This is a genomic window from Phenylobacterium aquaticum, assembly GCF_022695515.1.
Taxonomy (GTDB): domain Bacteria; phylum Pseudomonadota; class Alphaproteobacteria; order Caulobacterales; family Caulobacteraceae; genus Phenylobacterium; species Phenylobacterium aquaticum.
On sequence record NZ_JALDPT010000040.1, the window covers coordinates 1 to 45,357 of the forward strand.

At 67.7% G+C, this 45,357-nt stretch carries 43 protein-coding genes and 1 pseudogene; 16 read left to right on the forward strand and 28 right to left on the reverse strand.

The features are described from left to right. From MQH10_RS22170 to flbT, 10 genes and pseudogenes are all read right to left on the reverse strand, one after another. Positions 1-451: pseudogene (locus MQH10_RS22170) on the reverse strand (hypothetical protein); the annotation flags it as partial. 50 nt (positions 452-501) lie between these two features. Beyond that, complete coding sequence (locus MQH10_RS22175) at positions 502-807, reverse strand: hypothetical protein (RefSeq protein WP_242566160.1); 306 nt, start codon at positions 805-807, stop codon at positions 502-504. Then, positions 735-3,326: a hypothetical protein gene (locus MQH10_RS22180; protein WP_242566161.1), complete on the reverse strand. Its 2,592-nt coding sequence runs from the start codon at positions 3,324-3,326 to the stop codon at positions 735-737. The genes MQH10_RS22175 and MQH10_RS22180 overlap by 73 nt, the downstream gene beginning before the upstream one ends. A gap of 107 nt (positions 3,327-3,433) precedes the next feature. Then, entirely contained in the window at positions 3,434-4,261 is an 828-nt protein-coding gene (locus tag MQH10_RS22185; protein ID WP_242566162.1) for a flagellin, read from the reverse strand. A 183-nt stretch (positions 4,262-4,444) separates the two neighbouring features. Next, positions 4,445-4,597, reverse strand: a complete 153-nt coding sequence (locus MQH10_RS22190; protein ID WP_242566163.1) for a hypothetical protein — start codon at positions 4,595-4,597, stop codon at positions 4,445-4,447. A 266-nt stretch (positions 4,598-4,863) separates the two neighbouring features. After that, positions 4,864-5,691 carry a flagellin gene (locus MQH10_RS22195; protein WP_242566164.1) on the reverse strand — a complete coding sequence of 276 codons (828 nt, stop codon included), beginning with the start codon at positions 5,689-5,691 and terminating at the stop codon, positions 4,864-4,866. Between the two features lie 247 nt (positions 5,692-5,938). Continuing rightward, positions 5,939-6,763, reverse strand: coding sequence for a flagellin (locus MQH10_RS22200; protein WP_242566165.1), 825 nt, complete (start codon positions 6,761-6,763; stop codon positions 5,939-5,941). Between the two features lie 286 nt (positions 6,764-7,049). After that, a complete protein-coding gene (locus MQH10_RS22205) occupies positions 7,050-7,883 on the reverse strand; it encodes a flagellin (RefSeq protein ID WP_242566166.1) in 834 nt (277 codons plus the stop codon). 387 nt (positions 7,884-8,270) lie between these two features. Continuing rightward, positions 8,271-8,636 carry a flagellar biosynthesis regulator FlaF gene (flaF, locus tag MQH10_RS22210; RefSeq protein WP_242566167.1) on the reverse strand — a complete coding sequence of 122 codons (366 nt, stop codon included), beginning with the start codon at positions 8,634-8,636 and terminating at the stop codon, positions 8,271-8,273. Next, on the reverse strand, positions 8,602-9,021 hold the full coding sequence (flbT, locus tag MQH10_RS22215) for a flagellar biosynthesis repressor FlbT (RefSeq protein WP_242566168.1): 420 nt from the start codon (positions 9,019-9,021) through the stop codon (positions 8,602-8,604). Before flbT ends, flaF begins: the two co-directional genes overlap by 35 nt. 327 nt (positions 9,022-9,348) lie before the next feature. On the opposite strand from flbT, the gene MQH10_RS22220 reads away from it, so the two are divergent. The 3 genes from MQH10_RS22220 to MQH10_RS22230 all read left to right on the forward strand — a co-directional run bounded on the left by MQH10_RS22220 (position 9,349) and on the right by MQH10_RS22230 (position 13,112). Continuing rightward, complete coding sequence (locus MQH10_RS22220) at positions 9,349-11,052, forward strand: tetratricopeptide repeat protein (RefSeq protein ID WP_242566169.1); 1,704 nt, start codon at positions 9,349-9,351, stop codon at positions 11,050-11,052. A gap of 158 nt (positions 11,053-11,210) precedes the next feature. Beyond that, positions 11,211-12,083: an AAA family ATPase gene (locus MQH10_RS22225; protein WP_242566170.1), complete on the forward strand. Its 873-nt coding sequence runs from the start codon at positions 11,211-11,213 to the stop codon at positions 12,081-12,083. A 156-nt stretch (positions 12,084-12,239) separates the two neighbouring features. Further along, entirely contained in the window at positions 12,240-13,112 is an 873-nt protein-coding gene (locus tag MQH10_RS22230; protein WP_242566171.1) for a hypothetical protein, read from the forward strand. Positions 13,113-13,134: 22 nt separating this feature from the next. Here the strand turns inward: MQH10_RS22230 and MQH10_RS22235 are convergent, their stop codons facing one another. Together MQH10_RS22235 and MQH10_RS22240 are read right to left on the reverse strand one after the other, a co-directional pair. Beyond that, complete coding sequence (locus MQH10_RS22235; protein ID WP_242566172.1) at positions 13,135-13,509, reverse strand: hypothetical protein; 375 nt, start codon at positions 13,507-13,509, stop codon at positions 13,135-13,137. A 20-nt stretch (positions 13,510-13,529) separates the two neighbouring features. Continuing rightward, positions 13,530-14,342, reverse strand: a complete 813-nt coding sequence (locus MQH10_RS22240) for a universal stress protein (RefSeq protein WP_242566173.1) — start codon at positions 14,340-14,342, stop codon at positions 13,530-13,532. Between the two features lie 159 nt (positions 14,343-14,501). On the opposite strand from MQH10_RS22240, the gene MQH10_RS22245 reads away from it, so the two are divergent. From MQH10_RS22245 to MQH10_RS22255, 3 genes are read left to right on the forward strand one after another with little or no spacing between them, the layout of a single operon-like run. After that, positions 14,502-15,101, forward strand: a complete 600-nt coding sequence (locus MQH10_RS22245) for a YfbR-like 5'-deoxynucleotidase (protein WP_242566201.1) — start codon at positions 14,502-14,504, stop codon at positions 15,099-15,101. A 2-nt stretch (positions 15,102-15,103) separates the two neighbouring features. After that, the gene (locus MQH10_RS22250; RefSeq protein ID WP_242566174.1) at positions 15,104-15,625 is read left to right on the forward strand and encodes a tyrosine phosphatase family protein; all 522 of its coding nucleotides are present in this window, start codon (positions 15,104-15,106) and stop codon (positions 15,623-15,625) included. Then, on the forward strand, positions 15,622-16,581 hold the full coding sequence (locus MQH10_RS22255; protein ID WP_242566175.1) for an NUDIX hydrolase: 960 nt from the start codon (positions 15,622-15,624) through the stop codon (positions 16,579-16,581). The genes MQH10_RS22250 and MQH10_RS22255 overlap by 4 nt, the downstream gene beginning before the upstream one ends. Before the next feature lie 3 nt (positions 16,582-16,584). Here MQH10_RS22255 and MQH10_RS22260 read toward each other — a convergent pair whose 3' ends face one another. Further along, positions 16,585-17,820 carry a cytochrome P450 gene (locus MQH10_RS22260; RefSeq protein WP_242566176.1) on the reverse strand — a complete coding sequence of 412 codons (1,236 nt, stop codon included), beginning with the start codon at positions 17,818-17,820 and terminating at the stop codon, positions 16,585-16,587. A gap of 100 nt (positions 17,821-17,920) precedes the next feature. Beyond that, on the reverse strand, positions 17,921-18,808 hold the full coding sequence (locus MQH10_RS22265) for a LysR family transcriptional regulator (RefSeq protein ID WP_242566177.1): 888 nt from the start codon (positions 18,806-18,808) through the stop codon (positions 17,921-17,923). 85 nt (positions 18,809-18,893) lie between these two features. Here MQH10_RS22265 and MQH10_RS22270 point away from each other — a divergent pair, with 85 nt between their 5' ends. Further along, entirely contained in the window at positions 18,894-19,478 is a 585-nt protein-coding gene (locus tag MQH10_RS22270) for an NAD(P)H-dependent oxidoreductase (protein ID WP_242566178.1), read from the forward strand. Positions 19,479-19,483: 5 nt separating this feature from the next. On the opposite strand, the gene MQH10_RS22275 is transcribed toward MQH10_RS22270, so the two are convergent. Continuing rightward, positions 19,484-19,939 carry a MarR family winged helix-turn-helix transcriptional regulator gene (locus tag MQH10_RS22275; protein WP_242566179.1) on the reverse strand — a complete coding sequence of 152 codons (456 nt, stop codon included), beginning with the start codon at positions 19,937-19,939 and terminating at the stop codon, positions 19,484-19,486. Between the two features lie 53 nt (positions 19,940-19,992). Here MQH10_RS22275 and MQH10_RS22280 point away from each other — a divergent pair, with 53 nt between their 5' ends. Continuing rightward, entirely contained in the window at positions 19,993-21,009 is a 1,017-nt protein-coding gene (locus MQH10_RS22280; protein ID WP_242566180.1) for an aldo/keto reductase, read from the forward strand. Further along, entirely contained in the window at positions 21,006-21,845 is an 840-nt protein-coding gene (locus MQH10_RS22285) for an SDR family NAD(P)-dependent oxidoreductase (RefSeq protein WP_242566181.1), read from the forward strand. Before MQH10_RS22280 ends, MQH10_RS22285 begins: the two co-directional genes overlap by 4 nt. On the opposite strand, the gene MQH10_RS22290 is transcribed toward MQH10_RS22285, so the two are convergent. Together MQH10_RS22290 and MQH10_RS22295 are read right to left on the reverse strand one after the other, a co-directional pair. Continuing rightward, positions 21,842-22,750, reverse strand: coding sequence for a sterol desaturase family protein (locus MQH10_RS22290; RefSeq protein ID WP_242566182.1), 909 nt, complete (start codon positions 22,748-22,750; stop codon positions 21,842-21,844). The two genes, MQH10_RS22285 and MQH10_RS22290, sit on opposite strands and share 4 nt — an antisense overlap. Next, positions 22,731-23,138: a hypothetical protein gene (locus MQH10_RS22295; protein WP_242566183.1), complete on the reverse strand. Its 408-nt coding sequence runs from the start codon at positions 23,136-23,138 to the stop codon at positions 22,731-22,733. Before MQH10_RS22295 ends, MQH10_RS22290 begins: the two co-directional genes overlap by 20 nt. Before the next feature lie 374 nt (positions 23,139-23,512). On the opposite strand from MQH10_RS22295, the gene MQH10_RS22300 reads away from it, so the two are divergent. Then, positions 23,513-25,921 carry a TonB-dependent receptor gene (locus MQH10_RS22300; protein WP_242566184.1) on the forward strand — a complete coding sequence of 803 codons (2,409 nt, stop codon included), beginning with the start codon at positions 23,513-23,515 and terminating at the stop codon, positions 25,919-25,921. A gap of 206 nt (positions 25,922-26,127) precedes the next feature. Next, positions 26,128-28,149 carry an SPFH domain-containing protein gene (locus MQH10_RS22305; protein ID WP_242566185.1) on the forward strand — a complete coding sequence of 674 codons (2,022 nt, stop codon included), beginning with the start codon at positions 26,128-26,130 and terminating at the stop codon, positions 28,147-28,149. 9 nt (positions 28,150-28,158) lie between these two features. Here the strand turns inward: MQH10_RS22305 and MQH10_RS22310 are convergent, their stop codons facing one another. From MQH10_RS22310 to MQH10_RS22325, 4 genes are all read right to left on the reverse strand, one after another. Beyond that, positions 28,159-29,001: an aldose 1-epimerase gene (locus MQH10_RS22310; protein WP_242566186.1), complete on the reverse strand. Its 843-nt coding sequence runs from the start codon at positions 28,999-29,001 to the stop codon at positions 28,159-28,161. Positions 29,002-29,175: 174 nt separating this feature from the next. Continuing rightward, entirely contained in the window at positions 29,176-29,463 is a 288-nt protein-coding gene (locus MQH10_RS22315; protein WP_242566187.1) for an outer membrane beta-barrel protein, read from the reverse strand. Beyond that, positions 29,460-29,714 carry a hypothetical protein gene (locus tag MQH10_RS22320; protein WP_242566188.1) on the reverse strand — a complete coding sequence of 85 codons (255 nt, stop codon included), beginning with the start codon at positions 29,712-29,714 and terminating at the stop codon, positions 29,460-29,462. Before MQH10_RS22320 ends, MQH10_RS22315 begins: the two co-directional genes overlap by 4 nt. 184 nt (positions 29,715-29,898) lie before the next feature. Then, a complete protein-coding gene (locus MQH10_RS22325) occupies positions 29,899-30,408 on the reverse strand; it encodes a porin family protein (RefSeq protein WP_242566189.1) in 510 nt (169 codons plus the stop codon). 298 nt (positions 30,409-30,706) lie between these two features. Here MQH10_RS22325 and MQH10_RS22330 point away from each other — a divergent pair, with 298 nt between their 5' ends. After that, positions 30,707-31,828, forward strand: coding sequence for a beta-ketoacyl-ACP synthase III (locus MQH10_RS22330; protein WP_242566190.1), 1,122 nt, complete (start codon positions 30,707-30,709; stop codon positions 31,826-31,828). Between the two features lie 161 nt (positions 31,829-31,989). On the opposite strand, the gene MQH10_RS22335 is transcribed toward MQH10_RS22330, so the two are convergent. Further along, on the reverse strand, positions 31,990-33,180 hold the full coding sequence (locus MQH10_RS22335) for a M48 family metallopeptidase (RefSeq protein WP_242566191.1): 1,191 nt from the start codon (positions 33,178-33,180) through the stop codon (positions 31,990-31,992). A 176-nt stretch (positions 33,181-33,356) separates the two neighbouring features. Here MQH10_RS22335 and MQH10_RS22340 point away from each other — a divergent pair, with 176 nt between their 5' ends. From MQH10_RS22340 to MQH10_RS22350, 3 genes are all read left to right on the forward strand, one after another. Further along, entirely contained in the window at positions 33,357-34,778 is a 1,422-nt protein-coding gene (locus tag MQH10_RS22340; RefSeq protein WP_242566192.1) for an alpha/beta hydrolase, read from the forward strand. Continuing rightward, positions 34,670-35,098: a hypothetical protein gene (locus tag MQH10_RS22345; protein WP_242566193.1), complete on the forward strand. Its 429-nt coding sequence runs from the start codon at positions 34,670-34,672 to the stop codon at positions 35,096-35,098. The genes MQH10_RS22340 and MQH10_RS22345 overlap by 109 nt, the downstream gene beginning before the upstream one ends. Positions 35,099-35,179: 81 nt before the next feature. Next, positions 35,180-36,994 carry an alkaline phosphatase family protein gene (locus MQH10_RS22350; RefSeq protein ID WP_242566194.1) on the forward strand — a complete coding sequence of 605 codons (1,815 nt, stop codon included), beginning with the start codon at positions 35,180-35,182 and terminating at the stop codon, positions 36,992-36,994. Between the two features lie 40 nt (positions 36,995-37,034). On the opposite strand, the gene MQH10_RS22355 is transcribed toward MQH10_RS22350, so the two are convergent. From MQH10_RS22355 to MQH10_RS22380, 6 genes are all read right to left on the reverse strand, one after another. Then, the gene (locus tag MQH10_RS22355; protein ID WP_242566195.1) at positions 37,035-37,265 is read right to left on the reverse strand and encodes a hypothetical protein; all 231 of its coding nucleotides are present in this window, start codon (positions 37,263-37,265) and stop codon (positions 37,035-37,037) included. Next, a complete protein-coding gene (ppdK, locus tag MQH10_RS22360; RefSeq protein WP_242566196.1) occupies positions 37,262-39,958 on the reverse strand; it encodes a pyruvate, phosphate dikinase in 2,697 nt (898 codons plus the stop codon). The genes MQH10_RS22355 and ppdK overlap by 4 nt, the downstream gene beginning before the upstream one ends. 113 nt (positions 39,959-40,071) lie before the next feature. Next, positions 40,072-42,348, reverse strand: a complete 2,277-nt coding sequence (glyS, locus tag MQH10_RS22365) for a glycine--tRNA ligase subunit beta (RefSeq protein ID WP_242566197.1) — start codon at positions 42,346-42,348, stop codon at positions 40,072-40,074. Between the two features lie 3 nt (positions 42,349-42,351). Then, positions 42,352-43,254, reverse strand: a complete 903-nt coding sequence (locus tag MQH10_RS22370) for a glycine--tRNA ligase subunit alpha (protein WP_242566198.1) — start codon at positions 43,252-43,254, stop codon at positions 42,352-42,354. Positions 43,255-43,363: 109 nt separating this feature from the next. Further along, positions 43,364-43,687: a hypothetical protein gene (locus MQH10_RS22375; protein ID WP_242566199.1), complete on the reverse strand. Its 324-nt coding sequence runs from the start codon at positions 43,685-43,687 to the stop codon at positions 43,364-43,366. A 55-nt stretch (positions 43,688-43,742) separates the two neighbouring features. Beyond that, positions 43,743-44,315: a fasciclin domain-containing protein gene (locus MQH10_RS22380; protein WP_242566200.1), complete on the reverse strand. Its 573-nt coding sequence runs from the start codon at positions 44,313-44,315 to the stop codon at positions 43,743-43,745. Between the two features lie 391 nt (positions 44,316-44,706). Between MQH10_RS22380 and MQH10_RS22385 the strand changes: the two genes are divergently transcribed. Further along, positions 44,707-45,045 (forward strand): P-II family nitrogen regulator, encoded by a 339-nt coding sequence (locus MQH10_RS22385; protein ID WP_215339866.1) that lies wholly within the window; start codon positions 44,707-44,709, stop codon positions 45,043-45,045. The last annotated feature ends 312 nt before the right edge of the window (positions 45,046-45,357 follow it).

Sequence of the window (45,357 nt, forward strand, 5' to 3'; positions counted from 1 at the left end):
CGCCGAGCGACGCGGTCGCGGGCGCCGCGGGCGTCGAGGTCGCGGCGGGGGGCTGTGCCGGCGCGGCCTGTTCGGTCTGGGCCTGGGTCGGCGGCAGGGGGGTCAGAACGGTGCCGGCCTGGTCGGCGGCGGCCAAATTGCCGGCCTCGTCCACGCCCACGTCCAGGGCGCCGGTCGCCACGCCGTTCTTCTTGGCGCATTCGGCCAGGGTGGCCTCGCCGACGAACTGGCCGGCCACGAAGCAGCGCAGGCGCGCGGTCGGATCGAGCTTTCCGTCGTCGCGCGGACCGCCGGCCTCGACCACCAGTCCGGCCTGGGAGGCCGGCGGCGGTTCGGCCTTTTCGCTGCGGCCTTTGGACATCAGCCCCACGGCGATGCCAAGTCCGGCGAGCAGGGCCAGGGCCCCGCCAATCAGGGCGTAGAGAATGCGGCGATCGTTGAACACGTCCATCGCCCCTCGCTAGACCGCGAATGTGACGGTTTCAAGCGTTTGTGATCGCGTCACGCATTCCCGGTCAGACGGGCGAGCGCGTCCTTGTAGCTGGCGATCTGGTTGGTCAGATAGGCCGGGACCGGTCCATTGGCCGCCTTTGCGGCGTTGGTGACCGAGGCCGGCTGGGCCGCGGTCTTCAGATCCTGGTAGGCCGTGCGGATCACCCCCATGGCCGTGGCGATCTCCGCCAGGGCGTGGCTGACGTCCTGAGCGGTGTCCAGGTTGAGGTTCTTGTCCATCTTCAGGCCATAGATCTGGCCCTCGCCGTCGGCGGGGACGGACTTGCCGTCCTTGTTCGTGGTGGTCGTGCGCACACCCCCTCGCTGAGGCCCAGGAGCGACAGGGCGTCCTTGCCCGTGGCCCCGGCGAAGAATTCGAAGGTGTCGCGCGGACTGACCGGCGTGACCTTCAGGCGCTTGGAGCCGTCGACCGTGGTGATCTCGACCTTGGCCTGGTAGCCCAGGGCCCGCCGCACCTTGGTGGCCAGGGTGTCGAGGGTGTCGTTGGCGTCGATGGCGACCGTCTTCATGGTTCCGGTGGCGCTGGCCCGCACCTGGAACTGGTCGCCAGCCCGGATTGAGCTGACGGCCGTAAGCTGTTGAGAATCCGTCATGTTCAGCGTGCCCTGGGGCAGGCCGATGCGATCCAGGACGCTGGCGCCGGTGCTGCTGGCGGCGATCGCCGTGGGGGCCGCATAGCCGCCCGCGCCGCTGAACCGGCGGGCGAAGCCGATGTCGCCGGTGGTGGCGTCGATCTGGGCCAGGAAGCCGTCCTTCTTGCCCACCGCGGCCTCGCCCGGCAGGTCCGTCCCGGCCTGGCCGGCGATGTAGACCTGGCCGCCCGCCACCGCCAGGCCGGTGACCTTGTCGTCGCCCGCCCCGCCGTAATAGGCGACGGAATCGGCGGCGCCCGTCGTCAGGTCGGCGTTGACCTGGGCCACGAAGGCGTCGGTCCCGCCGCTGATCGCGCGGGTGACGGTCCCCGCATTGAGGGCGGCGTTGGCCGTCGAGCCCGCGACCACCACCTGATCGCCGTTCATCGCGACCCCGGCGATGTCGCCGCCCTGCAGGTCTCCGAGATCGCGGGTCCCGGTCTCGACCGGGGATCCGCTGGACAGGTCGAAGCGGTGCAGCACCGCCCTCCCCGCCTCGTTATTGGCCAGGATCAGCGAATTCCCATCGACGACCAGTCCGCCGGGACGGTCGGCCGCCGTCGAGCCCACGGTCTTGGTGAACAGGGTCGAGACATTGCCCTTGGCGTCGGCCTTGAAGCCCTCGACATAGCTGTCCCAGCCGCCGATCTGGCTGCCGCCGGGCATGGTCGTCTGAGACCGGCCGGCGACATAGACCGAGCCGTCCGCCCCGAAGGCGATGTCCGTCGCCTCGTCGTTCTGACGCGCCCCGCGGCGCTGGGTCCAGAGGTCCTGGCCGTTGGCGTCCATGACCGTGACGAAGCTGTCGCTGTCGGTGGCGTAGGTCCCTGTGTCGCCGGAGTTCAGCGCGCCGTTGACCGCCCCCTCCAGCGTGCCGGTCACCTTGCCGGCGATGGCGATCTGTCCGTTGTCCGACACCGCAAGCGCCAGGCCCGAGGCGCTGGAGGCCGCGCCGAGCGTGCGGGTGTAGAGCAGCTTGCCGGCCGAATCGTATTTCAGCAGGGCGACGTCCTGGTCGCCCTTGATGTTCTGGCCCGACACCTGGCCGGTCACATCGGCCAGCACATAGACCGAGCCGTCGGCCCCGACCTTGGTGGCGTGGACCGTGCCGACGCTCTTCTCCGCATCCGCGGCCCAGGCGCGCCCGTCCACCCAGTTGGCGGCCCCGGCCGGCTGGGTCGGCGAGGCGACATTGGTCGTGTCGGTCTGGAACTTGACGATCTGGGCGTTGGTCACGGCCGGGGTGGTCGTGGTCTTGCCCTTGGCGTCGGTGGTGGTGACGGGGTTCGGATTGCCGACGGTCTGGGCCACATAGACCGCGCCGGCCGTCGCCGCCGGCTTGAAGGTCACGGTGTCGCCGGAATCCACATTGACCTTCAGCGACCAGGAATCGGGATTGGTCCCGACCTTCACCGACTTGCCGCCCACCGTGACCGTGCGGTCGCCGCCGGGGATGCGCTGGCTGGCCACCCGCGTCGCGACCCCCGAAGCGCTGAGCTTGTCGTTGATGAAGGTGACCACATTGGCCATGTTCCGCGGCGTCGCGCCCATCTCGCTCAGGTCGATCTGGATGTCGTGCGTCACTCCGACCCGCTTGATGGAGATGTCGAACTTCACGTCCCCCTGGAACGCCGCCACGGGCTGGGTCACGTCGCCGGACACCAGGGCCGGCGTCGTATAGGCGGGCTGGGTCTTGGCGACCCCCACCGACATCTGAGCCTTGTCCATGGCGTCGCCGCGCGTCACCCGAATCTCTTTGAGCTTCAGCCCCTCGGTATAGCTGACCACCTCGGCCAGCCCCTTGGAGAAGGCCGACTTGATCCGATCCTTGTCGATCGAGGTCAGGCCCTTGCCGTTGATCTGGTTGGCCACGCCGTTGAGGGTGTCCATGCCCTGGTAGAGGGCGAACAGCTTCTTGTAGTCCTCGCTGGCGCCGGCCAGGTCCAGCTTGGCCGCGTTCTCGTCGATCAGCTTGTGACCGGCCATGGCGCTCTTGACCGCCGCGGTCATCAGGCTGGTGTCGTTCGACACCGTGTGGACCGCCGACGGGGTCCAGGGCGGGGTGGGCGCGTATTGCTTGGCGGGGGTGGCGCTCGAGCCAGACGAATTCGACGCGTCGGTGATGCCCGCGCGTGCGTTGTAGTACGAAGTCAGAAGACTGGTGTCGAAACTCACCGCCATGACGCACTTCCAACGGACAGACGCCCGCGCGCGGAGTGTGCGCCCGGTACGCCTGACGAGCGGTTAAGACCGCGGCCGAAAACGTCCGCGGGCTCCCCCGCCCGGTCTTACTTGAACAGGGACAGGATGATCTGCGGCGCCTGGTTGGCGATCGACAGCGCCTGGGTGCCGAGCTGCTGCTGGACCTGCAGGGCCTGCAGGCGCGCGCTCTCCTTGGCGACGTCGGCGTCCACCAGGTTGCCGATCCCGGCCTGGAGCACGTCGGTCAGCTTGCTGACGAACTTGTTGTGGCCTTCGATCTGCTTGGACTGGGCGCCGAGATTGCCCAGCGCCTGGTTCACATTGCCGATCGAGGTGTTGAGGTCGGAAAGCGCCTGGGCGGCCAGGGTCACCGTGGTGATCGAGGCGGTGGAGGCGATGGTGATGATCGAGCCGCCGAGGCTCATGTCCTGGCCCGACAGGGTGATGTAGGCGTTGGCGTCGGCGTTGGCGAGGAAGCGGATCGACTGGGTCGTGCCGTCGAGGATGTCCGCGCCGTCGAAGGAGGCGTTCTGGGTGATCTGGCTGATCTGGCGCAGGATCGACTTGAAGTCGGCGTCGAGGGCCGAGCGCGACTGGGTGTCGAGCGAGGCGTCCTGGGCGGACACCACCTTTTCCTTAAGCTGAACCAGGAGGTCGGAAACGTTACCGCCGGCGGCCAACGACACTTCCGAAATCGACTGGGCGCGATCAAGACTCATCTTAACGGCTGAGAGCGCGCCGATGTCGGATCGCTGGCCCTGGGCGATGGCCCAGACCGAAGCGTTGTCCTTGGCGTTGGCGATCGACAGGCCGGTGTTGATCCGGTTCTGAACGTCGTTCAGCTCATCGTTGGTTTTATTGAGGTTTTGAAGCGCGACCAGGGCGGACTTGTTCGTGTGGACGCTGATCGTCATAGGTGCCTCCTTGGCGCGCCCGACCCCTTTTCATCAACGAGACGACTCGCCCGGGGCCGGGTTTCCTGCCCGGGAAGCTATGGAATCATGGTGTCTAGATGGTTAACGGCCATAGGCGCGTGACCGCACACCGGTTAACCGGGGCGGTGAGCAAGTCCAGTTCCGACGGGTGAAACCGTCAGGTCAGATGCGGGTGCGGATTACAGCCCCGGCTTCGTAGTCAGCTCCCTCGCGCAGCTTCAGCACCTCTTCGCGGGGGTACTGCGCCACCACGTCTCCGGTCCGCCGATCGACGGTCATGTAGACGTAGGAGCCGGCCTTCTCTTCGATCACCAATCTCAGGTCCGCCTGGTCCGGGAGGCCGTCCGTGCTCCGGGTCTGTTGAGGACCTGGATCCGCGGCCGCGGGATGCGGCGGCGTCGGAGGGTTGATCGTCGGATCTGGCGTGGCTGAGAGGTTCGCCACTTTGTTTGCATGTCTCCATTCGCCTCCGGTCCTCAGCCTTTGGCGTCCCTGTTGGCCGCGATGGGCGGGAAGGTTTCCCTTCCCGCCGCTCACGGGTGGGCGCGGACCGCTTGCGCGGCCGGCGCCCGGTTCAGTCGTTAACGGAAGAGCGACAGCAGGCCCGAGGACGAGCTGTTGGCGATGGACAGCGCCTGGACGCCCAGCTGCTGCTTGGTCTGCAGCGAGGTGAGCTTGGCGCTTTCCTTGGCGAGGTCGGCGTCGACCAGGTTGCCGACACCGGCGTCGATGGAGTCCTGCAGCTTGCCCACGAAGGTCAGGTGCGAGGTCAGCGACTTGGAGCCCGTGCCGAGCTTCGACAGCGCGGTCGAGACGTTGCCGATCGAGGTGGCGACGGTCGCGATCATGTTCTGGGCCAGCGTCTGGGTGCCGATCGAGTCCGTGGAGGCCACGGTGACGTTACCGCCGCCGAGCGACAGGTCCTGGGCGTTGACCGTCAGCTTGGAGGTGCCATCGGCGTCCGCCAGGGCCGCGATGGTGGTGCCGCCGCTCTGGATCATGTTCACGCCGTTGAAGGTGGCGTTGGTCACGGCCTTGCCGATCTGGTCGCGCAGGGCCTTGAAATCTTCGTTCAGGGCGACGCGGCTGCTGGTGTCGAGGCTGGAGTCCGAGGCGGCCAGCGCCTTTTCCTTCATCTGCAGAAGCAGGTCCGACACGCTTTCACCGCCGGCGATGGCGACATCGACGGTGGATTGGCTGCGTTGCAGGGAGTCTTTGACGGCGTTCAGGGAGCCGGAGGTCGAACGCTGGTTCTGGGCGATGGCCCAGATGGCGCCGTTGTCCTTGGCCGAGGCCACCTTCTTGCCGGTGTTGATGCGGTTCTGAACCGTCATCAGGTCGGCTTGGGTGGAGTTCAGGTTTTGCAGGGCGATCATCGCCCCAACGTTCGTATTGACGCTATTCGGCATCGGTCTGTCCTTTTCTCAGGTTATTGGCCGTCATTTTGGCAGCCAGAGGCGTTTTGCCTCGCGGGGCGCGATGCAATTAATGGGCCACCTCGACCGCAGAGGGGGCCGGCGCCAACAGATTGTATTTGTTACGGATATCTGCCGATCAGGGCGTCGAGATCGGCAATTTTTGCCCAGCTGGCCTGGCGACCAGGAAATTCCTGCCGAGCCTTGGGCGGCAAGGCGCGCCGCCCGCCCGCGGCCGGGATCAGCGGAACAGGGACATCAGCGCCTGGGGCGTCTGATTGGCGATGGAGAGCGCCTGGACGCCCAGCTGCTGCCGGGTCTGCAGCGAGGTGAGCTTGGCGCTGTCCTTGGCCAGATCCGCGTCGACCAGGTTGCCCACCCCGGCGTCGATCGCATCCTGCAGCTTGGTGACGAAGGTCAGGTGGGTGGAGAGCGCCTTGGAATTGGTCCCCAGCATCGCCAGGACCTTGGACGAGAACACCAGGGAGTCGCTGACCTTGGCGATCATGTCCTGGGCCAGGGTCTGGGTCCCGATGGAGTCGGTCTGGGTGAAGGCCAGTCCGCCCGCCACGCCATTGACCATGATGGGACCGGAGACCGTCAGGTGCGTCTGACCGTCCGCGTCCGCCAGCGCGCTGACCGGATCCAGACTGAGCGCGTTCTCGCCATTGAAGCTGGCGCTGAAGATCGCCCGGTTGATCTGGTCGCGCAGCCCCTTGAAGTCCTCGTTCAGGGCGACACGGGAGGTGGCGTCCAGACTGGTGTCGGACGCCGCCAGCGCCTTCTCCTTCATCTGGATCAGCAGGTCTTCGATGTTCTCGCCGCCGGCGATGGCGACATCAATCGCAGACTGGTTGCGATTGAGGGAATCCTTGACCGCGTTCAGGGCGCCGGAGGTGGCCCGCTGGTTCTGGGCTATGGCCCAGATCGCGCCATTGTCCTTTGCGGACGCCACCTTCCTGCCGGTGTTGACGCGGTTCTGCACCGCCATGAGGTCGGCCTGGGTGGAATTCAGGTTCTGCAGGGCGATCATCGCGCCCGGATTGGTGTTGATGCTGTTCGGCATCTCACGGTCCCGACCTAGCCGGCGAAGGCCAACGAACAGAGGCGTTTTGCCTCAGCGACAAAGTTGCAATTCACAGGCCGGAAACCATGCCCGCGCGCGCCGACCGCAAGTTGTTCGATTAACTAGGTTTTGCGCGGCCAGGCTGCAGAGCCGCCCGGCAAGATTTGCCGGCCCACGCGATCCCGCGGCACATTTTGCCGCACCCTCGCCGGCAAAAGGCGCCGGGGGTTAGGGAAAGAGCTCGCCGGGCGGCCCCCAAGGGGTCGGCCGCCCGGCGCTGCGACTATTACCGGAACAGGGACATGATCGATTGAGGCGACTGGTTTGCAATCGTCAGCGCCTGGACGCCCAACTGCTGCTTGGTCTGCAGCGCGGTGAGCTTGGCGCTTTCCTTTGCAAGGTCCGCATCAACGAGGTTCCCCACACCCGCGTCGATCGCATCCTGAAGCTTGTTCACGAAGGTCAGATGGGAGGACACGGACTTGGAGCCGGTTCCCAGTTTCGAAAGCGCGGTCGACACATTGGCGATCGAAGTCGTGATGCTGGCGAGCGAGGTCGTCGCCAGAGTCGTCGTTCCGATCGAGTCGGTCGCGGCCAGCGTCACGTTTGCGCCGCCCAGGGACAGATCCTGAGCCTGAACCGTGAGCTTCGATGTGCCATCGGCGTCCGCAAGGGCGGCGATGGTCGTGGCCGTCGGACCGTTCAACATGTTCACACCGTTGAACGTGGCGTTTTCGACCGCCTTGGTCACCTGATCGCGCAAGGACTTGAAGTCTTCGTTCAAGGCCACGCGAGAGGCGGAATCCAGGCTGGTGTCTGACGCCGCGAGCGCCTTCTCCTTCATTTGAAGCAACAGGTCAGAAACGGTTTCACCGGCCGCCAGGGCCACGTCGATCGTCGACTGGCTGCGTTGCAGCGAGTCTCGAACAGCGTTCAGTGATCCAGACGCCGCGCGCTGGTTTTGGGCGATAGCCCAAATGGCGCCGTTGTCCTTTGCACTGGACACCTTCTTGCCGGTATTGATCCGCGTCTGCGCCATCGCGAGTTCCGAGTTGGTCGCATTGAGGTTTTGGAGCGCAATCATCGCGCCCACGTTCGTATTCACCGAGTTATACGGCATTGGGTGTCCTTCCATTCTGGTCGGGAGATTGTCCGGCTTTTGCCGGCGAGCAGTTCTCTGCCCGCGAACACCATCGCAAGCGGCGGGCCAGAATTGGCGCCGCCGTTCACTTTTTATCTCACTGTTTTAATTGATCTTTTTTAGGCGGCAGAATCCGGCCCGGTAACCATATCCGGGACAGTTTGCCGAGCGGCATTAACTGCCGCGCTTGCGCTCCGTGCGCTGAGGGATTCGCAGTTCAGGGCAAGAGGACCCGCGGACGCGGCCAAGAGGCCGCCCTTCCGGCGCGGGCGCGGGCATACAAGGTCGCTCGTGAGAAATGACCGCGGGGCGGCGCAGCGCCCTCCCCCGCATCGTAAGTCGTGGGGCCGCGTGGGGCCCGGGGCGTCAGGCGGCTTCGCTGACGCCGCCGCTCAGGCCCTGCATGATCATCCGATTGATGTCGATCAGGTCTTGGATGTCTTCCTGGCCGCGGATCACCAGGCTGGTGTGCTTGCCCACCCAGATGGCGAGCGAAATGATTCCGGCGCGCACGTCGGTCTGCAGCAGGTTGCCGTCGTCGCCGCAATCGGTGGCGAGCGCCGACCAGAGACGCCTGTTCCAGTCAAGCGCCTCCATCCGCCCGCGAAGGTCGGTGGGATCGAGCTTGGCGGCCTCCATCAGAGCCCGAGTCACCTGCCCGAACAGGCGGTACTCGGCTTCCCTGGGAGTCTCCGCCCTAGCCGCGGTCTGCTGGTACGCCCGGAGCGACATTCCCCAACCTCTGGTCTTCGTAGTCGATAAGCTTCCGGCAGAGCATCAGGGCCTTGTAGTACTCACGCCCCATGCAGTGTTTGGAGACGGCCACGCATTCGGCCAGGACCTCCGGGTTTCGGATCACCCCCATGAACTCGCTCAGACGCTGAACGAACTCGTCGTAGTAGCGAGTCGCTCCGGCCTCGTCCAAGTACATCATCATCACCGGGAAATAGATCCGACGAGCCGGAGAATTAGCATCCTCCGATTGCATGATGTCCTTCTCACGAAGAACGGAAGCCTTGTTTTGGAGAATCAGAACACCGCGGCGGTCGCCATTCTGGACGACTGCCCCGTTCAGCACGAACTTCTCGCCAGGCTTCAGCGATAACTTCAGCGGCAAGGCTCGTTTCCCTCGAATGAGGCGCCGATACGGCGCGAGTTCCTGTACAAGTCTGGACGTCGAAACGGCGCAGGGCCTCCCCGACCCGCTATGCATAACGGGCAGTAGGTTAATGACGCCTTGCTCGTTTTCGGGGACGTCCCGCCACGCCCGATTGCAGGCTTAGGCAAGGATTAACCATGATCGCGGCTAGTCGGCCTGTCGTCCGCCGACTCTAAGGTGACTCTCATGCCGCGCCCCTCGCCGCGCCCCGCCGCCAGTGCGACCTCCGCCCTTGCATTAGAATCCGGCGCGGCCGCCACGCCGGCGCGCCTGGCCGCGGGGGCCATGGGCGAGTCCGCCTCCTCCGCGGCGCTGGCCAAGCTCAATGCGGCGATCAACGAGCTGAAGAGCCTGTCCGTCCAGCCCCTGCTGCAGAGCGCGGTCGAGGCCCTGAACGCCGGCGATCACCGCGAGGGCGCCAAATGGGCGCTCAAGGCGCTGGAGATGGACGAGAAGAGCGGGTTCGGCTGGTACATGCTGGCGCTCGCCCAGGAGCTGGGCGGCGACTTCGTCAGCTCGATCACCTGCTATGAGGCCGCCCTCAGGCTGATGCCCGACCATGAGGAGGTGGCCAATAACCTGGGCCGCCTGGCCTTTCGCCTGGGCCAGACCGAGGTCGCCGAACAGTTCTTCCGCGCCTTCCTGCGCCGCTACCCGAACCATCCCGAAGGCGCCAACAACCTGGCCTGCGCGCTGCGCACCCAGATGCGCTTCGACGAGGCGATCGAGGTGCTGAAGGCCTCGATCATGCTCGACCCCAGCCATTCGGTGGTCTGGAACACGCTCGGCACCGTGATGGCCGAACAGGGCGACTCGGCCAACGCCGCGATCTTCTTCGACGAGGCCCTGCGCCTCGACCCGGACTTCGCCAAGGCCCGCTACAACCGCGGCAATATGAGCCTGGCGCTCGGCGACGTCGAACGCGCCCTTCAGGACTGCGACACCGCCCTCACCAAGAAGATCACCGAGGACGAGCGCCAGATGATGCTGCTCGCCCGCTCGACCATCAAGATCAACCTCGGGCGCATCGGCGAGGGCTGGGACGACTACGAGGCCCGCCTGCACCCGCAGTTCTCCGACGTCACCCAGTTCATGATCAACCGGCCGAAATGGACGCCCGGCGCGGACCTGGCCGGCAAGACCCTGTTGCTGATCGGGGAACAGGGCCTGGGGGACGAGATCCTGTTCGCCAACCTGATTCCCGACGTGATCGAGGCCCTGGGCGCCGACGGCAAGCTGATCCTGGCGGTGGAGCAGCGGCTGATTCCCCTGTTCCAGCGCTCGTTCCCGACCGCCGAGGTCGGCGGCCACAGGACCTTCAAGGTCGACGGCCGCAGCGTGCGCCTGATGCCCTTCCTCGACGGGCGCGCCGAGAAGATCGACCTCTGGGCGCCGCTGGCCTCCCCCCTGCGCCAGTTCCGCCGCCGGCTGGAGGATTTCCCCGATCGCCCCGGCTACCTGAAGGCCGATCCCGACCGCGTCGCCTATTGGCGTGACCAGCTTGCGTCCGCCCCAGCCGGCATGAAGGTCGGGCTCCTGTGGAAGAGCGCCATCACCAATGGCGGCCGCCACCGCTTCTTCTCGCCCTTCGAGCAATGGGCGCCGATCCTGGCGACGCCTGGCGTCTGCCTGGTCAATCTGCAGTACGGCGACTGCGCACAGGAGCTGGAGCAGGCCAGGCGTGACTTCGGGGTCGAGATCTGGACGCCGCCCGGCATCGACCTGAAGCAGGACCTCGACGATGTCGCCGCCCTTTGCTGCGCCATGGACCTGGTGATCGGCTTCGCCAACGCCACCCTGAACATCGCCGCCGCCTGCGGCGTCCCCACCTGGCTGATTTCCGCTCCCGGCGCCTGGCCCCGGCTCGGCACCCGGCGCTATCCCTGGTATCCGCAGGTGCGCACCTTCCTGCCGCCGGCCTTCGCCGACTGGAGCCCGGTGATGGCCGAGGTGGGCGAGGCCCTGGCGCAGGCGGCGACCGCCGATTGACGTAGCGTCCGACGGCGCTGGAAGCGGCTGTTGCGTCGCTGATCGCCACTGCGGCGCTCAAGTCGCTTGAATGTCGCGCCGCGGCCTTTAGTCTGCGCTCAGTTTGAAACATTTGTTCGAGCGGCCGAGAGCGCCCTCGCCCACATTGGGGAGCCCATATGAGCCAGCGTTTTGAAGGCACCGACAATTATATCGCCACGGAAGATCTGAAGGTCGCGGTCAACGCCGCCATCGCCCTGGAACGCCCCCTGCTGATCAAGGGCGAGCCCGGCACCGGCAAGACCGTCCTGGCCGAAGAGATCGCCAAGGCGCTCGGCGCCGAGCTGATCACCTGGCACATCAAGTCGACCACCAAGGCCCACCAGGGGCTTTACGAGTACGACGCCGTGACCCGTCTGCGCGACAGCCAGCTGGGCGACGAGCGGGTCAAGGACGTCCGCAACTACATCAAGAAGGGCAAGCTCTGGGAGGCGTTCACCGCCACCGGCAAGCGCCCCGTCCTCTTGATCGACGAGATCGACAAGGCCGACATCGAATTCCCGAACGACCTGCTGCAAGAGCTCGATCGGATGGAATTCTACGTCTACGAGACCAATGAAACCATCAAGGCCAAGGTCCGGCCGGTGGTGATCATCACCTCGAACAACGAGAAGGAACTGCCGGACGCCTTCCTGCGCCGCTGCTTCTTCCACTATATCCGCTTCCCGGAAGCCGAGACGATGAACGAGATCGTCGAGGTCCACTATCCCGGGATCAAGCAGAAGCTGGTCGCCGAGGCGCTGCGCATCTTCTACGACATGCGCAAGGTGCCGGGCCTGAAGAAGAAGCCCTCGACCTCCGAACTGCTCGACTGGCTGAAGCTCCTGATGGTCGAGGACATCGACGCCGCGGCCCTGGCCGAACGCGATCCCACCAAGCTCATTCCGCCGCTGCACGGCGCGCTCCTGAAGAACGAGCAGGACGTCCACCTGTTCGAACGCCTGGCCTTCCTGGCTCGGCGCGAAGGCGCGGGCTCGCGTCCTGGCCAGTAAAGGCCGGGCCTGACGGCCAGATCATCTGCTGCAAGGCCCTTGTCCCGTCGAGCAACCCTGCTCGGCGGGACAAGTCTTTTGGCCTTACGCCGAATTCACTCGACCTTTGACCGGGCTTTCCCCACCGTCCCACTCAACGGATGGAGATCGATGTCCATGAAATACCTGATGCCTGTCGCGGCCTCCGCCCTGGCGCTCACCGCCGGCGCCTGCGCTGCGCCCACCAATACGGCGGTCGTGACCGGCCGCCTCGACTGCCCGCTGAACGTCGGCAAGATGACCCGGATCAGCGCCGCCGCCGACGGCAAGAGCTGCCTCTATAACGAGCCGGCCGGCGCCGAGATCACCCTGAAGCTCCTGCCGGTGACCGGCGGGATCGAGCCCACCCTGGCCAAGGTCGAGGACGAGCTCAAGGCCGAGGCCGGGGCGCCCGCCCCGGACGCCGCCGACAAGACGGCCGAGGCCGACGAGGCTGATGCGCCCCCCGCGCCGCCCGCCACGCCGGGCGCGGCCCTCAGCCAGGCTGAAGCCTCGAAGTCCGCCGCCGACGCCGCGCGGGTCGCGGCCGACGCCGCCCACGACGCCGCGGTGAAGGCCGAGGTCACGGCCAAGGTCGACGAGGGCAAGGCCAAGCTCGACGCCCATGGCATCCGGATTTCCGACGACAATGAATCGACCCACGTGAACCTGCCGGGGATCCACATCTCCGCCGAGGGCGACAAGGCCGATGTCCGGGTCGGGCCGATCCACGTCAACGCCAATGGCGAGACCGCGGTGGTCAAGGTCATCAAGGACGTGCGCATGCGCGGCGAGGCGCTGTCGCTGCAGAAGCGTGGCCTCCGGGCCAGCTTCATCTATGCGGGCGAGGCCCTTACCGGCGGCTACAAGTTCGTGGGCTATGAGGCGTCCGGGCCCAAGAGCGGGCCGATCGCGATCGCCATCGTCAAGGCCAAGTCCGACGCCTCGAAGGACCACAGCGAAATCTATGACGATGTGAAGCGGCTGGTGCGGCGGAACGGCGGGGCCTGACCCGCCGCCCGCGCCCAAGGCTCTATTTGGCCGGCTGGACCTCGACGACCTTATAGGTCAGGGGCCGGCCGTCCTCGTCGGCGACCGTCACATATTCCCCCACCGCGAAGCGATGCTGGCCCAGCTTGTGGACCGGCTCGTCGTCGGCGGTATCGCCCGCCTCATAGTCGAAGAACCAGTTCTGGCCGCGCCGGGCCAGGCGGCCGTCGACCGCGTCCTCGTCGGGCTGGAATCGGCGCACCAGGCAATCGGCCTTGGCCTTGGAATAGGCGGCCTCGTCGATATGGCCGTCGGCGGTCAGGGGCGCCGTCAGGGTGTAGCCGCGATGGTCGTCGCCGCCGGCGAATTCGGTGCCAGGGTTGCGGGCAAGCCGCATCACGATGCGCGACAAAGTCATGGCGCGAGACCTCTCAGAACTTAGTGGGACAGGAACAGGGACGGCTGGTCGGAGGCCAGCAGCGACCGGGTGGTGCCGCCGAAGATGAACTCCTGCAGGCGGGGGTGGCCAAAGGCGCCGGCGACCAGGATATCGGCCTCGGCCTTCTTGGCGGCATAGAGCAGGACCGGCGCCGCATCGCCGGAGTCCGGCAGCACGTCGACGTCGGAGGCGACGCCGCGGGCCGCGTAATAGGCCTGGAGCTTGGAGGGATCGAAGCTGCGCGAGGTGGCCTTGGGCGCGGCAAGGATCACCACGCGGGAGGCTTTCTCCAGCAGGGGCATGGCCAGACGCGCGGCGCGGCTGGCTTCCTTGCCGCCGTCCCAGGCCACGGCGACGACGCCGCCGACCTTGAAGCCTTCGCGGGCGATCAGCACCGGGCGCTGTTCGTCGGCGACCATCTGCTGGAAAGCCTCGGCCAGCGGCCCGCGACCGCGCGGCGGGTCGGAAGTGAACACCACCACGTCGGACAGGCGGCTCTCGGCCGACAGGCCGGCCCAGACCGGGGTCTGCAGGGAAATGAACTGCTTCTTGGCGTAGTCGCAGCCGGCCATGGCCGACTTGGCGTTCTTCTCACCGGCGGCGGCGGCTTCCTTCAGGCTTTCCAGCGCCGTGCTCTGCACGCCGCCCAGGAAGCCCTCGCCCATCCAGGGCATGACGTCGGCCACGTCGGCGGGCGTATAAACCCCCGCCAGCTCGGCGCCGAAGGGCGCGGCCAGCAGCGCGGCGGCCTTGACGGCGGCCGGATCGCCCTGCCCGCCCGAAAGCGGCGCCATGATTCTCGCCCAGCTCATTTCAGCTCCCTCGATAGTCTTGATCGTGCACGCGGAACGCGTCCCGCAACATTGATCTTTCTCAAGTCCTGGTCCAGGTCTCAACCTCGACTGGAAAGGAACGCTTCGGTGAGGAAAGGGCTGCGTAAGGCCAGCCAGGCGCCGCGGGCCTGGCAAAGGATGCTCTCGGGCCGCCGGCTCGACCTCTTGGATCCTTCGCCCATGGACATCGAGATCGAGGACATCGCCCACGGCCTGGCCCGCGTCGCGCGCTGGAACGGCCAGACGACCGGCGAACACGGCTTCTCGGTGGCCCAGCATTCGGTGGTGGTCGAGGAGATCTGCGCCCACATCCAGCCGGACCTTGATCCGCGCTGGCGCCTCGCCGCCCTGCTGCACGACGCCTCCGAATATGTGATCGGCGACATGATCAGCCCGTTCAAGGCGGCGCTCGGCTATGACTACAAGCTGTTCGAGGAGCGGCTGGAGACGGCCATCCACATCCGCTTCGGCCTGCCGGCCAAGACCCCCGTCGCCATCAAGAAACTGATCAAGCGCGCCGATCACGCCTGCGCCTATTTCGAGGCGACCCAACTCGCCGGCTTCACCGTGGCCGAGAGCCTGGAGTTCTTCGGCGCCCCGCCCGAGGGCTATGAGCTGATGATCGAGCCGCTCGCCCCATCCCAGGCGCAAATCCGTTACGTCCAGCGTTACAATGTGCTTTCGGAAGCTGCGGGATTCGCCCGCGGCGGCGGCGACGCCGCGTTCGGCACGGAGTGAGCGTGACCCTTATCGTCAGCGGCCTGGCCGAAGTTCCCGCGATCGTCGCCCGGCGTCGGCCGTCCCACATGATCACCCTGCTGGATCCGGCCAGCATGATCGAGACGCCCAAGGGCCTCGATCCCGACCGGCACCTGAAGCTGGCGGTCAACGACATCGCCGAGCCCATGGACGGCCTGGTCCTGCCCCAGGAGACCCTGGTCCATAACCTGATCCGTTTCGCCGCCGACTGGGACGAGACCCAGCCCATGCTGATCCATTGCTGGGCGGGGATCAGCCGCTCCACCGCCAGCGCCTTCGTCATCGCCTGCGAGCGCAGCCCCGACGCCGATGAGATGGACATCGCGATGGCGCTGCGGGCCGCCGCCGTCCACGCCAGCCCCAACCGCCGCATCGTGGCGCTGGCCGACGACGTGATGGGCCGTCGCGGCCGCATGGTCGACGCCGTCGCGGCCATGGGCGACTACGACTATCTGCGCGCGCAACCCTTCGAGTTCAGCGCCCGGCACGGTCAGGTCGGATGAGCCGCCAGATCGTCATCGGCCTCTCCGCCGTGGTCGCCGCGATCCGCGACGGCCAGGCCGTGGTCCTGACGGTCCGGCCCCAGGGCCAGCCCGCCGGCCTGCCCTTCGGCCCCTTCGACCCCGAGGCCGACCGCACCTTCGAGCTGGCGCTGCGCGCCTTCGTGACCGCCCAGACCCGGTTCGAACTGGGCTATGTCGAACAGCTCTACACCTTCGGCGACAAGGGCCGCGACGCCCCCCTGGCCAATCTGGGGCCCGGCCCCGCCGGCCGCGCCAGCCGCATCGTCTCGGTGGGCTATCTGGGCCTCACGCCCAAGGCCGTGGACACCGCCGCGCCCGACACCGCCTGGGCCGACTGGCTGAGGTTCTTTCCCTGGGAGGACTGGCGCGACGGCCGCCCCGCCGCCCTCACCGCCATCGAGCCGGCCCTGCGCCAATGGGCCGGCGCCCATCCCACCCGCCTGCCCCGCCTGCGCCTGCTGTTCGCCCAGGACGGCGCGCCCTGGAACGAGGAACGGGTGCTGGAGCGCTACGAACTGCTCTATGAGGCGGGCTTGGCGCCCGAGGCCGCCCGTGACCGCGGCGAGCCCCCCGCGCCCGCCGTCGAGGCCCTGGGCCCGGCGCTCGGCGAGCCGATGATCTCCGACCACCGCCGCATCCTGGCCACCGCGCTCTCGCGGCTGCGCGGCAAGCTGAAATACCGCCCAGTGATCTTCGAGGTCATGCCCGAGGCCTTCACCCTCTCGGCCCTGCAGCGTGCGGTCGAGGCCGTCGCCGGCGTGCCTCTGCACAAGCAGAACTTCCGCCGCGCATTGGAGCGCGCCGAGATGGTCGAGGGCCTGGGCCGCCTGGATTCCGAGACCGGCGGCCGCCCAGCGGAGCTGTTCAGGTTCCGGCGCGAAATCCTGGGCGCGCGCCCGGTGTCAGGGCTGTCCCTGCCGCTGCTGCGGGACTAGCCCCTAGCCCGCCACCAGATCCAGCCGCTCCAGCCCGCGGAAGAATGGCAGGGTGCGCCATTGCGGTTCCGCATCCGGATCCGCCAGCTTCAGGTTCGGGAACCGGGCGAACAGCCGGGGCAGCGCCACCTGGGCCTCGAGCCTCGCCAGGGGCGCGCCGATGCAGATGTGCGCCCCGCCGCCGAAGGCCACGTGCGGTTTATGCTTGCGGGTGATGTTGAAGCTGTGCGGATCGTCGAACACCTCCGGGTCGCGGTTGGCGGCGCGCAGGAAGGTGGTGATCGACTGGTGGGTCTTGATCGGGCAGCCGCCGATCTCGGTGTCCGACGAGGCGATCCGGCCGGTCACGTCCACCGGCCCCTCGAAGCGCAGCACCTCCTCCACCGCCGCATTGATCAGCGACGGGTCGGCCTGCAGCTTGGCCAGCTCCCCGGGGTTCAGCAGCAGCAGGCGCACGGCGTTGCCGATCAGGTCCGTGGTGGTCAGGTTGCCGCCCACCAGCAGGGCGCCCAGATTGATCCGCAGTTCCGTGTCGGTCAGCGGCGCGCCCTGCGCCTGCAGCCGCACCATGTCGGAGATCAGGTCGTCGCGGGGCTCGGCCCGGCGCGCGGCGATGGTCTCAAGGAAATAGGCGGCCAGCGCCGCGCCGCAGCGCTCCATCACCTCGGTCTGGGCCGGAGTCCGGAACGGGTTGAGCCCCAGGATCGTACCCTCGGACCATTCGCGGAACTCCTTCAGCCGGTCATGGTCGACGCCCAGGATCGAGGCGATCACATCGATCGGGATCGGCACGCAGAACAGGTCCATCAGGTCGAAGGGCCGATCGGAGGGCAGCCGGTCCAGGGCCTCGTCGACGATGCGCTCCACCTCGGGGCGGAACTTGGCGACCCGCGCATAGAGCGCCTGGGACAGGGGCTGGCGGATGCGGGCGTGGTCGGGATCGTCCAGGGTCAGGATCGAGGTGCTCTCGGCCCGCGGCACGCTGGGATCGTAATTTTCCTCGACCCGCTTGCGGGCCTGGGTGCCCTCCTCGGCGTTGAGGGCGTCGCGCCACAGGTCGCGGTCGGAGACCACCGCGCGGACATCGGCATAGCGGCTGAGCACGAAGGCGCCCGAGGTCGGGTCGTGGCGCACCGGGCAACGGGCGCGCAGGTCGTCCAGCACCGCATGGGGGTCGGCCCGGTAGGTCGGGTCGAGCGGGGTGAGCTGGATGATGGTGGGAAGCGGGGCGTCGGACATGACGTTTTCCTGGGTGACCTCTGGGCGATCTGGCGTCGCCTGAACAATGATCACTTTGGACCGCGACACGGTGGGCGCCAATAGGCTTGAGGCGCCGGACCTAGCCCAGGATCTGCTGGATGAGGCCCGCCACGTGCTGGACGACCGGGTCGCCGTCGGCGCGGCGGTGCCAACCCATGTGCAGGGTGAAGCCCTCGACCGGAATGGGCGGAGGGAAGACCGCCATGTCGCGCCGGTCCCGGGCGACCCGGCTGGGCGCCATGGCGATCAGGTCAGAGTCCTGCAAAAGGGCCTGCGCCATGATGAAGCTCGGGACCACCAGCCCCACCCGCCGGTGAAGTCCCTGGGCCTCCAGCATGTCGTCCAGGGGACTACGCGTTTCGCCGCGCCCCGACACCAGCAGATGCGGCCAAGCCAGCCATGCCTTGAGGTCGAACGCCGCCGCCGCCGGGTGATCCGGGCGCATGGCCACCACATAGGTCTCCGCCATCAGATCGCGACGGCGGAAATCATCATCCAGCGACGGCAGCACCGAGATCGCGAGATCGGTCAAGCCGCGACGCAGCGACTCTGTGGCGTCCGCCCCGCCCCTCCAAGGCAGGATCACCAGGTCGATGCCCGGCGCCGAGACCTGCAGACGCCGTCGCAGCTCGTGGGCGACCAGCACGGCGGGATAATCTCCCATGCTCAGCCGCAGGGTTCGCCTGACTTGAGACAGATCCGGGCTCACAGGCTCGACCAGTCCCGACACTTGCGCCAGCAAGGCTTTGAGAGGGTCGCGCAGGGCCTGGCCCCGGGGGGTCAATCGCATGCCGCCCCGGACGCGTTCCAGCAGCGGGTCGCCGAACAGGTGGCGGCAGCGGTCCAGGGCGCTTGAGGTCGCGGGCTGGGACAGGCCCAGCCGGTCCGCGGCGCGGGTCACGTGGGACTCGTCCAACAGGGCGTCCAGCACCACGAGCAGGTTCAGGTCGAGCGCGCGTAAATTCATTGCGTGAATTATAGATCATACAAATGATCGCTTCGACAGATAATCGGCCAAGCTACACCCTGAGCTCATCAACTCAGGAGCCCCCATGACCAAGACCTTGATCCTCTTCGCCCATCCGCGCCCCTCGGCCTCCAAGGCCAACCGCGTCATGCTCGACGCGGCGACCTCCCTGCCGGGCGTGGAGGTCCGCAACCTCTACACCCTCTATCCCGACGGCCGGATCGACACCGACGCCGAGGTGGCCGCCCTTCTCTCGGCGGACCGCATCGTCCTGCAGTTTCCCGTACAATGGTACTCGACCCCGCCCCTGCTGAAGGCCTGGCAAGACGAGGTCCTGACCCGGATGTACTACATCGCCTTCGAGACCGAAGGCGCCCGGATGGCCGGGAAGCCGCTGCTGATCGCCGCGACCGCCGGCAATGTCCCCCGGGCCTATTCCTCGAAAGGCGCCAACCTCTATCCCCTGGCGAAGCTGCTGCGGCCCTTGAAGGCGATGGCCAATCGCTGCGCCCTGGTCTGGAACAAGCCCTTCCTCGCCTATGCCGCCGATCGCCTGGACGCCGCCGGGATGGAGCGACTGGCTGACCGCTATCTCAAGCGCCTGACCGCCTTCGCCGCGCTGATCCCCGCTGAGCGGCCGCGGCGTTGCTGGTTCAAGCGCGCGGCCTGACGGGGCTAACGTCCGTCGGCCGCAGCCGCCTCGGTGATCAGCCGCACCATGGTCTCGCGGTCCTTCGGCGACAGGCGGGCCAGGATCTGGCGGCTGTTGTCCAGCTGGGCGGCGCGCAGGCGGGCGGCGAGCGCGGCGCCCTCCTCGGTCACCTCGACCCCCATCACCCGCCGGTCGCTGGTCCGCCGCCGGCGCGCGATCAGGCCGCGGGCCTCCAGCCGGTCGAGGGCCGAGGATACAGTGGAGTCCGGCGCATCCAGCTGCTGGGCCACGCCGCGCACCGTCCAGTCGCCGGGCTCGGCCAGGACCACCAGCAGCCCCACGTCATTGACGTGCAAGTCGGCATAGACGCTGCCGGCCAGCAGGCCGGGCTCCAGCTTGAACTGGCGCATCAGGGACGAGATGCCCTGGGCCAGGGCCAGGGCGAGCGCGTCGTCGGGCGGCAAATCAGTGTCGGTCATCGGCCAAACTCTAGGGTCGGCGACAGTTTACATCGCCTTGACAGAAATTCCGAATGTCCGATATTCCGATGATCGGAATAAATAAGAAGGCGAACCGGATGCAGACCGCAACGCTCGGCCCCCTGGGGCCCGTCAGTCGCCTCACCCTGGGCGGCGGCGGCATCGGCCAGATCTGGGGGCCCACCGATCGCGAGGAAGCCCGCGCCACCCTGCACGCCACGGTCGAGGCCGGGATCACCCTGATCGACACCGCGCCGATGTATCTGAACTGCGAAGCCATCGTCGGCGAGACCTTCGCTGGCGCCCCGCCCGCCCACCTTCGCTTCACCAGCAAATGCCAGTTGGGCTCGCCTCCGCCCGGCGAGGCCGCCGCGCGGCTTGAGGCTTCGCTCGCCGCCAGCCTGGCCGCCATGCGCCTGGAACGGGTCGATGTCTTCTTCCTGCACTCCAACATCGCCCCGGACGACTACGCCTACGCCCATGGCGACGCGGCGCGCTACCAGTTCTCCACCCGCTGGTCGATCTATCGCGACGAGGTCATTCCCGCCTTCGAGCGTCTGAAGGCCCAGGGCCGCATCGGCGCCTGGGGGATCACCGGCATCGGCGTGCCGCAGTCGATCGAGGCGGCCCTGAGCGCGACGCCGCGCCCGGACGTCGTCCAGATCATCACCAACCTGCTGGATTCGGCTGGCGGCATCCGACGCTTCGCCGAGCCGGCCGCCCCGCGCCCCCTGCTGGCGACGGCCAAGGCCCGGGGCGTCGGCGTGATGGGCATCCGCGCGGTCCAGGCCGGGGCGCTCACCACCGCCATCGACCGCCCCCTGTCGCCCAACCACCCGGACGCCCGCGACTATGCGCGCGCCGCCCCGTTCCGCGACCTGTGCGCCGCCTGGGGCGAGGACCCGGCCCTGATCGCCCACCGCTATGCGCTGGGCATGGACGGCGTCGACACCCTGGTGCTCGGGGTCAAGAACCGCGCCGAGCTCGCCCAGGCCCTGGCGGCGGAGGCGGCCGGCCCCCTCCCCGCCGATCAGCTCACCCAGATCGAACAGCTAGGATTGCGGACATGAAAAGCGTCGTCGTCACGGGCGTCTCCACCGGCATCGGCTGGGGCGTCACCAAGGTCCTGATCAGCCAGGGCGTGCGGGTGTTCGGATCGGTCCGCAAGCCGGCCGACGCCGAGCGGCTGTCCCAGGAATTCGGCCCCAGCTTCGTCCCCCTGATCTTCGACGTCACCGACGAGCGGGCCGTGGGCCAGGCCGCCGAGCAGGTGCGCCAGGCGCTCGGCGGCGAGCCGCTGTTCGGCCTGGTCAACAACGCCGGCATCGCGGTGGCGGGCCCGCTGCTCAAGCTGCCCATCGCCGACTTCCGCCAGCAGATGGAGGTCAACCTCACCGGCGTGGTGATCGTCAGCCAAGCCTTCGCCCCCCTGCTCAGCGTCGGCCCCGACGGCAAGGGCCAGCCCGGCCGGATCGTCAATATCAGCTCGGTCGGGGGCCGCAGCTCGACCCCGTTCATGGCCCCCTACAACGCCTCGAAATTCGCCCTCGAAGGTCTCTCCGGCGCCCTGCGCCGCGAGCTGCTGCTGTTCGGGGTGGATGTCATCGTGGTGGCGCCGGGCGCCGTGAAGACCGCCATCTGGGGCAAGGCCCAGGAGGTCGATATCGGCCCGTACCGCGACACGCCCTATTTCCCGGCGCTGGAAAAGGTCCGCGGCTTCATGAACGGGGCCGGCGGCCTGGAGCCCGAAACCCTGGGCAAGGTGGTGGCCAAGGCCCTGACCACGGCCAAGCCCAAGACCCGCTACACCGTGGCCCCCAACCCCGTGCAGCACTTCATCCTCAGCCACCTGCCGCCCCGCATGGCCGACCGCGCGATCGGCCGGCGCCTGGGCCTGCTGCCCTAGCCTTCCGACCGGGCCTCGTCGGACCGCCACTGGGCCTTGAGCATGGCGCTGGTCTCCCGCGAGCCGTCGGGACTCCAGCCGGGCGGGCCGAACAGATAGCCCAAGACCTCGCGGGGGCTGCGCGACCCGGCTAGGTCCTTGCCGATGGCGATCCACTCGTGGAACGCCACCCGCAGCAGGTTGAAGTCGGCCAGGTTCTTGACGATGCCATAGCGCGGCGGCTCGGCGTCGAGCTCGGGTTCGAAGGTGCCGAACATCCGGTCCCAGATGATCAGGATGCCCGCATAGTTGCGGTCCAGATAGCGCGGGTTGCGGGCGTGATGGACCCGGTGATGCGAGGGTGTGTTGAACACCGCCTCGAACCAGCCCGGCATCCGCTTGATCGCTTCTGTGTGGATCCAGAACTGATAGACGAGGCTGATCCCCTGCTGGATGGCGATCTGGGCCGGCGAGAAGCCCAGCCAGGCCAGCGGCAGCCACAGCAGCCAGGTGCCGGACAGCCCGCCCGTCCAGGTCTGCCGCAGCGCCGTCGACAGATTGTAGTGCTGCGAGGAGTGGTGGTTCACATGGGCCGCCCACCAGAACCGCCGCTCATGGCTCAGCCGGTGGAACCAGTAATAGGTCAGGTCCTCGAGGAAGAAGATCGCCACCCAGCCCCACCAGGCGTCGAAGGGCACGGTGAAGATCCGGTGGTTCCACACCCAGATCGTCGCGGCGAACGTGACCCCGGCGGTGAGGATCCCGAAGATGTTGCGTCCGAACCCCATGCCCAGGGAGGCGAAGGTGTCCTTGGTCTCGTAATAGGCGTGGGCCACGCGGGCCTTGGCGAGCAGGATCTCGAGCAGGATCGCCAGCACGAAGAACGGCACCGCCAGGGCGACGGGATCAAAGGGCGGGGTCAGCATCAGACCAGCCCGCCGGCGGCCAGGTCTCGAAGGCCAGGGTCGCCTTGGGCGCGGCGATGTCCGCCAGGTCCAGCCGCAGCACCCCGTCCTTGAAGGTCGAGGCCAGCGCCTGGCCCCAGGGAATGTGGCGGGCCACATAGCCGTCGCCCACCTCGCACAGCACCAGGGCCGAGGCGCCGGAGCGGGCGAGCGCGCCGCGGCCATCCACCGCCACCCACAGCCGGTCGAGCGCCTTGCCCGGAAACTCGTCGGCGAACAGGGCCCGGGCGCGGGCGTCCGACAGAGGCGGCGCGGGCTTGGCGATCTTGGCCCAGGCGGCGATGGCGATCAGCACGCCCACCGCCACGGCCGAGCCGGCGGTCTGAATGAGATAGGCCCTGTCGATCACAATTCCCCCCAGGGCCAGCACAATGGTCCTGGGCCGGAGAGTCCGACGCCGGGGGCCCTCGCGTCAAGGGTGGGCGCCGACAACACACCGGTTGGTCAAAACCCTCCGGGCGCCCCGTAAATTGCGGCGCCATCAAGGCGTGCGCGCTGTCAGAACCGCCACCCCTAGAGGCGCTTCCAGCCCTTAAATACCAACGATTTTTGACACAACTTTCAAATGTGCGGCCTATTTCCCACTTTGCGTCAATTGCAACGCCTCCGTTGCGTCAACTTCTTCCTCTGAAGCGGAATCGCCCCTAAAGGGCCCTCGGCTCGGCTGCAAAAGGGACCTCCCCGTCTCATGCCGGGCATCAAAACACGTTCGGGAGGAATACTATGTCTAGAGCTCGACTCATTACGAGCGCGGCGCCGGTTGCGCTGATTTCGATCCTTTGGGCCGCCAGCGCCCAGGCTCAACAAGCCGCGCCGTCTTCGGACTCCGCGCCGCACACCGTCGACGAAATCGTCGTCACCGCGCAAAAGCGCACTCAGAACCTGCAAGACGTCCCGATCGTGGTCACCACCGTGAATGGCGCGACCCTGCGCGCCAACGGCGTGAAGGACATCAAGGACCTCACCATCCTGACCCCCGGTCTGACGGTGACCTCGACCACCAGCTCGACCTCGACCACCGCCCGCGTCCGCGGCGTCGGCACCGTCGGTGACAACATCGGCCTGGAAAGCTCGGTCGGCATCGTGATCGACGGCGTCTATCGCCCCCGCAACGGCGTCGGCTTCGGCGACCTGGGCGAACTGGAACGCGTCGAAGTCCTGAAGGGCCCGCAAGGCACCCTGTTCGGCAAGAACGCCACCGCCGGCGTCATCAACGTCATCACCAAGCGCCCGGAATTCTCGTTCGGCGCCGAAGGTGAAGCCAATGTCGGCAACTACAATCTGAAGGCCATCTCCGCCGGCGTCACCGGCCCGATCGTCGACGGCAAGGTCGCCGGCCGCCTGTTCGTGTCCAAGCGCGAGCGCGACGGCTTCGTCGACGTCGTGACCGGTTCGGGTCCGCGCACGTTCAGCACCGACAACGACCAGAACTACTGGACCGCCCGCGGCCAGCTGCTGTTCACCCCGACCGACGCCCTGAACATCAATGTCAGCGTCGACTACACCAAGCGCGATGAGCGTTGCTGCACCTCGCTGCAGGTCATCAACGGCGCCGTCACCAAGGTCATGGCCGCCGCCTTCCCGGGCTCGGTCGCCAATCCCCCGGCCTTCGACGACTACAAGGCCTACGCCAACCGCGACACCCGCAAGAAGATCACCGACAAGGGCGTCTCGGCCGAAGTCAACTACGACCTCGGCGCGGTTCAGCTGACCTCGATCACCGCCTATCGCGAATTCCAGACCCACTCGGGCGCGGAATCCGATCTGTCGACCGCCGACATCATCTGGTCGGACCAAAACTGGGTCGGCACCGGCTTCAAGACCTTCAGCCAGGAATTCCGTCTGGCCGGCAACACCGACAAGCTGCACTGGACCGCGGGCGCGTTCTTCACCCATGAAGACCTGACCTCCAAGGTCGGCACCCTCTACGGCGCGGACTTCGAGAAGTTCGTCAGCCTGCTGCTCACCGGCGGCGCCAGCTCCAGCCTGATCCCGGCCGTGACCGGCAACGCCGCGGGCACGACCTTCGCCAACGGCCAAGGCCAGCGTGACCAGTACAATCAGAGCGAACAAAGCTTCGCCCTGTTCGGCAACGCCTCCTACCAGCTGACCTCGAAGCTCGAGCTCACCGGCGGCCTGCGCTACACCTGGGAAAACAAGGGCGTCGACGCCTTCTACGGCAACACCGACGGCGGCAAGGGCTGCGCGGCCATCTCGGCCAAGCCTCTGTCCGCGGCTCTGATCAACGCGGTCTGCCAGACCTATCAGAACCCGAACTTCAACAACCTGACCGCCAGCCAGGACCTGAGCGAAGGCGCCCTGACCGGCACGGTGAAGGCGGCCTACCGCTTCAACCCGCAGGTCATGACCTACGCGTCCTACGCCCGCGGCTACAAGGCCGGCGGCTTCAACCTCGACCGTCTGGCCTACACCTACGTGGCCGGCTCGGCGAACTCGCTGAAGCCGATCACCAAGACCGACTTCGCCAAGGAATCGGCCGACTCCTACGAAGTGGGCGTCAAGTCGACCCTGTTCGATCGTCGCCTGCTGCTGAACGCCACGGCCTTCTATCAGAAGTACACGGACTTCCAGCTGAACGCCTATAACGGCCTGGCCTTCACCGTGATCTCGATCCCGGAAGTGACCTCCAAGGGCGTCGACGCCGACTTCGTGTTCTTCCCGATCACGGGCCTGACCCTGCAGGGCGGTGTCACCTACGCCGAAACCGAGTACTCGAAGAAGGACCGCACGATCCTGGGCGCCACCTCGCGTCTGCCGGAATCGCGTCTGTCCTTCGCGCCGCTGTGGTCCGCCTCGGCGGCCGCCAGCTACGAGCATGACCTGACCGAGAACCTGGTCGGCAAGGCCAGCGTCTCGGCCAAGTACACCTCGGCCTACAACACGGGTTCGGACCTGAACCCGCTGAAGACCCAACAAGCCTTCACCCTGTGGAACGCGCGCCTCAGCGTCGGCCCGCAGGACGAGAAGTGGGCCGTGGAACTCTGGGGTCAGAACCTGACCGACGAGCGCTACTATCAAGTGGCCTACGACGCGACCTACCAGTCGGGTTCGATCGGCGCCTTCCCGTCCGCCCCGCGGACCTACGGCGCGACCTTCCGCGTGAAGTACTAGGATCCAGGCTTCGGCCTAGACCGAGATCAGGGGCCCCTCTCCGGCGACGGAGGGGGGCCTCTTCTTTTGAAACTGTATAACTTTTCAAGCTTCACAATTCCGAGATCGCCTTCCGGTTTCACTTAGATCGCCCTGAGGTTGATCCTATAATTCCTCCACGCGAGCGGGGCGCATGAACGCCAGAACTCGCGATTTCCGAGGACATCATGACAAATCTCTGGGTGTACGCGCCGTGGTTCGGCGCGCTTGTGCTCGCGCTTCTGCTGGTCGGTCTGATCGCCGCCTCCGGCATGATCCGCTACATCGGCAATGATCGCGTCGCGATCGTCGAGAAGCTCTGGAGCCCCACCGGCTCCATCCGATCCGGCATCATCGCGCTGAGCGGCGAGGCCGGCTTTCAGCCTGACGTTCTGCGCGGCGGGCTGCACTTCTTCGTGCCGTTCCAGTACCGGCTTCACGTCCAGCCCCTGGTGACCATTCCCCAGGGCCGGATCGGCTATGTGTTCGCCCGCGACGGCCGGCCGCTCAGCGCCGACCAGGCCCTGGCCGCCAACGCCGAGGACACCGATTTCCAGCAGACCCGCGCCTTCCTGGAAGGCGGCGGCCAGAAGGGCCCGCAGCGCAAGATCCTGCGCGAGGGCTCCTACGCCATCAACCTTGCCCAGTTCGTCGTGGTGACGAAGGACGAGACCTTCGCCCTGCAGCTCAGCAGCGCCGACACCGCCCTGCTCGACCAGATGGCCGAGGTGATCGAGGCCCGCGACGGCTTCGAGCCCGTGGTCATCAAGGACGCGGACGATCAGATCGGCGTGGTCACCGTCCATGACGGCCCCGGCTTGGCCTCGGGCGAGATCATCGCGCCTGCGGTCGGCGCCGATCCGGCCGATCCGAAGACCTTCCACAACAGCTTCCAGGAGCCCGAGAAGTTCCTGGCGGCCGGCGGGCGCAAGGGTCGCCAGCTGCAGGTCCTGGTCGAGGGCACCTATTATGTGAACCGGCTGTTCGCCACGGTCGAGCGCATCGCCAAGACCGTGATCGAGGTGGGTCAGGTGGGCGTGGTGGTCTCCTATACGGGCGCCGCCGGCGTCGACACCTCCGGCGAGGGCTATCGCCATGGCGAGCTGGTCGAGACCGGGCGCCGCGGCGTCTGGAGCGATCCCCTCCTGCCGGGCAAGTACGCCTTCAACACCTATGCCGGCCGCATCACCATGGTGCCGACCACCAACTTCATCCTGAAGTGGGAGGCCCAGGCCATCGGCTCGCACAAGTTCGACGAGAACCTGGCCGAGGTGTCCCTGATCACCAAAGACGCCTTCGAACCCACCCTGCCCGTCTCGGTCGTCGTGCACATCGACTATCGCAAGGCGCCGCTGGTCATCCAGAGGTTCGGGGACATCAAGCGCCTGGTCGAGCAGACCCTGGATCCCATGGTCTCGGCCTATTTCAAGAACATCGGCCAGACCCGGACCCTGATCGAGCTCCTGCAGGACCGCAGCCAGATCCAGTCCCTGTCGTCCGAGGACATGAAGGCCAAGTTCGGGGTCTATAACCTTGAGCTGCAGGAGGTGCTGATCGGCACGCCCCGGCCCAACGCCGCCGGCGACGACCAGATCGAACGCATCCTGACGCAGCTGCGCCAGCGCCAGATCGCCGACGAGCAGGTCGGCACCTATGAGCGGCAGAAGCTCGCCGCCCAGAAGGAGCGCGAGCTGCGCGAGGCTGAGGCCCAGGCCAAGCAGCAGACGGCGATCACCGAGTCCGAGCTCTCCATCAAGGTCCAGCAGAACCAGGGCCGGGCCAACCTCGCCCGCTCCGAGCAGGAGGCCGAACAGACCCGGACGCTCGCCCGGGCCGAGGCCGACCAGATGCAGTTCCTGGGCGCCGGCGAGGCCAAGAAGGTGGTGGCTCTGGCCGCCGCCGAGGCCGAGCGCGTGACCAAGGTGGGTCTGGCCCAGGCCAAGGCCATCGAGAGCCAGGTGGCGGCCTCCGGCGGTCCGCGCTTCCAGCTGGCCCGCCAGGTCGCCGAACGCTTCGCAGAGGCGCTGGAGACCTCCGGCGTGGACGTGGTGCCCAAGGTTCAGATCGCCGGCGGCGCTCAGGGCGGTTCGGGCGGCGTGCTCCAGGCCCTGATGACCCTGCTCATGGCCGAAAAGCTCGACCTGCCGCTGTCGGTGCTGGACGGCGAGCCGCCGGCGCCCGCGCCGGAGCCCGAGACCGCCAAGGCCTAGGGCCTGGCGTCAGTCGGGCTCGAACCTAAGTTCCAGGCTCAGGAGCTTGAGCCCGCCCGGCGTCACCACGTCGGTCCCGTCCGCCCGATTGAACCCGTCGGGCGGGCGGGTCACCGGCTCAAGGCAGAAATAGTCCGCCCCCGGCGGCGCATAGACCTGCAGCCAGCTCGCGTCGCTGGTCAGGGTCAGCCGCCCCTCCGGCGTCGCGATCAGCACCCGCCCGTCCCAGGGTCCGTAGCAGTGGTCGACCAGCCCCTCCGGCAGGCGGCCGGAATAGATCCAGTCCATCTCCGGCGCGTCCTCGACCCATTCGACGGCCAGGGCGTCGGCGTCCGTCGTCCACACCCCCTCGGCGTAGAAGCTGAGCTGGGTGGCGCCCGACCGGGGGAAATAGGGGTGAAAGCCCAGGCTGGCGGGCATGGCGGTCTCGCCGCGGCCCCACAGGGACAGGGTCAAGTCCATCCCGCCCTCCACCAGATCGACGCCCTGCACCGCCTCATAGGCCCAGGGCCAGGCGTCCGGGGTATGATGATAGTCCCAGATCGCCCGATCCTCGGCCTGATCGACCACCTCCCAGGCGGCCCGCCACCCCTGGCCATGCAGGGCGTGCGGCCCATCGGCCGGCGGAACAGGCAACACGACGTCCTGCCCCTCGAAGCTGAACCGGCCGTGGGCGATGCGGTTGGCGAAGGGGACCAGGGGGAAACAGGCGCAGTCGGTGACCTGGGCCGCGTCGGGCGCGGGCCTCAGCAGCGGGACGCCGCGCCAGGTGAAGCTGGTGATCGCCCCGCCCAGCCTGGGCCGCAGGGTGCAGGCGAAGTCTCCGCGGTGAAGCCGGATGTCCGAATCCATGTTCGAACCTTGCCCCGCGGCGGGCCCTAAAAGAAGAGGCCCCCTTCCTGGGCTGGAGGAAGGGGGCCGGCCGAAGGTGCAGCCGCCGGTGGGGGGAAGGCCGGCGGCTGCGGCGAACGCGTGGAGGGTTGGGGAAAGCGTTCGCCCGGGGCCTCGGCGGGCCCCAGGTCCGATCTAGAACTTGCGGACGTAGGACAGCGCCCAGACGTTGGCCTTCGGGCCGTTGTCGACGAAGTCGTAGCGGGTGTAGTCGGCCCGCACGCCGTTCTTGTCGTTGAAGAAGTACTGGCCGCCGACCCCGTAGTTCCAGGAATCGCCGTCGTTGCTGGCCGAGGTCCCGGCCACGGAGGCCTTCAGCTTGGTGTTGCCGTAGCCGGCCCGGACGAACAGGTCGGCGTTGGGGGCGACCGGCAGATAGCCGACGCCATAGGCGGCGATCTGGCGGGTCTCGTCGACCTTCACGGGCGCGCCGCGACATAGGTCTTGTCATTGTTGACGCCGAAGGCGGCTTCGCCTTCCACGCCCAGATATTTCCCGAAGCGGGCGCCGACCCGGCCCTGCAGGGCGCCGAGGTTCACGCCGTTGGCTTCAGAGGCCGCATAGCCCAGGGTTCCGTATCCGGTGACGGGCGAGAGGTCCTGGGCCGAGGCGACAGCGGGGACGAGGGTCGCGGCGAGAAGACCGGCCGCGGCGGTGGCGATGAGAGCTTTCATTTTCTTGTACTCCGTACTTACGCATCAGCCCCTCAGCGACGCCTGGATCGTCCCCAAACGCGGCGCGACAAGGACGGTTCGTCGACAGCCTGAGGTAATATTGTGGCGGGCCGGACATGCGTAAGCCGGAGCGCAGGACGCTCCCGGACAGGGACGCGGGCTCACAGCCCGCGCCCCCTCAGGTTTAGAACTGGCGGACGTAGGCCACCGACCAGCTGTTGGAATAGTCGCCCGAGCTGAACTTGGTGTACTCGACGCGCACGCCGTTCTTGCCGTCGAACAGGTACTGGCCGCCGGCCCCATAGGCCCAGTCATTGGCGCCCGCCGAGGCCGAGAAGCCGGGGACCGAGGCCTTCAGATGCGCGCGGCCGTAGCCGCCGCGGACGAACAGGTCGAGCTTGTCGGAGACCGGCAGGAAGCCGACCACATAGCCGGCGCTCTGGTTCTCTTCCTTCAGCTTCACGTTCACGCCGGACACCTGAACCGTGTCGTCCTTCACGCCGAGGCCGCCTTCGAGTTCAAGGCCGACATACTTCTCGAATCGATAGCCGAGACGCGCCTGGACGACCGCGAGGCCCTCGGAGTCCTGATAGCCCAAAGTTCCGTACACGCCCGAGTGGCGGTCGGCGGCGGTGGCGGCGGAGGCGGCGCCCAGCACCAGGGCCGCGGCAGCGGCGGCGACGATGATCTTCATGTGAGACATTCCCTTTGATTGGCGCGTCGGAGGCGCGCGAATGCTCGCTTAGCGAGACTCGCCAATTCGAAAATATCGCAGGAGGTATTTTTATTACTTCCGGTTGCGTGTGTTTCCGGAATGCCACACCAGGGGCGCGCAATTGACCGAAAGACTCAACCGCCGCCCGCCTATGACTGGACGCGCCACGCCTCAAGAACCGGCACAAGGCGGCTGACCTCTGCGACGGTCATGCTATCACTCCCCTCCCAACGCCCCGAGGGAAGCCACCGGGGCCCGATCTGCGGAGTTCGAGAACTTGCATCACGCCGTCATCGCCGCCACCGGCCTCTACACCCCGCCGGACAGCGTCTCGAACGCCGAGCTGGTCGAGACCTTCAACGCCTATGTCGAGGCCTTCAACGCCGAGCACGCCCAGGCGATCGAGGCCGGCGAGGTCGCCGCGCTCACCCCCTCCTCCGTCGAGTTCATCGAGAAGGCCTCGGGCATCAAGTCCCGCCACGTGGTCAACAAGTCCGGCATCGTCGACCCGGCCGTCATGCGCCCGGTGATCCCCGAGCGTCCCAATGAGGAGATCTCCGTCCTCGCCGAGATCGGCGTCGCCGCCGCCCGCGAGGCCATCGCCCGTTGGGGCAAGGACGTCAGCCAGATCGACGCGGTGATCTGCGCGGCCTCCAACATGCAGCGCGCCTATCCGGCCATGGCCATCGAGATCCAGCAGGCGCTGGGCATCGACGGCTTCGGCTTCGACATGAACGTCGCCTGCTCCTCGGCCACCTTCGGCATCAAGACCGCCGCCGACTACATCGCCTCGGGCTCGGCCCGCGCCGTGCTGATGGTCAATCCGGAGATCACCTCCGGCCACCTGAACTTCCGCGACCGCGACAGCCACTTCATCTTCGGCGACGTCGCGACCGCCGTGATCGTCGAGCGCGCCGAGGACGCCACGCCCGGCCAGGGCTGGGAGATCCTGGGCACGCGGCTGAAGACCGTGTTCTCCAACAACATCCGCAACAACTTCGGCTTCCTCAACCGCACAGCCCCGGAAGGGATCGACGCGCCGGACAAGCTGTTCGTGCAGGAGGGCCGCAAGGTGTTCCGCGAGGTGGTGCCGATGGTCTCGGAGATGATCGTCGACCACGCCGCCGATCTGGGCCTCGACCCCACGGGCCTGAAGCGCCTGTGGCTGCACCAGGCCAACATCAACATGAACGTCATGATCGGCAAGCGCGTCCTGGGCCGCGACCCGACCCCGGAAGAGAACGTCATCATCCTGGACGAATACGCCAACACCTCCTCGGCCGGCTCAATCATCGCCTTCCACAAGGCCAATGACGACTTCGCCGCCGGCGAGACCGGCCTGATCTGCTCCTTCGGCGCCGGCTATTCCGCCGGCACGGTGTTCGTGAAGAAGCGGTAGGCTGCCGAGGTTGCTCCCCCGCTGGGGGAGCTGCCGGCGCAGCCGGCTGAGGGGGCCGGACCAAAGGGACGGTTCAAACCTCTCCGCCGCAACCACCCTCGTTCGAGGGCGGCCCCTGCCGGCCCTTCGGTCCACCTCCCCCAGCGGGGGAGGAACCCGGATCAGCTCACCCCGTCGACCTTCTGCTGGGCGGCCTTCCAGTCCATGGCCTTGCGCACCCGGCTGCCGACCGAGGGGTGGTCGTAGAACAGCACCTCCTCCAGCTTGGACGGCGTCGCGGCGCGGTATTCGATGGTCTTGACCAGCGCCTTGGCCAGGCCGTCCGGCTCGTTGAAGTGCTCCAGCGAGAAGGTGTCGGCGTCGGCCTCGGCGATGCGGGTGATCGACACCCGGATCGGGGTCGAGATCAGGCCCAGCACGGTCAGCAGGATCGCCAGGATCGGGAAGCCGGCCGGGTCGGACAGCCCCCGCACGTCCTTGGCCCCCAGCATCCGCGCCACCGGCGCGAAGGCCCGGTCGATGATGAAGAAGCCCACCAGGGCCAGCAGGGCGTAGAGCGCGGCGAAGATGAAGACGTGGGCGTGGACGTAATGGCCCATCTCGTGGCCGACCACGCCGCGCACCTCGGCGATGTCGGCGTCCTTCTTGAACATCACGTCGCTCATGGCGATGCGCGAGGTCGAGCCCAGGCCGGCGACATTGGCGGTGTAGCGGTTGGACTGCTTCGAGCCGTCATAGATGAAGATCTTGTCGCTCGGCACGCCGACGGTCTTGGCCATGGCCACCACCTCGTCGCGCACCGGGCCGGGAGGCGCCGGCTGGTACTTGTTGAACAGCGGCATGATGAAGACCGGCGCCAGGATCATCACCACGACGAAGAACAGGGCCACGACGCCCGAGCCCCACAGCCACCAGGTCTTCGGCGCCTTGCGCATCAGGGTGTAGAGCCCGACCAGCAGCAGGGTGAAGAGGATGGCCGAGATCAAGCCGGCCGCCAGCTGCTCGCCCAGCCATCCGCCGAACGACCGGCTGGTCAGGCCATAGGCGGTCTCCCGCCACCAGTCGGAATAGGCGCTCCACGGGAGGTTCAGGATGAACTCCAGGATCGCATCGACGATCAGCACCGCGAAGGCGACCCGCACCGGCTTGGGCGAGCCCTTCTCGATCCCGTCCCGCACGCGGACCAGGACGCCGGAGCGCAACACCAGCCACGAGGCCACGACCGCGACGATCGCGCCCCACAGAAGCAGCCAGTGACCGCCTTGCGTATAGGCCTGGGCCTTGGCGTGCTGGGCGGGCGTCAGCACCGCCAGATAGGCGGCGGTCGCCGCCGCCGGATCGAACTGGGCCATCTTGTCTCCCCCGAAGGCGCCACTGCGACGGGAAGAGGCCAGCTTTTCGCGGACTTGTCAGGTGAATTTGCCGACAGGCTTCGACCGCCCCGGGATGATCCCGCGCGAGATCGGCCTCTCCAGTTGCATCCCCGCCTGAACCCGACAACATGGCGCGCGGATCAGGAGGACGGGTCATGGGGCGGTTTGGACATTGGGCGGGACTTCTCGTGGCGGTCGCCCTGCCCTGGATGACGGGCCAGGCCCAGGCCGCGCCGGCGCTGTCGGTCGCCATCACCGTGCCCGCCACGGCGGGCGCCCAGCCGATCGACGGGCGGCTGATCCTGCTGATCTCGACCAAGACCGGGACCGAGCCGCGCCAGCAGGTCTCGCCCGAGACGGCGCTCGATTCGCCCTTCATGTTCGGCATGACCGTCGACGGCGTCGCCGCCGGCCAGACGATTACGATCGATGACACGGCCTTCGGCTGGCCGACCCGCAAGCTGTCGGACCTCAAGCCCGGCGACTACACCGTCCAGGTGGTGCTGAACCGCTACGAGACCTTCCATCGCGCCGACGGCTCGGTGGTCAAGCTGCCGCCGGATCGCGGCGAGGGCCAGCAGTGGACCCAGAAGCCCGGCAATCTCTATTCCACCCCGGTGCGCCTGCACCGGGACCCGTCGAGCCCGCAGCGCATCGCCATCAGCCTCGACCGCCAGATGCCGGCCATCACGCCCAAGCCCGACACTGAATGGGTCAAGCACATCCGCATCAAGAGCGAGCGGCTCTCCAAGTACTGGGGCCGGCCGGTCTATCTCGGGGCCCACGTCCTGCTGCCCAAGGGCTTCGCCGACCATCCCAAGGCGCACTATCCGCTGATGGTCTTCCACGGCCACTTCCCGGACGACATCTCGGGCTTCCGCACCACCCCGCCCGATCCGAACCTCCAGCCCGACTATTCCGAGCGCTTCCACCTGGCCGGCTACAACAAGATCCAGCAGCAGGAGGCCTACGCCTTTTACCAGAAGTGGATCTCGCCGGACTTCCCGCGCTTCCTGGTCATCGAGATCGACCACGCCAACCCGTACTATGACGACAGCTACGCGGTGAACTCGGCCAATCTCGGCCCCTATGGCGACGCCATCAATTACGAGCTGATCCCCGAGGTGGAGAAGCAGTTCCGCGGCCTGGGCCAGGGCTGGGCGCGCTTCACCTATGGCGGCTCGACCGGCGGCTGGGAGGCCATGGCGACCCAGGTCTTCTATCCGGACATGTACAACGGCGCCTTCGCCGCCTGCCCGGACCCGATCGACTTCCGCGCCTATACGATCGTCAACATCTACGCCGACAAGAACGCCTACGCCCTGCAGGCGCGGCCCAGTCGGTCGAGCGCCCCGCCATCCGCGACTATCTGGGCGAGATCCGCTCCACCCAGCGGGATTCCAACTATCAGGAGCTGGTGGCCGGCGACCGCGGCCGCTCGGGCGGTCAATACGACATCTGGCAGGCGGTGTTCGGGCCCCAAGGCGCCGACGGCTATCCGGCCCCCATCTGGGACAAGGTCACCGGCGACATCGACCCGCGGGTCGCCGCCTATTGGAAGGAGCACTACGACCTGACCGACATCGTCGCCCGCAACTGGGCGACCCTGGGGCCGAAGCTCGCCGGCAAGCTGCACATCTATGTCGGCCTGGGGGACAACTACTTCCTGACCGATTCCGTCTATTTCGCGCAGGACAAGCTGGAGGCTTTGCAGAACCCGGCCTGGGGCGGCGAGATCGCCTATGGCCAGCGGGCCGAGCATTGCTGGAACGGCGATCCCACCCAGCCCAACGCCTATTCGCGGCTGCACTACAACACCCAGTACGTGCCCAAGATCATGGACCGGATCGCCAAGACCGCCCCGCCCGGGGCCGATCTGACCAGCTGGCGCTACTGATCGCGTCGATTTCACATTGGCGCGGTTGAACCGGGGCTGCGAATAGGCTTGAGGAGACCCTCAGCGTTTGAGGGGTCTTAGATGGTGTTGTCCTGGTTCGGCCGCATGGCCGCGGCGATCGGCATGGGCGCCTCCTTGCATCACGGGGCGCCGCCGGCCCAGCACAACCTCATCCTGTTCGTCGCCGACGCCCTGCGCTCGGAGATCGTGGACGAGACCACGGCCCCGGCCCTGGCCGCCGTGCGCAGCGAGGGCGTCGATTTCAGGAACAGCCACTCCCTGTTCCCGACCGTCACCACGGCCAACGCCTCGGCCATCTCCACCGGCCATCGGCTGGGGGACACGGGCAATTTCGGCAACACCCTCTATGTGGGTCGCCCCCTGCCCGCCCCCGTCGGCTCCGCCCTGCCCGGCCTGGAGAGCGACCCGGTCCTGGGGGTGATGAACGACCGCTTCGGCGGCAATTACCTGAACGAGATCAGCCTGCTGCATGCGGCCCATGACCAGGGCTTCCAGACCGCGGTGCTGGGCAAGCACGGTCCCGCCGCCATTCAGGACGCCCTGTCGCGCGACGGAACCGGGACCATCGTCATCGACGACATCACCGGCCGTACGGGCGGCCTGCCGCTGAGCGCGGAGCTGACCGCCGCCATCCGCGCGGCGGGTCTCGAACCCGTCACCCCCAACCGTGACGAGAACGCCCGCGACGGGGACAAGGACACCCCCGGCACCCTGGTTCCCAACCGCGTCCAGCAGGACTGGTTCTCCGCCGTGGCGACCAAGGTGCTGCTGCCGCGCTTCAAGGCGGCCAACAAGCCCTTCGTCCTGGTCTTCTGGTCCCGCGACCCGGACGGCACCCAGCATAACCAGGGCGACAGCCTGAACAGCCTGACGCCTGGCGTGAACGGCCCGACCAGCCTGGCGGCGATCCGCAACGCCTCCGACGACCTCGCCGCCCTGCGCGCCGCCGTGAAGGCCGCGGGCCTTGAGGCGACCACCGACATCATCATCACCGCCGACCACGGCGTCGCCGTCGCGTCGAAGGCCAGCGAGACCAGCGCCGCCGCCAAGCTGACCTATCCCGACGTCACGCCCGGCCACCTGCCCGCCGGCTTCGTCGCCATCGACCTGGCCAAGGCGCTCGACCTGCCGATCCACGACGGCAAGGGCGCTCTGGTCGATCCGGCCAAGGGCGGCCACCCCGGACGCGGCGCCCTGCTGGGCCCCGACCCGAGCGCGCCCCAGGTGGTGCTGGCCCCCAATGGCGGCGCGGAACTGATCTATCTGCCGGGTCCGGACGCCAAGGCGCTCGCCCCGCGGGTCGTGAAGTTCCTGACCGAGCAGGACTATACGGGCGCGATCTTCGTCGACGACGCCCTGGGCCCCCAGGCCGGCGCCCTGCCCTTGAGCGCCGTGGGCCTGACCGGCAAGGCGCGCACGCCCCGGCCCTCCATCGTGGTCAGTTTCCGCAGCTTCACCACCGGCTGCGACCGCCCGGAGATCTGCGCGGCGGAGGTGGCCGACACCGATCTGCGCCAGGGCCAGGGCATCCACGGCACGGTCAGCCGCCAGGACACCCACAACTTCATGGCCGCTGTCGGTCCCGACTTCCGCAAGGGCTTCGTCGATCCGGCCCCGGTCAGCAACGCCGACCTGGCGATCACCACCGCCCACATCCTGGGGATCAAGCTGCCCAGCGCCGGGTCCGCCCGCGGCCGGGTGATGGGCGAGGCGCTCGTCGCCGACGGCAAACCCCGCAAGGTCACCGCCCGCACCCTGACCTCGGCGGTCGCCGCCAACGGCTTCGTCACCAAGCTCGACATGCAGCAGGTGGGGCCCACGCCCTATGTCGACGCCGCCGGCATGCCGGGCCGCGTGGTGGGTCTGAAGCCGTAAGCCTATCCGCTGACCCCGGCGAAGGCCGGGGTCCAGGCGCCTAGCGCTTGTCGTCGATGATGTTCAGCTTGCGCACGGTCAGTTCTCCGATCTCGAGGCGTCCGACCTTCATCCGCCCCACGGCCAGTCTACCGACCGCGAGGCGGCCGATCGCCACCGCCCCAAGGCTCAGCGCGCCGATCGCCAGGGCGCCCAGCGCCGCCAGCCCCACGGCGCCGACGGGCAGCGCCTGGGCCTTGGCGGCCGGGGGTTTGGCGGCCTCTTCGGTCACCGGTCCTTCTCGCGCTCGCCGATGGCGGCCTGGGCCGCGGCCAGGCGCGCGATCGGCACCCGGAACGGCGAGCAGCTGACATAGTCCAGGCCGATCTTCTCGCAGAAGGCGATGGAGGCCGGGTCGCCGCCATGCTCGCCGCAGATGCCCATCTTGGCGTCCGGACGCACCGCGCGGCCGCGCTCGGCGGCGATGCGGATCAGGTCGCCGACGCCTTCCTGGTCGAGGGTGACGAAGGGGTCCTTCTCGAAGATCCCCTTGTCGATATAGGCGTTCAGGAACCGGCCGGAGTCGTCGCGGCTGATGCCGAAAGTGGTCTGGGTCAGGTCATTGGTGCCGAAGGAGAAGAACTCGGCGTATTCGGCCAGGTCGCCGGCGCGGATCGCGGCGCGCGGCAGCTCGATCATGGTGCCGACCGAATAGTCGATCGTCACGCCCTTCTCGGCCAACACCTGCTTGGCGATGCGGTCGGTGAGCTGGCGCAGGTAGCGCATCTCCTCACCCTTGGCGACCAGCGGGTGCATGATCTCCGGGATCGGGGCGCTCTTGCCCGAGGCGGCGATCTCGCAGGCCGCCTCGAAGATGGCCCGGACCTGCATCTCGTAGATCTCAGGGTACGAGACGCCCAGGCGGCAGCCGCGGTGGCCGAGCATGGGGTTGGTCTCGTGCAGTTCCTTGGCGCGCCGCATCAGCTTGGCGGCGTCCAGGCCGGTGGCCTTGGCCACGGCCACCAGGTCCTCCTCGGTGTGCGGCAGGAACTCGTGCAGCGGCGGGTCGAGCAGGCGGATGGTGACCGGCAGGCCTTCCATGATCGTGAACAGCTCGACGAAGTCGTTGCGCTGCATCGGCAGGATCTTGGTCAGGGCCGCGCGGCGGCCGGCCTCGTCGTCGGCGAGGATCATCTCGCGCACGGCGGCGATGCGGTCCTCGTCAAAGAACATGTGCTCGGTGCGGCAAAGACCGATGCCCTCCGCGCCGAACTGGCGGGCGGTGCGGGCGTCCAGCGGGGTCTCCGCGTTGGCTCGGACCTTCAGGCGGCGGACCTCGTCGGCCCAGGTCATCAGGGTCGCGAAGTCGCCCGACAGTTCGGGCTCGATCATCTTCACCGCGCCGGACAGGACCTCGCCCTTGGAGCCGTCGATGGTGATGATGTCGCCGGCCTTGAACACCCGGCCGCGGGCGCGGAACTCGCCCAGCTTCTCATAGATCTGGATCTCGCCGGCGCCGGAGACGCAAGGCCGGCCCATGCCGCGGGCGACCACGGCGGCGTGGCTGGTCATGCCGCCCCGGGCGGTGACGATGCCGCGGGCCGCATGCATGCCGTGGATGTCCTCCGGCGAGGTCTCCTCGCGGACCAGGATGACGGACTCGCCCGCCGATCCCAGGCGCTCGGCCTCGTCGCTATCGAACACCACCTTGCCGGTCGCCGCGCCGGGCGAGGCCGGCAGGCCGGCGGTGATCACATCGCGGGCGCTGGTCGGGTCGATGGTCGGGTGCAGCAGCTGGTCGAGGCTGGCGGGCTCGACCCGCATCACCGCCTCTTCCTTGGTGATCAGGCCCTCGGTGGCGAGATCGACCGCAACCTTCAGCGCCGCCTTGGCGGTCCGCTTTCCGTTGCGGGTCTGGAGCATGTAGAGGCGCCCCTTCTCCACCGTGAACTCGATGTCCTGCATGTCGCGATAGTGGGTTTCCAGCTTCTCGACGACGGACTTGAACTGGTTGAAGACCTCCGGGAGGGCTTCCTCCATGGACGGCGCCTTCTCGCCCATTTCCTCACGGGCGATCTTGGTCAGGGCCTGGGGGGTGCGGATGCCGGCGACGACGTCCTCGCCCTGGGCGTTGATCAGGAACTCGCCATAGAGGCGGGCTTCGCCGGTCGACGGATTGCGGGTGAAGGCCACGCCGGTCGCCGATGAGTCGCCCATGTTGCCGAACACCATCGACTGGACGTTGACGGCCGTGCCCCAGCTCTCCGGGATGTCGTGCATGCGGCGATAGAACTTGGCGCGCTCGTTCATCCAGCTGGCGAACACGGCGCTGATCGCGCCCCACAGCTGCTCCTGTGGGTCCTGCGGGAACGGCTTGCCGAGCTCGCGGGCGACGGCGGCCTTGTAGTCGGCGACCACGGTCTCCCAGTCCTCGGCGGTGAGGCCGGTGTCGACCGTGACGTCCAGGCGCTCCTTATGCTCGTCCAGGATCTCCTCGAACATGTGGTGGTCGAGATCGAGCACCACGTTCGAATACATCTGGATGAAGCGGCGATAGCTGTCGAAGGCGAAGCGGCGGTCACCGGCCAGCTTGGCCAGGCCCTCGACCGTCTCGTCGTTCAGGCCAAGGTTCAGGACCGTGTCCATCATGCCCGGCATCGAGGCCCGCGCGCCTGAGCGCACCGAGACCAGCAGCGGGTTGGCCGGGTCGCCGAAGCGCTTGCCGGTGATGGTCTCGACGGTGGCCAGGCCGGCGTCGACCTGGGCGGTCAGCTCCGGCGGATAGGTCTTGTCGTTGGAATAGTAGTGGACGCAGGCCTCGGTGGTGATGGTGAACCCCGGCGGCACCGGCAGGCCGAGCGACGACATCTCCGCCAGATTGGCGCCCTTGCCGCCCAGAAGGTTCTTCATGGACGCATCGCCGTCGGCGCTGCCCCCACCGAAGGAATAGACCCAACGCAGCTTGGAAAGCGTATCGGTCGACATCCTCAAATCCTCCTAGAGCGCTTCGCGACCAGGGTGTTCGCCTGGCCGATCAGGAAGCGCGACCAACAATAGACCCTAACTCCCAGCTCGGCCTTTCAGAGCCGTGAAGGAGGCTAGCCGTTCACCAGGCTGAAATCCGCGACCTCGCCCATGGCGTCACGGACCTGAGCCAGAAGCCGCAGACGGTTTTCCCGTTCCGCGGCGACCTCGGAGTTCACCAGGACCTTCTCGAAGAAGGCGTCGACCGGGTGACGCATTCCCGACAAGGCACGCATGGCGCCTGCGAAATCCTCATGCTGCAATGCACGCGCCACCTCGGGCTCCGCAAGGGAAATCGCCGAGATCAGGGCGGCTTCCTCGGCCGGGGCGCCCGCCATGAGCACAGCGGCGCCGGCGGGCAGAGCCCCCTTCTTCTCCTCGGCCTTGAGGATGTTGCCGGCCCGCTTGTAGCCGGCCAGCAGGTTGGCGCCGTCTTCCGTGGTCAGGAAGTCGGACAGGGCCTGGACACGGGCGACGATCCGCACCAGATCGTCGTCGCCCAGGGCGAAGACCGCATCCACCAGGTCGTGGCGCTTGCCCTGGTCGCGCAGCAGCACCTTCAGGCGGTCGGCCAGGAAGGCCAGGACCTCGTCGGCCACCTCGGCGTAGGGGCGGAAACTGTAGAGCACCTGCCCCTCAGGCGCCTCGCCGCCCTTGGCGGCGCGGTCGAAGCGGATGTCGAAGTCGTCCTCGGTCTTCACGACCAGGGGCTGGCCCTCGAGCAGGGCGTCCTCGAACTCCTCCACATAGGTCTCGAAGACCTCGGAGGGGGCGCGGTACTTGGGACCCAGATAGCCGGTGGTGCGCTTGGTCGAGACATAGAGCGCCCGGCCCGGATCGACGAAGCAACGCAGCGACCTGTACCAGTCGGCCACCAGCTCGCGGATCGGCGCGCGGGCCTCGGAGCCCAGCAGGATGCGGATCACGCCGAGCGCCGCACGGCGCAGGGCGTAGGGATCGCGCGAGCCCGTCGGCTTCTCATTGATCGCGAAGAAGGCGGTCAGCGTGTCGAGCTTCTCGGCGAGCGCCACGGCCATGGTCACCGGGGTGTCCGGCGCCTCGTCGGTCTGGCCGACCGGGCGATAGTGGTCGCGGATGGCGTCGGCGACGACGCCCGACAGCTTTTCCTCGCGGGCGTAATAGCCGCCCATCAGACCCTGCAGCTCGGGGAACTCGCCGACCATGCCGGTCGTCAGGTCCGCCTTGCAGAGGTGGGCCGCCAGCACGGCCTTGGCCGGATCGGCCCCGACCCTGGGCGCAATGGCCTTGGCCAGGATCTCCAGCCGCTCGACCCGCTCGGCCAGCGTGCCCAGCTTGGCGTGGAAGGTGACGCCCTTCAGCTTCTCCAGCCGGTCCTCGAGCTTCAGCTTGCGGTCTTCGTCCCAGAAGAACTTGGCGTCGCTCAGGCGCGCCGACAGCACCTTGGCGTTGCCGGCGGCGATCACCTTGCCGCCGTCCGCCGCCTCGATATTGGCCACGGTGACGAAGTGCGGGGCGAGCTTGCCGGTCGCCGGATCGCGCACGGCGAAATACTTCTGGTGGGTCCGCATCGAGGTGCGGATCACCTCCGGCGGCAGGTCCAGGAACACCGGGTCCATGTCGCCCAGCACCGGCGAGGGCCATTCGGCCAGGCCGGCGACCTCATCCAGCAGACCGTCGTCCTCGACCAGCTCCAGATTGCGCGCGAAGCACAGGGTCTTGGCCTGTTCGAGGATCTTCTCCTTACGGGCCTCGGGATCCAGCACCACGAAGTGCTTCTCCAGGCCCTCGACATAGCGGTCGAAGTCCTTGGCCTTGAACGGCTTGCCCGAGCCCATGAACCGGTGGCCTTCGGTCACGTCGCCGGCCTCGATCCCATCGATCGAGAACGGCACGATCTCGCCGTCGAAGACGCACAGGATGCGCTTCAGCGGCCGGACCCAGCGCAGGGTCCCACGGCCCCAGGTCATCGACTTGGGCCAGGGGAAGTTGCGGACGATCTCGTCGACCATCTCGGCCACGATCTCCGGCGTCGGCCGCCCGGCGCGGTGGATGTGGGCGAACCACACCCCGTCCCGCTCGGTCAGCTGCTCGCGGGTGAGCCCGGTCTTGCGCAGGAAGCCGTCGATGGCGGCGTCGGGCGAGCCCACGCGCGGCCCCTTCTGCTCCTCATGCCGGTCGCCCTGGGCCGCCGGCAGCCCCTCGGCCACCAGGCTCAGGCGGCGCGGGCCGGAAAAGGTCTTCAGCGCCTCGGGCAGCAGGCCTTGGGCCGCCAGACGCTCACGGGCCATGCGCTCGAAGTCGCGCGCGGCCTGAGCCTGCATGCGGGCCGGAATCTCTTCGGAGAACAGTTCGATCAGAAGCTGGGGCATGGCTTAGGCGTTCCCACCTTCATTGGCGACCCAGGCTTCGGCGCACATCTTGGTCAGGTCGCGGATGCGGCCGATATAGCTCTGGCGCTCGGCCACGGCGATCGCGCCGCGGGCGTCCATCAGGTTGAACAGGTGGCTGGCCTTCAGCACGTGGTCATAGGCCGGCAGCACGGTGACCTGCCCCTGCGGGCCCCGGCCCTCCAGGATGCGCGGCACCTGCCGCTCCATGTCCTCGAACTGCCGCTTCAGCACCGCCACATCGTACAGGTGGAAATTGGCTTCCGACTGCTGGCGCTCGTTCTCCAGGAACACGTCACCATAGGTCATGGGCGCCGGGCCGTCCGGGTCGTTGAAGGCCAGCTCGGTGAAGTGGTTCACGCCCTGGATGTACATGGCCAGGCGCTCGAGCCCATAGGTCAGCTCGCCGGCCACCGGGAACACGTCCAGGCCGCCGACCTGCTGGAAATAGGTGTACTGGGTGACTTCCATCCCGTCGCACCAGACCTCCCAGCCCAGGCCCCAGGCCCCGACCGTCGGGTTCTCCCAGTCGTCTTCGACGAAGCGGATGTCATGCAGGCGGGTGTCCAGCCCGATGGCCTCCAGCGAGCCCAGATAGAGCTCCTGCAGGTTGTCCGGGTTCGGCTTCAGGATCACCTGGTACTGGTAATAGTGCTGCAGCCGGTTCGGGTTCTCGCCATAGCGGCCGTCGCCCGGCCGCCGCGAGGGCTGCACATAGGCCGCCCGCCAGGGCTTGGGGCCCAGCGCGCGCAGCACCGTGGCCGGGTGCAGGGTGCCGGCGCCGACTTCGACGTCATGGGGCTGCAGAATCACGCAACCTTGTCGGCTCCAATAGTCGTGGAGTTTCAGGATAAGACCCTGAAATGAGAGCGGCTTTTCGGAGGACATGTGGGGTGTGTTCGCGGGCGCAAAAAAAGTCGGCGGACCATAGGGCCCACCGACCTTCGCTTCAAGCGCGGCGCGGCTTTATCTCCGCGTCGCGGAGATCCGTCCGACCCTAATTCCCCTTCGCCTTCGACCGCTTGCCGGCGTTGGACATCGGCGGACCGTACTTGGCGCGGTTCTCCGGGGTGTCGGCGATCGGGCCGTTGGTGACGGTGGTGGTGATCACCGTCGCCGAGGCGTCGACCCCGGCCGCCACCGCGGCGGGCGGGGCCTGGGCGGTGGTGGTGCTCTCGACGGTCACGGCCGGATCGCCCGCGGCCGGCGCCGTCATGGTCGAGGGCGCGGCCGGGGCGGCGGGGTCGGAGGCGGTCTGGGCGTGAGCGGCCGAGGCCAGGGAGACAGCCGCCGCGGCGGCGAGAACAAGCCTGATCTTCATGGTGAGCTCCAAGGTTCCGTCCGGAGACCCTGGCCCTCGGCCGCGAGACTCCCGACTAGTTGGCGGTCGGCGCGGGCGCGGTCGCGGGCGACAGCACCTTGCTGATCACATGGATGACGCCATTGGTCGCCAGGACGTCGGGCTGAACGATCATCGCGTCATTGACCATAAGCATGTCGCCGCCATCCAGTTCCACGGGCAGGCCCGCCATGGTGCGCGCCTGGCGCTGGGCGCCCTTGAATTCCGAGCTCGGCACCGCGGCGTTGATCATGTGGTAGATCAACAGCTTCTGCAGCTCGGCGCGGTTGGCCTGGGCCATCAGCCGGTCCAGCTCGCCGGGCGGCAGGGCCTGGAAGGCGGTGTCAGTCGGGGCGAAGACCGTCTCGACCTTGTTGGCCTTCAGGAAGCCGGTGAGGTTGGTGGCGTCGGTCGCCTTCAGGAAGATCGTGAACTGACCCGAGGCCTTCAGGGTGTCGACCACGTCGCCGGCGGCCACCACCTTGGGGGCCGCGACCGGCGCGGGCGCCATGGCGGGCGCCGCCGTCGCGGGCGGCGGGGTCTGGGCGGAGGCCGAGCCTGCGGCCAGAGCCATGACAGCGCCGGCGATCAGAAAGCGGGTCGAATACATTGGAATCCTCGTTGGGGAGATGTCGCTACGCCCCCTGCCCCACAGGTGGCGATCAAGTCAACGGATCGCCGCCTGCCAGGCGTGCGGTTTTCGGAGGCGCCTGCCTAAGAAGCCCGCGACTGGGGCGCTCTCATGACAGCGGCGCGTCAGCAAGCCGGCGACGCCCTTCTCGACGCCGAAATCGCACAATTCTGAGGCGCCAAACGCCCACTTCGCACACAAATCGGGCGCCGACAGTCTTTTCATTGATCATTGGTTACCGCGCGGCCGCGCCGGGCCCGGCCGTCGATAGCGTCGCCTTACCGCCAAGGGATCGCAGTTCGCATCCCAAGTGTCTGGCGGTCGGGAAAATCACGGGCGCGGACATCTTGAGCCGCGTGGGAGCGAGCGGATGAAACTGATCATGGCGATCGTCAAACCCTTCAAGCTGGACGATGTGCGCGAAGCGCTCGTCGCGGCCGGTGTCGAGGGGCTGACGGTCTCGGAAGTGAAGGGCTACGGCCGGCAGAAGGGGCAGACGGAGATCTACCGGGGCGCTGAGTACCAGGTGAACTTCGTGCCGAAAGTGAAGCTCGAGGCTGTCGTCGACGACAGCGCCGCCGCCAAGGCGGTGGAAGCGGTCAAGGCCGCCGCCGCCACGGGCAAGATCGGGGACGGAAAGATCTTCGTCCTCAATGTCGAGGACGCTGTTCGCATTCGCACCGGCGAGTCCGGTACGGCCGCGCTCTAGGCCGCCAGACCTCATCGGGACAAGGGGATAATCACATGAAATCATTCGCTATCAAAAGGTTGGCGGGGCTTGCCTTCGCCGCCGCCATGATCGGGGCGCCGCTCGCCGCCCCGGCCTTCGCTCAGGACGCAGCGGCTCCGCCGGCCGCCGAGGCGCCCGCCGCCCCCGCCGAACGATCCCGCCGGCCCCGGAGATGCTGCTTCCCCGGACGACCGATCCGCCGCCGCTGAAGGATCCGCCGCCGGCGGAAATGCTGCCGGAGCTGGAGACGGACGAGGCTGATCCCACATCGCTCAGGCTTGAGCTGGTCCC

Bases quoted from the DNA above. Each gene is read 5' to 3' on its own strand.
- MQH10_RS22340 (WP_242566192.1), top strand. From the start codon at position 33,357: ATGGGGCGGTTTGGACATTGGGCGGGACTTCTCGTGGCGGTCGCCCTG.
- MQH10_RS22285 (WP_242566181.1), top strand. From the start codon at position 21,006: ATGAAAAGCGTCGTCGTCACGGGCGTCTCCACCGGCATCGGCTGGGGC.
- MQH10_RS22205 (WP_242566166.1), bottom strand. From the start codon at position 7,883: ATGCCGTATAACTCGGTGAATACGAACGTGGGCGCGATGATTGCGCTC.
- ppdK (WP_242566196.1), bottom strand. From the start codon at position 39,958: ATGTCGACCGATACGCTTTCCAAGCTGCGTTGGGTCTATTCCTTCGGT.
- MQH10_RS22235 (WP_242566172.1), bottom strand. From the start codon at position 13,509: ATGACTTTGTCGCGCATCGTGATGCGGCTTGCCCGCAACCCTGGCACC.
- MQH10_RS22290 (WP_242566182.1), bottom strand. From the start codon at position 22,750: ATGCTGACCCCGCCCTTTGATCCCGTCGCCCTGGCGGTGCCGTTCTTC.
- MQH10_RS22265 (WP_242566177.1), bottom strand. From the start codon at position 18,808: ATGAATTTACGCGCGCTCGACCTGAACCTGCTCGTGGTGCTGGACGCC.
- MQH10_RS22305 (WP_242566185.1), top strand. From the start codon at position 26,128: ATGACAAATCTCTGGGTGTACGCGCCGTGGTTCGGCGCGCTTGTGCTC.
- MQH10_RS22225 (WP_242566170.1), top strand. From the start codon at position 11,211: ATGAGCCAGCGTTTTGAAGGCACCGACAATTATATCGCCACGGAAGAT.
- MQH10_RS22320 (WP_242566188.1), bottom strand. From the start codon at position 29,714: ATGAAAGCTCTCATCGCCACCGCCGCGGCCGGTCTTCTCGCCGCGACC.
- MQH10_RS22310 (WP_242566186.1), bottom strand. From the start codon at position 29,001: ATGGATTCGGACATCCGGCTTCACCGCGGAGACTTCGCCTGCACCCTG.
- MQH10_RS22270 (WP_242566178.1), top strand. From the start codon at position 18,894: ATGACCAAGACCTTGATCCTCTTCGCCCATCCGCGCCCCTCGGCCTCC.
- MQH10_RS22275 (WP_242566179.1), bottom strand. From the start codon at position 19,939: ATGACCGACACTGATTTGCCGCCCGACGACGCGCTCGCCCTGGCCCTG.
- MQH10_RS22350 (WP_242566194.1), top strand. From the start codon at position 35,180: ATGGTGTTGTCCTGGTTCGGCCGCATGGCCGCGGCGATCGGCATGGGC.
- MQH10_RS22280 (WP_242566180.1), top strand. From the start codon at position 19,993: ATGTCCGATATTCCGATGATCGGAATAAATAAGAAGGCGAACCGGATG.
- MQH10_RS22230 (WP_242566171.1), top strand. From the start codon at position 12,240: ATGAAATACCTGATGCCTGTCGCGGCCTCCGCCCTGGCGCTCACCGCC.
- MQH10_RS22185 (WP_242566162.1), bottom strand. From the start codon at position 4,261: ATGACGATCAGCGTCCACACGAACAAGTCCGCCCTGGTCGCGCTTCAA.
- MQH10_RS22335 (WP_242566191.1), bottom strand. From the start codon at position 33,180: ATGGCCCAGTTCGATCCGGCGGCGGCGACCGCCGCCTATCTGGCGGTG.
- MQH10_RS22245 (WP_242566201.1), top strand. From the start codon at position 14,502: ATGCTCTCGGGCCGCCGGCTCGACCTCTTGGATCCTTCGCCCATGGAC.
- MQH10_RS22260 (WP_242566176.1), bottom strand. From the start codon at position 17,820: ATGTCCGACGCCCCGCTTCCCACCATCATCCAGCTCACCCCGCTCGAC.
- MQH10_RS22370 (WP_242566198.1), bottom strand. From the start codon at position 43,254: ATGTCCTCCGAAAAGCCGCTCTCATTTCAGGGTCTTATCCTGAAACTC.
- MQH10_RS22200 (WP_242566165.1), bottom strand. From the start codon at position 6,763: ATGCCGAACAGCATCAACACCAATCCGGGCGCGATGATCGCCCTGCAG.
- MQH10_RS22255 (WP_242566175.1), top strand. From the start codon at position 15,622: ATGAGCCGCCAGATCGTCATCGGCCTCTCCGCCGTGGTCGCCGCGATC.
- MQH10_RS22380 (WP_242566200.1), bottom strand. From the start codon at position 44,315: ATGTATTCGACCCGCTTTCTGATCGCCGGCGCTGTCATGGCTCTGGCC.
- MQH10_RS22385 (WP_215339866.1), top strand. From the start codon at position 44,707: ATGAAACTGATCATGGCGATCGTCAAACCCTTCAAGCTGGACGATGTG.
- MQH10_RS22180 (WP_242566161.1), bottom strand. From the start codon at position 3,326: ATGGCGGTGAGTTTCGACACCAGTCTTCTGACTTCGTACTACAACGCA.
- MQH10_RS22195 (WP_242566164.1), bottom strand. From the start codon at position 5,691: ATGCCGAATAGCGTCAATACGAACGTTGGGGCGATGATCGCCCTGCAA.
- MQH10_RS22220 (WP_242566169.1), top strand. From the start codon at position 9,349: ATGGGCGAGTCCGCCTCCTCCGCGGCGCTGGCCAAGCTCAATGCGGCG.
- MQH10_RS22240 (WP_242566173.1), bottom strand. From the start codon at position 14,342: ATGAGCTGGGCGAGAATCATGGCGCCGCTTTCGGGCGGGCAGGGCGAT.
- MQH10_RS22375 (WP_242566199.1), bottom strand. From the start codon at position 43,687: ATGAAGATCAGGCTTGTTCTCGCCGCCGCGGCGGCTGTCTCCCTGGCC.
- MQH10_RS22300 (WP_242566184.1), top strand. From the start codon at position 23,513: ATGTCTAGAGCTCGACTCATTACGAGCGCGGCGCCGGTTGCGCTGATT.
- glyS (WP_242566197.1), bottom strand. From the start codon at position 42,348: ATGCCCCAGCTTCTGATCGAACTGTTCTCCGAAGAGATTCCGGCCCGC.
- flaF (WP_242566167.1), bottom strand. From the start codon at position 8,636: ATGTCGCTCCGGGCGTACCAGCAGACCGCGGCTAGGGCGGAGACTCCC.
- MQH10_RS22325 (WP_242566189.1), bottom strand. From the start codon at position 30,408: ATGAAGATCATCGTCGCCGCCGCTGCCGCGGCCCTGGTGCTGGGCGCC.